The organism is Isoptericola nanjingensis (assembly GCF_050311635.1).
Taxonomy (GTDB): domain Bacteria; phylum Actinomycetota; class Actinomycetes; order Actinomycetales; family Cellulomonadaceae; genus Isoptericola; species Isoptericola nanjingensis.
The window spans coordinates 278,225-335,895 of the sequence record NZ_JBNOZL010000008.1 but is presented as its reverse complement, the minus strand read 5'-3'; the positions used below and the strand labels follow the sequence as shown (position 1 = coordinate 335,895).

The 57,671-nt window shown below is 73.2% G+C and carries 42 protein-coding genes and 1 riboswitch (2 of these 43 running past the window's edge); of the genes, 10 read left to right on the top strand and 32 right to left on the bottom strand.

From position 1 onward, the window contains the following. The 3 genes from arfA to ACQP6G_RS17800 all read left to right on the top strand — a co-directional run. A protein-coding gene (gene arfA / locus ACQP6G_RS17810; protein WP_429766260.1) for an arabinosylfuranosidase ArfA crosses the window boundary here: on the top strand, window positions 1-1,206 show its 3' portion. The gene continues 387 nt to the left of window position 1, outside the view; only the last 1,206 of its 1,593 coding nucleotides appear in the window; the start codon falls outside the window, past its left edge; the stop codon is at window positions 1,204-1,206. A gap of 150 nt (window positions 1,207-1,356) precedes the next feature. Beyond that, window positions 1,357-1,914, top strand: a complete 558-nt coding sequence (locus tag ACQP6G_RS17805; RefSeq protein WP_429766259.1) for a DUF6529 family protein — start codon at window positions 1,357-1,359, stop codon at window positions 1,912-1,914. After that, window positions 1,911-2,198 (top strand): hypothetical protein, encoded by a 288-nt coding sequence (locus ACQP6G_RS17800; protein WP_429766257.1) that lies wholly within the window; start codon window positions 1,911-1,913, stop codon window positions 2,196-2,198. Before ACQP6G_RS17805 ends, ACQP6G_RS17800 begins: the two co-directional genes overlap by 4 nt. Window positions 2,199-2,304: 106 nt before the next feature. Here the strand turns inward: ACQP6G_RS17800 and ACQP6G_RS17795 are convergent, their stop codons facing one another. From ACQP6G_RS17795 to ACQP6G_RS17705, 19 genes are all read right to left on the bottom strand, one after another. Further along, the gene (locus ACQP6G_RS17795) at window positions 2,305-3,873 is read right to left on the bottom strand and encodes a helix-turn-helix domain-containing protein (RefSeq protein WP_429766255.1); all 1,569 of its coding nucleotides are present in this window, start codon (window positions 3,871-3,873) and stop codon (window positions 2,305-2,307) included. Window positions 3,874-3,972: 99 nt separating this feature from the next. Beyond that, window positions 3,973-4,920, bottom strand: coding sequence for a carbohydrate ABC transporter permease (locus ACQP6G_RS17790; protein WP_429766253.1), 948 nt, complete (start codon window positions 4,918-4,920; stop codon window positions 3,973-3,975). Next, window positions 4,917-5,882: a carbohydrate ABC transporter permease gene (locus ACQP6G_RS17785; RefSeq protein WP_429766252.1), complete on the bottom strand. Its 966-nt coding sequence runs from the start codon at window positions 5,880-5,882 to the stop codon at window positions 4,917-4,919. Before ACQP6G_RS17785 ends, ACQP6G_RS17790 begins: the two co-directional genes overlap by 4 nt. 2 nt (window positions 5,883-5,884) lie before the next feature. Beyond that, window positions 5,885-7,279 carry an extracellular solute-binding protein gene (locus ACQP6G_RS17780; RefSeq protein ID WP_429766250.1) on the bottom strand — a complete coding sequence of 465 codons (1,395 nt, stop codon included), beginning with the start codon at window positions 7,277-7,279 and terminating at the stop codon, window positions 5,885-5,887. Between the two features lie 86 nt (window positions 7,280-7,365). Then, the gene (locus ACQP6G_RS17775) at window positions 7,366-9,033 is read right to left on the bottom strand and encodes a glycoside hydrolase family 13 protein (protein ID WP_429766248.1); all 1,668 of its coding nucleotides are present in this window, start codon (window positions 9,031-9,033) and stop codon (window positions 7,366-7,368) included. Between the two features lie 187 nt (window positions 9,034-9,220). Next, window positions 9,221-10,237, bottom strand: a complete 1,017-nt coding sequence (locus ACQP6G_RS17770) for a LacI family DNA-binding transcriptional regulator (RefSeq protein WP_429766246.1) — start codon at window positions 10,235-10,237, stop codon at window positions 9,221-9,223. Window positions 10,238-10,384: 147 nt separating this feature from the next. Next, complete coding sequence (locus tag ACQP6G_RS17765) at window positions 10,385-14,287, bottom strand: alpha-L-arabinofuranosidase C-terminal domain-containing protein (RefSeq protein ID WP_429766244.1); 3,903 nt, start codon at window positions 14,285-14,287, stop codon at window positions 10,385-10,387. Window positions 14,288-14,405: 118 nt separating this feature from the next. After that, window positions 14,406-15,428: a galactofuranose ABC transporter, permease protein YjfF gene (yjfF, locus tag ACQP6G_RS17760; RefSeq protein ID WP_429766242.1), complete on the bottom strand. Its 1,023-nt coding sequence runs from the start codon at window positions 15,426-15,428 to the stop codon at window positions 14,406-14,408. Further along, the gene (locus ACQP6G_RS17755; protein WP_429766240.1) at window positions 15,425-16,522 is read right to left on the bottom strand and encodes an ABC transporter permease; all 1,098 of its coding nucleotides are present in this window, start codon (window positions 16,520-16,522) and stop codon (window positions 15,425-15,427) included. Before ACQP6G_RS17755 ends, yjfF begins: the two co-directional genes overlap by 4 nt. Continuing rightward, on the bottom strand, window positions 16,522-18,093 hold the full coding sequence (locus ACQP6G_RS17750) for a sugar ABC transporter ATP-binding protein (RefSeq protein ID WP_429766238.1): 1,572 nt from the start codon (window positions 18,091-18,093) through the stop codon (window positions 16,522-16,524). Before ACQP6G_RS17750 ends, ACQP6G_RS17755 begins: the two co-directional genes overlap by 1 nt. Window positions 18,094-18,216: 123 nt before the next feature. Next, on the bottom strand, window positions 18,217-19,224 hold the full coding sequence (locus tag ACQP6G_RS17745) for an ABC transporter substrate-binding protein (RefSeq protein ID WP_429766236.1): 1,008 nt from the start codon (window positions 19,222-19,224) through the stop codon (window positions 18,217-18,219). Window positions 19,225-19,397: 173 nt separating this feature from the next. Next, window positions 19,398-20,951: a sugar ABC transporter ATP-binding protein gene (locus ACQP6G_RS17740; protein ID WP_429766235.1), complete on the bottom strand. Its 1,554-nt coding sequence runs from the start codon at window positions 20,949-20,951 to the stop codon at window positions 19,398-19,400. After that, window positions 20,948-21,967 carry a LacI family DNA-binding transcriptional regulator gene (locus ACQP6G_RS17735; protein WP_429766233.1) on the bottom strand — a complete coding sequence of 340 codons (1,020 nt, stop codon included), beginning with the start codon at window positions 21,965-21,967 and terminating at the stop codon, window positions 20,948-20,950. The genes ACQP6G_RS17740 and ACQP6G_RS17735 overlap by 4 nt, the downstream gene beginning before the upstream one ends. A 90-nt stretch (window positions 21,968-22,057) precedes the next feature. Beyond that, window positions 22,058-23,569 carry an L-arabinose isomerase gene (araA, locus tag ACQP6G_RS17730; protein WP_429766232.1) on the bottom strand — a complete coding sequence of 504 codons (1,512 nt, stop codon included), beginning with the start codon at window positions 23,567-23,569 and terminating at the stop codon, window positions 22,058-22,060. A gap of 61 nt (window positions 23,570-23,630) precedes the next feature. Continuing rightward, the gene (locus ACQP6G_RS17725; RefSeq protein ID WP_429766231.1) at window positions 23,631-24,341 is read right to left on the bottom strand and encodes an L-ribulose-5-phosphate 4-epimerase; all 711 of its coding nucleotides are present in this window, start codon (window positions 24,339-24,341) and stop codon (window positions 23,631-23,633) included. Window positions 24,342-24,386: 45 nt separating this feature from the next. Next, a complete protein-coding gene (locus ACQP6G_RS17720; protein WP_429766229.1) occupies window positions 24,387-26,018 on the bottom strand; it encodes a xylulokinase in 1,632 nt (543 codons plus the stop codon). A 219-nt stretch (window positions 26,019-26,237) separates the two neighbouring features. Beyond that, complete coding sequence (locus tag ACQP6G_RS17715; protein ID WP_429766227.1) at window positions 26,238-27,674, bottom strand: glycoside hydrolase family 43 protein; 1,437 nt, start codon at window positions 27,672-27,674, stop codon at window positions 26,238-26,240. Window positions 27,675-27,767: 93 nt separating this feature from the next. Further along, window positions 27,768-28,847: a LacI family DNA-binding transcriptional regulator gene (locus tag ACQP6G_RS17710; RefSeq protein WP_429766225.1), complete on the bottom strand. Its 1,080-nt coding sequence runs from the start codon at window positions 28,845-28,847 to the stop codon at window positions 27,768-27,770. Beyond that, window positions 28,844-29,398, bottom strand: a complete 555-nt coding sequence (locus tag ACQP6G_RS17705) for a GNAT family N-acetyltransferase (RefSeq protein ID WP_429766223.1) — start codon at window positions 29,396-29,398, stop codon at window positions 28,844-28,846. Before ACQP6G_RS17705 ends, ACQP6G_RS17710 begins: the two co-directional genes overlap by 4 nt. 69 nt (window positions 29,399-29,467) lie before the next feature. On the opposite strand from ACQP6G_RS17705, the gene purU reads away from it, so the two are divergent. Then, window positions 29,468-30,325, top strand: a complete 858-nt coding sequence (gene purU, locus ACQP6G_RS17700) for a formyltetrahydrofolate deformylase (protein WP_429766221.1) — start codon at window positions 29,468-29,470, stop codon at window positions 30,323-30,325. A gap of 43 nt (window positions 30,326-30,368) precedes the next feature. Here the strand turns inward: purU and ACQP6G_RS17695 are convergent, their stop codons facing one another. After that, on the bottom strand, window positions 30,369-31,241 hold the full coding sequence (locus ACQP6G_RS17695; RefSeq protein WP_429766219.1) for a VOC family protein: 873 nt from the start codon (window positions 31,239-31,241) through the stop codon (window positions 30,369-30,371). Between the two features lie 41 nt (window positions 31,242-31,282). Continuing rightward, window positions 31,283-31,897: an NADPH-dependent F420 reductase gene (locus ACQP6G_RS17690; protein ID WP_429766217.1), complete on the bottom strand. Its 615-nt coding sequence runs from the start codon at window positions 31,895-31,897 to the stop codon at window positions 31,283-31,285. Between the two features lie 114 nt (window positions 31,898-32,011). Here ACQP6G_RS17690 and ACQP6G_RS17685 point away from each other — a divergent pair, with 114 nt between their 5' ends. After that, window positions 32,012-32,527 (top strand): MarR family winged helix-turn-helix transcriptional regulator, encoded by a 516-nt coding sequence (locus ACQP6G_RS17685; RefSeq protein ID WP_429766216.1) that lies wholly within the window; start codon window positions 32,012-32,014, stop codon window positions 32,525-32,527. Window positions 32,528-32,576: 49 nt separating this feature from the next. Here the strand turns inward: ACQP6G_RS17685 and ACQP6G_RS17680 are convergent, their stop codons facing one another. The 8 genes from ACQP6G_RS17680 to ACQP6G_RS17645 all read right to left on the bottom strand — a co-directional run bounded on the left by ACQP6G_RS17680 (window position 32,577) and on the right by ACQP6G_RS17645 (window position 49,635). Further along, complete coding sequence (locus ACQP6G_RS17680) at window positions 32,577-33,311, bottom strand: ATP-binding cassette domain-containing protein (RefSeq protein WP_429766214.1); 735 nt, start codon at window positions 33,309-33,311, stop codon at window positions 32,577-32,579. Further along, on the bottom strand, window positions 33,308-34,522 hold the full coding sequence (locus ACQP6G_RS17675; RefSeq protein ID WP_429766299.1) for an ROK family transcriptional regulator: 1,215 nt from the start codon (window positions 34,520-34,522) through the stop codon (window positions 33,308-33,310). The genes ACQP6G_RS17680 and ACQP6G_RS17675 overlap by 4 nt, the downstream gene beginning before the upstream one ends. 115 nt (window positions 34,523-34,637) lie before the next feature. Continuing rightward, complete coding sequence (mmsB, locus tag ACQP6G_RS17670; protein ID WP_429766212.1) at window positions 34,638-35,816, bottom strand: multiple monosaccharide ABC transporter permease; 1,179 nt, start codon at window positions 35,814-35,816, stop codon at window positions 34,638-34,640. Further along, window positions 35,813-37,372, bottom strand: coding sequence for a multiple monosaccharide ABC transporter ATP-binding protein (gene mmsA / locus ACQP6G_RS17665; RefSeq protein ID WP_429766211.1), 1,560 nt, complete (start codon window positions 37,370-37,372; stop codon window positions 35,813-35,815). Before mmsA ends, mmsB begins: the two co-directional genes overlap by 4 nt. 141 nt (window positions 37,373-37,513) lie before the next feature. Then, window positions 37,514-38,674, bottom strand: coding sequence for a multiple monosaccharide ABC transporter substrate-binding protein (gene chvE, locus ACQP6G_RS17660; RefSeq protein ID WP_429766209.1), 1,161 nt, complete (start codon window positions 38,672-38,674; stop codon window positions 37,514-37,516). Between the two features lie 298 nt (window positions 38,675-38,972). Then, window positions 38,973-44,834: a pullulanase-type alpha-1,6-glucosidase gene (pulA, locus tag ACQP6G_RS17655; protein WP_429766207.1), complete on the bottom strand. Its 5,862-nt coding sequence runs from the start codon at window positions 44,832-44,834 to the stop codon at window positions 38,973-38,975. A 161-nt stretch (window positions 44,835-44,995) separates the two neighbouring features. Next, a complete protein-coding gene (locus tag ACQP6G_RS17650) occupies window positions 44,996-48,595 on the bottom strand; it encodes an ATP-binding cassette domain-containing protein (RefSeq protein ID WP_429766205.1) in 3,600 nt (1,199 codons plus the stop codon). Window positions 48,596-48,645: 50 nt separating this feature from the next. After that, entirely contained in the window at window positions 48,646-49,635 is a 990-nt protein-coding gene (locus ACQP6G_RS17645) for a malate dehydrogenase (protein WP_429766203.1), read from the bottom strand. 281 nt (window positions 49,636-49,916) lie between these two features. Between ACQP6G_RS17645 and ACQP6G_RS17640 the strand changes: the two genes are divergently transcribed. The 3 genes from ACQP6G_RS17640 to ACQP6G_RS17630 all read left to right on the top strand — a co-directional run bounded on the left by ACQP6G_RS17640 (window position 49,917) and on the right by ACQP6G_RS17630 (window position 52,306). After that, window positions 49,917-50,936: an MIP/aquaporin family protein gene (locus ACQP6G_RS17640; protein ID WP_429766201.1), complete on the top strand. Its 1,020-nt coding sequence runs from the start codon at window positions 49,917-49,919 to the stop codon at window positions 50,934-50,936. Between the two features lie 171 nt (window positions 50,937-51,107). Next, window positions 51,108-51,392 (top strand): CD225/dispanin family protein, encoded by a 285-nt coding sequence (locus ACQP6G_RS17635; protein ID WP_429766199.1) that lies wholly within the window; start codon window positions 51,108-51,110, stop codon window positions 51,390-51,392. Beyond that, the gene (locus ACQP6G_RS17630; RefSeq protein ID WP_429766197.1) at window positions 51,356-52,306 is read left to right on the top strand and encodes a hypothetical protein; all 951 of its coding nucleotides are present in this window, start codon (window positions 51,356-51,358) and stop codon (window positions 52,304-52,306) included. Before ACQP6G_RS17635 ends, ACQP6G_RS17630 begins: the two co-directional genes overlap by 37 nt. A 10-nt stretch (window positions 52,307-52,316) precedes the next feature. Here the strand turns inward: ACQP6G_RS17630 and ACQP6G_RS17625 are convergent, their stop codons facing one another. Next, complete coding sequence (locus tag ACQP6G_RS17625; protein WP_429766195.1) at window positions 52,317-52,679, bottom strand: DUF3017 domain-containing protein; 363 nt, start codon at window positions 52,677-52,679, stop codon at window positions 52,317-52,319. An 85-nt stretch (window positions 52,680-52,764) separates the two neighbouring features. Here ACQP6G_RS17625 and ACQP6G_RS17620 point away from each other — a divergent pair, with 85 nt between their 5' ends. Further along, a complete protein-coding gene (locus ACQP6G_RS17620) occupies window positions 52,765-54,063 on the top strand; it encodes an NAD(P)/FAD-dependent oxidoreductase (RefSeq protein ID WP_429766193.1) in 1,299 nt (432 codons plus the stop codon). 101 nt (window positions 54,064-54,164) lie between these two features. Here ACQP6G_RS17620 and purH read toward each other — a convergent pair whose 3' ends face one another. Beyond that, window positions 54,165-55,802, bottom strand: a complete 1,638-nt coding sequence (purH, locus tag ACQP6G_RS17615; RefSeq protein ID WP_429766191.1) for a bifunctional phosphoribosylaminoimidazolecarboxamide formyltransferase/IMP cyclohydrolase — start codon at window positions 55,800-55,802, stop codon at window positions 54,165-54,167. A 38-nt stretch (window positions 55,803-55,840) separates the two neighbouring features. Further along, window positions 55,841-55,928: riboswitch (ZMP/ZTP riboswitch) on the bottom strand. A 90-nt stretch (window positions 55,929-56,018) separates the two neighbouring features. Then, window positions 56,019-56,591: a TetR/AcrR family transcriptional regulator gene (locus ACQP6G_RS17610; protein WP_429766190.1), complete on the bottom strand. Its 573-nt coding sequence runs from the start codon at window positions 56,589-56,591 to the stop codon at window positions 56,019-56,021. A gap of 78 nt (window positions 56,592-56,669) precedes the next feature. Here ACQP6G_RS17610 and ACQP6G_RS17605 point away from each other — a divergent pair, with 78 nt between their 5' ends. Then, window positions 56,670-57,671, top strand: partial view of an SDR family NAD(P)-dependent oxidoreductase gene (locus ACQP6G_RS17605; RefSeq protein ID WP_429766188.1) — the 5' portion only. Its footprint extends 36 nt past the window's final position; the window shows 1,002 of its 1,038 coding nt (coding positions 1-1,002); it begins with the start codon at window positions 56,670-56,672; the stop codon falls past the right edge of the window.

Genomic DNA, 57,671 nt, shown 5'->3' with positions numbered 1-57,671 from the left:
GAGTTCCTGCAGTGGGCGGAGCGCGAGGGCGTCGAGCCGATGATGGCGGTCAACCTCGGCACCCGCGGCGTCGACGCCGCGGCCGCCCTGGTCGAGTACTGCAACGGCGAGGCCGGCACCCGGTGGGCCGACCTGCGCATCGCCAACGGCCGTGAGAAGCCCTACGGCGTGACGCTGTGGTGCCTCGGCAACGAGATGGACGGCCCGTGGCAGATCGGCCAGAAGGACGCTCACGAGTACGGCAAGCTCGCCGCCGAGGCCGGCAAGGCGATGAAGCTCGTCGACCCGTCGATCTCGCTGATCGTGTGCGGTTCGTCGTCCATGCAGATGCCCACGTTCGGCGCGTGGGAGCGCACGGTCCTGTCGTACACGTACGACCTGGTGGACCACATCTCCATGCACGCCTACTACGAGGAGATCGACGGCGACCGCGCGTCCTTCCTCGCGTCGGGCACCGCCATGGACCGGTTCATCGACCGGGTCGTCGCCTCGGCGGACGCCGTCGGCGCAGAGCGGCGCAGCGACAAGGCCATCACCATCAGCTTCGACGAGTGGAACGTCTGGTACAACACCACCCGCTTCGGCGGCGAGGAGAACCTGCCGATCCAGCGCGACGCCCCGCGCATCATCGAGGACGTCTACTCCGGCCTCGACGCCGTCGTGGTGGGCGACCTCATGGTCACCCTGCTCAACCACGCCGACCGCGTGCCCGTCGCGTGCCTCGCGCAGCTCGTCAACGTCATCGCGCCGATCATGACCGCGCCGGGCGGCGAGGCGTGGCGCCAGCCCACGTTCCACCCGTTCGCGACGACGTCGCGCCTCGCGCGCGGCACGGCGCTCGACGTGCGCGTGGACGCGCCGACGTACGACACCGCGCAGCACGGCGCCGCGCCGGTCGTCACCGCCGCCGCGACGGTGGACGACGACGGCTCGCTCGGCCTGTTCCTCACCAACCGGTCCGACCGGGTGGTCGAGGTCGAGCTGGCCCACGTCGGCGCCGCGCTCGGCCTCACCGAGGGCTGGCAGATGGTGGCGGACCACGAGCCCGCCGTCGAGGGCCCGGAGCACGCCGCGAAGGTCGCCGAGGCCTGCTGGTCCACGGTCGACGTCGCCTCCGCCGCGACGCCGGGCGCCGGCGGCACGACCCGCGTGCGGCTCGCCCCCGAGTCCTGGACCGCGTTCGCCGGGACGTTCGCCCGCGCCTGAGCCCCCGCTGACGCCGAACAGGCGGTTGACACCGTCATCGCGAGCGATCGCGCCCCCTGGTGTCAACCGCCTGTCCGACCTCAGGGCGGCCGGGGGGGGCAACGTCGTGTCCGGTGGCCGACAACCGGCGGACCGGGCACTGTGACTCGCATGGGCGAGTCCCCCGCGGTCCCCCGCGCGTCGTGGCGCTGGGCCCTGGCCGCCGCGACGGTGGCCGGCGTGGCCGTGGCGGCCGCGCTCGGCGCGTACGCGGACGCGCACCCGGGCGACGGTGCCCCGCTGCTGACCCTGTGGTTCACCGACATGCTGGCGATGAAGGCGTGGCTGTCCACCGCCGCCGTCTCGCTCCTCCTGGTCCAGCTCGTCTCCGCCCTGGCGATGTACGGCCGGCTGCCGGGCGTCCGGGAGGCCCCGGGCTGGGTCGGCCTGCTGCACCGGTGGAGCGGCGTGGCCGCGTTCGGCCTCACGCTGCCGGTCGCCTTCGCGTGCGTCTGGTCGATCGGGTTGGAGGACGATCCCGCGCGGGTGCTGGTGCACTCCGTCGCCGGCTGCCTGTTCTACGGCGCGTTCACGGTCAAGATGCTCGCCCTGCGCGTGCGCGGCCTGCCGCCCGTCGTGCTGCCCCTGCTCGGCGGCTCGGTGGTGGCGCTCCTCGCCCTCGTCTGGTCCACCTCCGCGCTCTGGTACCTCACCGGGGGCATCGCGTGACGGGCCCCGCCGCTCCCGCCCCGGACGGTCCGGGACCGTCGCGACGCGACGTCGTCGAGGGCCTCGCCGTCGCGCTGCTCGCCGGCGTCGGCGGCTTCGCCTGGTTCTCCGCCTCCGGTCCGCCGTCCGAAAGCGAGCGCGAGGAGCTCGAGGACCAGCGCGACGAGGAGCAGGACGAGCTCGAGGACCAGCAGGACGACGAGCGTGACGACGACGAGGACCGGCAGGACGACGAGCAGGACGACGACGAGGACCGCAGCGGTCCGGACCGGGGGCGAGGATGAGGCGACCGTTCCGGCAGCGCCTGCCCACGCTGGTGCTGATCGCGCTGGCCGCCGCGACCGTCGGCGCGATGCTGGCCGCGCTGCGCTGACCGTCGCCCGACAGGGCTCAGACGGTGGCGTGCCGCCTCACGATGCGGCTCACCGTCGCGCGCGACACGTCGAAGCGCTCGGCGATCTCCCGGTGCGTGAGCCCGTCGTCGGCGAGCTCGACGATCCGACGGTCGCGGTCGCCCCGGTCGTCGGGCTGCTCGTCCGCCGTCGCGGCCGCGGGCTCCTCCGCCGTGGCCGCGGGCGCCTGCGGCGCGGCGGGCTCGACCGGGACGTCGACCGCGGTGTCCTCCGCGGCCTCCCCGTCCGGCGAGGTGCCGTGGGCCGTGAGGAACGCGGACCGCTGGGCGAGCGCGCCGCCCAGCGCCGGGTCCGCCTGCCGGAGCAGGTCGAACACCTCGACCCGGCGGGTGTGGCCCGTCTCCGGCAGCGGCTCGCGCGTGCCCGGGAGCCCGCTGTCGACCTCCACGTCGGCGGGCCGGGGCTCCGGCTCGTCGCCCTCCTCGGCACCACGGCCCTGCACGGCGGGTTCGACCGCCGGGTCCGGCCCCAGGTCCTCGTCCACGTCGTCGAACCAGGCCTGCACCACCGCGTCGTCCACCGCGTCGTCCACCGCGTCGTCCACCGCGTCGTCCACCGCGTCGTCCACCGCGTCGTCCACCGCGTCGTCCCGGCGCCCGGCCGCGTCGACGACGGGCGTCGCGCCCGTGAGCGCCGCCTGGAGGTCGTCGGCGAACGCGTCGTCGGCGAACGCGCCGCCCTCCACCGCCGTCGTCGTGACGACCGGCTCGGGGGCTGGCTGTCGCAGGGCCGCCGGCGACGGCGCGACGAGCTCCGGCGCCGGTGCGGCGGGCGCCGGCAGCGCGCGCGGGCCCGTGGCGGCCGCACCGCGGGCGACGCCACGCTCGACGGAGCTCGCGCCGATGAGGTCGAGGCGGTTGCCGTGCCGCTCGGCGGCCTCGAGCCGCTCCACCCAGACCTGCATGCGCCGCTCGAAGTCCTCGACCGTGAGCAGCTTCAGCGCGGCGTCGCGGGCGGCCCGCTGGCGGCTGTGCGCCGTCCGCACCTTGCGCATGCCCGCGTGGTTCCCGGTGCTGTCGAGGCGCGCGTCTCGCCACAGCTCGAGGGCGGTGACGTACTGGTGCACGCGGTGCTCGCGGCGGCGCTCGTCGAGCGTGTGCCCCGTGACGAGGTGGCGCTCGCCCACCAGCGCCAGGTGCCACATGAGGGCGGCGACCAGCGGCGGCACGAACCGGAACGCGACCATGTACGGCGTGCTCGCGTCCGGCACGGCGATCTCGTGCAGCGCCGCGAACATGCCGGACGTGCCCGACAGGATCCACGTCAGGGTGAGGAGCACGCCGTACGGCCGCCCCTCGAGGGCGGCGTTGCGCGCCATGAGGGCGACGGCGACGAGGCTGACCTCGAGGAAGCCGGCGAGGGCGTACGCCTCGGCCGGGGACATCCCCGCCACCTCCAGGCCGAAGAGCACCATGCCGCTGTACGCCAGGGCGGTCGCGATGGTCGCGGCGACGACGACCGCGACCATCGGCAGGTGCCGCCCGCGGTAGCGCACCGTGGCGCGGGCGGGGCCCGTGGTGTCGGTCGTCGGGTCGTGCTGGGTCACGTCATTCCTCCGGGAGTCGCTGATCTGCGCGCATGTCAGATCTGCGCATATACCAGCATTGGGACGATCCAGGCGTCAACGACACCTCGGGTGAACCCGTCAGCCCTTGACCGCTCCCCCGAGCCCGGCGCCGCGCAGGAACAGCCGCTGGAAGACCAGGAACATCGCCACCGGGAGCACGGTCGAGATCGCCAGGGCCGCGAGGAAGACGCCCAGCTCGGTGGACGCCTCGATCGCGGGCAGCCGCACCGACAGCGGCTGGATCTCCGGGTCCTTGAGCACCAGCAGCGGCCACAGGAAGTCCTTCCAGGCCGCGATGACGGCGAACACCGACACGACGCCGAGGATCGGCTTCGACATCGGCAGCACGATCGACCAGAACAGCCGGTACGGCCCGGCGCCGTCGACCCGCGCGGCCTCGAAGACCTCGCGCGGCAGGTTGTCGAAGAACCGCTGCACCAGCAGCACGTTGAACGCGCTCGCGCCGGCCGGGAGCCACACGGCCCAGAAGCTGTCGACCAGCGACCGGCCCAGCAGCGGCGGGTCGAGGATCGTCAGGTACAGCGGCACGAGCAGCACGACGGCGGGCACGAACATCGTCGACAGGACGAGCGCCTGCACCACCTTCCCGTAGCGCGGCCGCAGCACCGACAGCGCGTAGCCGCCCGTCGTCGCGACCACGAGCTGCACGGCCCACGACCCGAGCGCCAGCCACACCGTGTTCATGAAGTACCGGCTGACCTGGACGTCGTTCCAGGCCCGCTCGAGGTTCTCCCACGCGATGCCGTGCGGGAACAGGGCCAGGGGCGTGCGCAGGATGTCCTGCGTCGGGGTGACGGCGTACTTCGCCAGCAGCAGCATCGGGCCGAGCCCGACGACGACGAGCAGCACGAGCAGCAGCACGTGCGTGCCGCCCATCCCCCAGCGGACCGCGGGACGGCGCCAGTCGGGCGCGGACAGCGCGCCGCGGTCGCCGTCGTCGGACGGGGTGGCGCGACGGCGCGCGCCGCGCGCCGGGGCGGGACGTGCGGTGGACGAGAGCGTCATGACGTGCTCCAGGACCGGGTGAGCCGGAAGTAGAGGACGGAGAAGACCGCGAGGACCGCCGCCAGCATGAGCGACAGCGCGGTCGCGGCGCCGTAGTCGCCGCCGAGGCTGTTCTGGAACGCGTACCGGTAGATGAGCAGCAGCACGGTCACGGTGGCGTTGTTCGGCCCGCCCCCGGTGAACAGGTACGGCTCGAGGAACACCTGCGCCGTACCGATGACCTGCAGGATCAGCGTGATGAACAGGACCCCGCGCAGCTGCGGCAGCGTGACGTGCCAGATCTTGCGCCACAGCCCGGCGCCGTCCACCTCGGAGGCGTCGTACAGCTCGGCGGGCACGCTCGTGAGGGCCGCGAGGTAGATGATCACGGTGCCGCCGGCGCCGGCCCAGGTCGCGGCGAGCACGAGGGACGGCATGGCCCACGACGCGTCCTGCAGCCACGGGTACGGGCCGAGGCCCACCCAGCCGAGGATCGTGTTGAACACACCGGTCGGCCCGCCCTTGTAGAAGAACTTCCACAGCAGGACGGCGACGACGGGCGGCACCACGACCGGCAGGTACGCGAGCGCCGAGTAGAGGCCGCGGCCGCGGCGCACCTCGCGCATGAGCACCGCGGCGACCAGCGGCACGGGGTAGCCGAACAGCAGGGCCAGGAACGCGAAGTACAGGGTGTTCTGCACGGCCTTCCACAGCAGAGGGTCGGCCAGCACGTGCCGGAAGTTGTCCAGCCCGACGAACGTCGGGTCGGTGACGAGGTTCGTCTCCTGCACGCTCATGATCACGGCGCGCACGATCGGGAACCACGAGAAGACGCCGAAGATCACCAGCAGCGGGAGCAGGCAGACGAGGCTGTGCAGCCCGCCCCCGCGCAGCCAGGTGGCCGGGCCCCGGCGCGGGCGGCCGGCACCGGCCGCCCGCGCGGGTGCGGCGACGTCGCCGCGAGGAGAGGTGGTGACGGTCACGGTCAGCCCTGGTCGAGCAGCGCCTGGGCCTGCGTGTTCGCGTCGGCGAGCAGGGCGTCGATGTCCGCGTCCTCGTCCGTGAGCACCGCCTGCACGACCGGGTCGAGCAGCGCGTACACCTCCTGCGTCTTCTGCGACGGCTCGCCGGCCAGCGGCAGGTCGAACATCGCGTCGGTGAACGCCGTCATCTGGTCGAGCGGCACGTTGACGTAGTCCGCGATCCACTCCTGGTTCAGCTCGTACTGCTCCTTCGAGAACATCGGCAGGACGGGCGTGCCCACGGGCTGGTCGTTCTTGGCGAGGGTCTCGGCGTCGGCGACGGCGCGGTCATCGTCGACCAGCTTGTTCAGGTAGAAGAAGTCGATCCACTTGATCGCGGCGTCCTTGACGCCCTCGTCGACGTTCGCCGGGACCCCCGCGAGGGTGCCGCCGGTGAGCGTGGCCGACTCGGGGGCGTCGGACAGCGGGATCGGCGCGAGGCCGTAGGTGTCCGGGTCGACCGCGTTGGTCTGCACCAGCGAGGTGTAGATGTCCGAGCCCGAGGTGAACATGCCCACCTGGCCCGCCGCGAACTCCTGGTTGATGCTGCCCCAGTCGAGCAGGAAGTTGCCGCCCATCGACTCGTCCTCCCACCGCAGGTCGTGGAGGAACTGGAGCGTCTCCTGGGTGCCCGGGTTGTCGAGGGTCGCCGTGGCCTTCTGGTCCGCGTCGGTCTCGACGGTGCGGCCGCCGCGCGCGACGGTCTGCGCCGTGAGCTGCCAGCCGCCCGTGTTGTTCTGGGTCATCGTGGCGTAGCCGGCGACGCCCGGGTTGGCGTCGGCGATCTTCTTCGCGTACTCGCGCACCTGCTCCCAGGTGGTCGGAGGGCTGTCGGGGTCGAGGCCGGCCGACTCGAAGAGCTGGCGGTTGTAGTGCAGGGCGACCGGGTAGGCGTTCTTCGCCGGGATCGCGTACACGTGGCCGTCCTCGCCCGTGCCGGCCTCGAGGATCGTCGGGTTGAACTGCTCGGCGTACGGCAGGGCCCGGAACTGGGCGTCCATGTCGGCGAGCTGGCCGTTCTCCACCAGTCCCTGGGCGTCGGTGAACGGGATCTCGAAGACGTCGGGCAGCGTGCCGCCCGCGAGCTGGGCGGCGAACGTCGTCGCCTTCCACTCGTACTCCTCGGGCTGGACGTCGATGTCGGGGTTCGCCTTCTCGAACTCCGCGACCTGGTCCTCGAAGGCGGCGACCGCCTCCTCGGTGGACCCGGGCAGCAGGGAGACCACCGAGAGGGTGACCTGCCCCGCCGAGTTCGTGCTCTCGTCCTGCGGGTCGCCCCCGCCGGAGCACGCCGCGAGGGCGCCCGCCGTGAGCGCGCCCACCAGGGCGAGCGCGGCCGGCTTTCGTGTGGACTTCATCGTCACTCCCTTGTCGATGTCACCGTCGAAGGAATCGCGGTGGTGCAGCTGGTCGGTGCGGGCAGGAGGGGTTCAGGCGGGCCGGCTCACGGGCGGAGCCAGACCGCGACGTCGGTGGCGATCCGCGCGAGCGGCTCGCGGGGGTCGGCGCTGTGCAGCACGACGTCGGCGTCGGCCGGCAGCGGGACGGGCTCGGGCCCGAGGTTGACGACGCACACCAGCCCGGGGGTTCCGGGTACGCCGCCGCGGGCGAACGCGAGGACGTCGTCGCCGACCGGGACGTCGCCGACGGCGTCGAGCCAGCGCAGGCGGCGGTCGTGCAGCGCGGGCTCGGTGCGGCGGGCCGCGAGCGCCCGGCGGTACAGGGCGAGCGTCGACGCCGGGTCCGCGTCCTGCGCCTCGACCGACAGTCCGCCCCACGCCGCCGGCTGCGGCAGCCAGGGCGGAGCGCCGCCGTCGGGGCCGAAGCCGAACGAGCTGCCGCCGCGCGTCCAGGGCAGCGGCACGCGGCAGCCGTCGCGGCCGGGGTCGATGCCGCCGGAGCGGTCGTGCATCGGGTCCTGGATGAGCTCGCGCGGCAGGTCCTCGACCTCGGGGAGGCCCAGCTCGTCGCCCTGGTAGACGTACAGGGCGCCCGGCAGGGCGGCGACGAGCAGTGCCGCGGCGCGGGCCCGGCGGCGCCCGAGGTCGAGGTCCGTCGGGGTGCCGAAGCGCTTGGCCGCGAACGCGAACGACGAGTCCGCGCGTCCGTAGCGGGTCACCGGCCGGGTGACGTCGTGGTTGGACAGCACCCAGGTGGCCGGCGCGCCGACGGGAGCGTGCGCGTCGAGCGTCGTCGTGATCGACTCGCGCAGCGCCTTGGCGTCCCACGGGCGAGCCATGAAGTCGAAGTTGAACGCCGTGTGCATCTCGTCGGGGCGCAGGAACCGCGTGAAGCGGTCCGTGTCCGGCAGCCACACCTCGCCGACCAGCACGCGCGGCTCGTCGTAGGAGTCGGCCACCGCCCGCCAGGCCCGGTAGACGTCGTGCAGCTCGTCGCGGTCGACGTGCGGGTGCTCCCCCGGCCCCGGGTGCTCCGGGACCTCGGGCAGCGCCGGGTCCTTGACGAGCAGCGCGGCGGAGTCGATGCGGATGCCGGCGGCGCCGCGGTCGAACCAGAAGCGCAGGATCTCCTCGTGCTCGCGGCGCACGTCGGGGTGGTCCCAGTTGAGGTCCGGCTGCGACGGCGCGAACAGGTGCAGGTACCACTCGCCGGGGGTGCCGTCCGGGTCGGTCGTGCGGGTCCAGGTGGTGCCCTGGAAGTCGGAGACCCAGCGGGTGGGCAGCTCCTCGCCGCCCTCCCCCCGGCCGGGCCGGAACCAGAACCGCTCGCGCTCCGGCGACCCGGGACCGGCGGCCAGCGCGTCGCGGAACCACGGGTGCTCGGCGGAGACGTGGTTGGGCACGACGTCGACGATCGTGCGGATGCCGAGCTCGCGGGCCTCCGCGATGAGCGCCTCCGCCTCGGCGAGCGTGCCGAACTGCGGGTCGATCGCGCGGTAGTCCGCGACGTCGTACCCCCCGTCCGCCAGCGGCGACACGTACCAGGGGGTGAACCAGATCGCGTCGACCCCGAGGTCCCGCAGGTACCCGAGGTGCTGCCGCACCCCGGCGAGGTCGCCCGTGCCGTCGCCGTTCCCGTCGGCGAACGAGCGCGGGTAGACCTGGTAGATCACCGCGCTGCGCCACCACTCGGCGTCCTGCCCCTTGCTCACCGATGAGCTCCTTCCGCGTCGTCGCGTCGATGAGCAGGACAGTAATGAGGTGACGCATAGTGCGCAAGAACTTGACAGCAGCGTTATCGAACCGCGACATCAACACCGAACAGACGCGCGCACAGGAACGGCCGGCAGGGCGACACGAGTCGCCCGGCCGGCCGTCGAGAGGGAGGCGGCGCGGGTGTCAGCCCGCGGCGCGCGGGGCCGCCGCCGTCGACCGGCGCACGACGAGCTCCGGCTCGAAGAGCAGCTCGTCGCGCGACACGGTGGCGCCCGCGATCATGCTGGCCAGGATGTCGACCGCCGCGCGGCCCATCGCGTCGATCGGCTGCCGGACGGTCGTGAGCGCCGGATCCGTGGAGTTCATCAGCGCGGAGTCGTCGTAGCCGACCACCGACACGTCGCGCGGCACCTCGAGCCCGGCCCGCCGCACGGCACGCACGGCACCGAGCGCGAGCGGGTCCGACGCGCACAGGATCGCCGTCGCGCCGGCGTCGAGCAGGCGGCCCGTCGAGGCCTGCCCGCTCTCGAGGGAGTACTGGCTGTGCACCACGAGCTCGTCGGGGAGCTCGACGCCGTGCCGCTGCGCGAAGCCGCGCGCCGCCGCGAGCTTGCGCTCCGACGGCACGTGGTCGCGCGGGCCCAGCAGCAGCCCGATGCGCGTGTGCCCCATGGACACCAGGTGCTCCAGCGCCTGGTGCGTGGCGATCAGGTCGTCGCACGAGACGTGCGGGAAGTCGAGGCTCTCGATGGACGCGTTGATGAGCACCACCGGCAGGTTCAGCGCCTGGAGCCGCTCGTAGTGCGCGTGGTCGGCGTCGCGCTCCGCGTAGAAGCCGCCCGCGAAGATGACCCCCGACACCTGCTGACCCAGCAGCAGGTCGATGTACTCGGCCTCGGAGATGCCGCCCGCGGTGCGCGTGCACAGCACGGGCGTGTACCCCTGCTGCGCCAGCGCCCCGCCCACCACCTCCGCGAAGGCGGGGAAGATCGGGTTCGCCAGCTCCGGCAGCACCAGGCCCACCAGGCGCGGCCGGTCGCCGCGCAGCTTGGTGGGCCGCTCGTAGCCCAGCACGTCCAGCGCCGTGAGCACGGCGTCCCGGGTCGCCTGCGACACCCCCGGCTTGCCGTTGAGCACGCGGCTGACCGTCGCCTCGCTGACCCCCACCTTCGCGGCCACGTCGGCCAGTCGTCTCGACATGTCCTCGACTGTACACGCGACCACGCAAGCGGCTTGCGCTTCTTGCGGCGTTTGCGCATCGGTCCTCCGGGAGTTGTCAGGGCCACGCGCGGGTCTCCCTGCACATGGCCCTGACAACGCGCCGCCCGGGGCGTCGGTGTCGGCCCGTCAGCCGTTCGCGGACCGCCAGGGACCGTGGCGGTCGCCGGGCTCCTGGTTCCTGGTCCACCACCTCGCGGTGTAGACCCTGCCCTGGTGCTCGACGACGTCACCGGCGTCGAAGATCCGCGACGGCGTCCACACAGCGGTCCCGTCGGCGGTCTCGGCGACCTCCTGCCACGGGCCCCAGTCGGACTCGCCCGGCGCCTGGTCGCGGGTCCACCAGGCCGCCTCCCACACGGAGCCGTCGTGCGTGACGAGCTCGCCCGCGGTGTAGGTCGTGCCGGCGTCCCACGCGGGCACCTGGGGCGCCTCCGCCTCGGCGAGCCGCAGGAACGTGATGGAGTGCGCCGGGAAGTCGTAGGTGAACGACGTCCCCGCCCCCTCGAACGTCCGGTCCACGGGCACCACGCGCTCGGGCCGGGTCTTGGTGTTGGTCGCCGACGGGTCGGCCGTCATCTCGGTGACGGTCGCGGTCGTGGCCGGCTCGAAGCCGCCCGTCACCTCGACGTCGGTGCGCGCCACGGCGTCGCCGACGTTGACCACCTTGGCCACGAGCCCGCCGGTCTCCTCGTCGTGGGTCACGACCTGGAACAGCGACTTCGTCACCGGCTCGGTGTACGTGAGCTGCAGCTCCCCGTCGAGGTAGAGCTCGATGGTGCGTCCCTCGACGACGACCTTGATCCGGTAGTCACGACCGTTCTCCAGCGGCGTGAACGACTCCGCCGCGGCGACCTCGCCCTGGCGCGCGCCGTCGGCCCGCTCCAGCACGGACCGGGTGTTGCCCCACCCGCCGACGTTCCACCAGTAGAAGTCGTCGCTCGCGCTCGCGCCGAACCCGACGAGGAAGCCCTCGGCGCCGCCGGTCTTCCGGGCCGTCACCTCCATCGTGTAGTCGTGCCAGTCCTCGTCGTAGGCCCCGGCGACCACGCTGCGCGCGTCCTCGACGCCCGCGTCGGACTGCACGTACGCGCCGTCGGTCACGGACCAGTCGCCGCGCTGCGCCTCCCACCGCGACGCGTCGTCGAAGCCGTCGGAGAACAGGACGTCGCCGGTCGCGTTGTCGGTGACCCGCACGTCGTCGTACTGCGCCTGCGTGAGCCAGGTCGACAGGAAGACGCCGCCGTCGACGTCCGGCGGGACGACGTCCGGACCGTCGCCGAGCTCCGACGGGACCACCTGGTCGCCGGCGTTCGTCATGAACATCTGCTGGGTGTAGTAGTTCACCGAGCCCCACGACTCGTCGTTGTCGAACCACATCATGTCCGGCGACCACTGCACGTAGTCCTCGTTGGCGAACATCGGCGCGTAGGAGGCCAGCTCGACGACGTCGGCGTTGCGCTCCAGCCCCGTCATGTAGGCCGCCTCCGCCAGCGCGTTGCCGAACGTGTTCCCCTTCGACGCGTACTCGCCGAGGAAGACGTGCGGGCCGCCCCGGTCGTACGTGTCGTACCGGGCGTCGTTCGTGAGGAACCACGACGGGTCGTTGTAGTAGTGCTCGTCGACCATCGCCACGCCCTGCTCGCGGTTGAAATCCCAGAGCTCGTCGAAGCGGGTGCCCGCGTCGTCGGGCCCGGAGTTGGAGATCACCGTGATGTCCGGGAACTCCGCCTCGATGGCGTCGCGGAACGCCGGGAAGTTCTCCTGGAACTTCGGCGTGTTCTCCTCGTTGCCCAGGCCGATGTACGGCAGGTCGAACGGCTCCGGGTGCCCCAGCTCGGCGCGCTTCGCGCCCCACTCGGTGTCGGTGGAGCCCGTGGCGAACTCGATGAGGTCGAGCGTGTCCTGGATCCAGCGCGGGCGCTGGTCGTCGGTCATCTCCGGGATGCGCGACCCGCAGCCGTTGGCGCCCACCGACACGACGGGCAGCGCGAACGCGCCGAGGTCCTCGGCGAACTCGAGGTACTCGAGGTAGCCGATGCCGTACGACTGGTTGTATCCCCAGAAGTTCCAGTTGGTGGGGCGCTCCTCGACCGGGCCGATGGTCTCCTTCCACTGGTACGTCCGCTGCCGGTCCTGGCCGTCGGACTCGAGGTAGGAGTCGAAGGTGCCCACGTTGGTGACGCAGCCGCCGGGGAACCGCAGGAAGCTCGGGTCGAGCGCCGCGACCTTCTCCGCGAGGTCCTTGCGCAGCGTGCTCCTGCCGTTGACCGGCCCCACCCACGTGTCCTGGGGGAACAGGGACACCATGTCGAGGCGCAGCGTGCTCGCGGCGCCCGAGGCGACCCGCAGGCGCGCGGCGTTCGTCGTCGCGGACGCCGTCACCGTCGCCGTGTACCGCGCCCACTCGTCGGAGCCGTCGACCGCGACCGTCGCCGTCCCGTACGTCGTGGCGCCGTCGGCGGAGACGAGGGTCGCCGTGAGGTCCTGCGCGACGTCGCTGCGCGCCCAGACGGAGAAGTCGTACGACGCCCCCTCGCTCAGCGCGACGCCCTCGTTGTACGAGGAGTTCGAGACGCCGGTCGTGCCGTCGGACGTGACCGTGAGGTAGTGCCGGTTGCTGTCGTTGAGCCACTCGCCGCGCGCGGACTCGACGGCGACGTCGCCGCCGCCGGTCTGCTCCCAGCCCGTCAGGCCGGTGAAGCCCGCGTTGTCCTCCGTGGCGAACTCGAACGACCGGTTGCGCACCAGCTCGGCGTACAGGCCGCCGTCGGCGGCGTAGTTGATGTCCTCGTAGAACACGCCGTACAGGTCGTCGCTCATCTCGGTGCGCTCGCCGGCGGAGTCGATGGTGAGCTGCTGCTCGACGACCTCCGGCTCGCCCTCCGGGTACGCCTCGAGCAGCGCCTGCTGCTCCGCCGTCGTGATCGGCAGCACCGTGCCGTGCCGCGGGTGGCTCGGCAGCTCGGCGTCGGGCACCGAGGTCCAGTCCCCGCTCGCCAGGTCGTCGGTGCGGAACAGCATGTACCCCTGGCCGCCGTGGTACGACGGTTGGTCGATCATCATGAACCAGGAGTCGTCGGTCAGGGACGGGAAGACCGTGGGCCCCTCCCCCGCGGTGAACTCGCCGCCCCACGGGTTGGGCTCGCCGACGCCCACGTGCTCCGCGACCAGGTCCCACCCGTCGCCGTCGGTCACGCCCTGCGTGCGGGCCAGGTCGTCGGAGGACTCCTCGCGGACGGTCATGTCCGCCTCGTCCTTGGTGAACCGGTAGTAGGTGCCGTCCTCGACCGCCACGGTCGAGTCGATCATGCCGCGGCCCGCGCCGCGCTCCTCGTCGATCCACACCTGCGGCTCGGAGAAGCTGCCCACGGAGAAGTCGGGCGTCGTGGCGGACAGCATCCGCTGGTACGACGTCGCGATGTCGCGGTCCTCGGGGGCGACGTCGTCCGGGTACAGGGCGGACGCCCAGTAGACGACGAACTGTCCGGCCTCGGCGTCCCAGGTCGCCTCGGGGGCCCAGAGGTTGCCGGCGCCCGGCGGCGCGACCTCGACCTCCTGCTGGTCGGACCAGTGGATCAGGTCGTCCGACGACCAGACCATCATCGACCGGCTGCCGGTCTCCTGGGCGTCGCCGAAGTTCCCGCCGCCCGCGATCTTCAGGTCGGTGGCGAGCAGGTAGTACCTGCCGGTCTCGGGGTTGCGGGTGAGGAACGGGTCGCGCAGCCCCTGCGTGCCGAGGGTGGACTCGAGGACGGGCTCACCGCCGTTCAGCGTGGTCCACGCGGTGGGGTCGTCGGCCTCGCTGACGGCCAGGTAGATCTTCTCGCCGCCGTCCTGCTCGCCGGCGAAGTAGGGGAAGACGTAGGCGCCGAAGCCGTCGCCCGCCGCTGACGTGGCCGTCGACTGCAGGGCGGGGGCCGCCCGCGGCGGGACGGCCGCAGCCGCCGTGGCGGGCAGCACGAGGGCGAGGGCCGCGGCCGCCAGGGGCCGCGACCATCGGGGCCCGTGCTGCCTCGATGGGATGTGCATCGTTGTAGAACCTCCGTGTCGTACGTCGTCGTACAGGTGCGGGGGGTGCGGAGGGGCGGCGGGGCCGACGGCGCGTGCCGCCGTCCCCGCCGCCCGGACGGGCGCCCGGCCGAGGAGGCTAGGAGCGCCGCAGTGCGAGCAGCCGCTGCAGGACCACGAAGACCAGCAGCAGCGCGCCGATGACGATCTTGGTCCACCAGGAGGAGAGGGTGCCCTCGAAGGTGATGATCGTCTGGATGAGGCCGAGCACGAGGACGCCGAGCACGGACCCGAGCACGAAGCCGGTGCCGCCGGTGAGCAGCGTGCCGCCGATGACGACGGCCGCGATCGCGTCCAGCTCCATGCCCACGCCGGTCAGGGAGTAGCCCGACCGCGAGAACATGGCGAACAGCAGGCCGCCGAGACCGGCGCAGGTGCCGCTGATGACGTACACCAGCACCTTGGTGCGCGCGACGGGCAGGCCCATGAGCCTGGCCGACTGCTCCCCGCCGCCGATGGCGTACACGGTGCGGCCGAACTGCGTGTAGTGCAGCAGGTAGAACGCGACCGCCACCACGACCAGCGCGATCACGACGCTCGACGTGATCCGCCACTGCCCGCCGGCCCACGTGTCCCAGGAGGCCAGGGCGACGAAGGTCGGGTCGTCGATCGGGATCGACTCCGGCGCGACGAGGAAGCACAGGCCGCGGGCGAAGAACATCGCCGCGAGGGTCGCGATGAACGGCTGCACCTCGAAGACGTGCACCATCGCGCCGACGAGGAGACCGATCAGCGAGCCGATGAGCACGACCAGCGGGATCACCACCCCGGCGGGGACGCCTGCCTGCAGCAGGTACGCCGCCGTCACGCCGGACAGCGCCAGCACCGAGCCGACGGAGAGGTCGATGCCGCCGGTGAGGATGACGAACGTCATCCCGACGGCCAGCACGATGAGGAACGCGTTGTTGATGAACAGGTTCGCGAGCACGCCGACGGACAGGAAGTTGTCGTAGCGCGCGCCGCCCACCACGAGCAGCAGCACGAACACCACGAGGGTGCCGACCACGGGAAGGTAGCGGCGGTCGACGCGCAGACGGCGGCCGACGGACGGCACGCGGCCCGGGGACGGCGCCCCGCGGCGCGAGGATGCGAGGGTCGTCATGAGGCCACCACCTTGTCCGTCGCCACGTCCGCGGGCTTGTCCGACGGCGTCACCGGCGCCGTCCTGCCGCGCCGTCGCGTGCGTTCCGAGAGCTTGCGCCGCATCGCGGGCGACTGGAGCAGCGTCACCGCGGCGACCACGAGCGCCTTGAACAGCGGCGTCACGAGCGGCGAGATGCCGACGTTGGTCACCGTGAGCGACAGCGTCGCGATGATGAGCACGCCGACGAAGGTGCCGGACAGCGAGAACTTGCCGCCGGCCAGCGACGTGCCGCCGATGACGACGGCGAGGATCGCGTCGAGCTCGATGAACAGGCCGGCGTTGTTCGCGTCGGCCGCCATGACGTTGGACGACAGGATCAGCCCGGCCAGCGCGGAGAACAGCCCTGACAGGGCGAAGACCGTCCACACGATGGTCCGCGCGCGCACGCCGGCGAGCCGGCTCGCGGCGGGGTTGATGCCGACCGACTCGACGAGCATCCCGAGCGCCGTGCGCCGCACCAGCAGCGCGACGAGCGCGAACACGCCGAACGCGACCAGGGTCGCGACGGGCAGCCCGAGCCAGTACCCGGCGCCGAGCATCTTGAACGGGGCGCTCGTGACCGTGGTGATCTGCCCCTCGGTGATGAGCATCGCGACGCCGCGGCCGGCGGTCATGAGGATGAGCGTCGCGATGATCGGCTGGATCCCGAGCACGGACACCAGGAACCCGTTCCAGACGCCGAGCACCAGGCCGAGCGCGAGCGCCATCCCGATGGCGAGGAGCACCGTCGTCGTCGACGCCGGGTCCGGCGCGCCCGCGATGAAGGTGAGGGCCACCGCCCCCGAGATCGCGACCACGGCGCCCACGGAGAGGTCGATGCCGCGGGTGGCGATCACCAGCGACATGCCGAGGGCGACCAGCATGAGCGGCGCGCAGTTGCGCAGGATGTCGATCGGCGACCCGAAGAGGTGGTCGTCGAGGATCGACACGGACAGGAAGCCCGGTCGGACGGCCGTGTTGACGGCGAGCAGCGCGACCAGCGCGACCACGGGCCAGAACAGGTGGTGGCGCACGACGGCGCCGAACCCGCCGGCGGCCTGCGATGTGGGCATCAGCGGTCCCCTCCGCTCGCGATGAGCTCGACGACGTCGTCGACGCCGACGGAGTCGGTGTTGGTCAGCTCGGCGACCTTCTGCCGGTCGCGCATGACGGCGATGCGGTGGCTGAGCCGCACCACCTCCTCGAGCTCGGCGGAGATGAAGAGCACCGCCATGCCCCGGCCGGCGAGGTCGGACACCAGGCGCTGGATCTCCGCCTTGGCGCCGACGTCGATGCCGCGGGTCGGCTCGTCGAGGATGAACAGCTCGGGCGCGGTGGCGAGCCAGCGGGCCAGGAGCACCTTCTGCTGGTTGCCGCCCGACAGGTTGCGCAGCAGGGCGTCGGGGTTGGCGGGCCGGATGTTCAGCGCCTCGATGTACCGGTGCACGATCTCGTCGACCTGCTTGCCGGGCAGCGGGCGCAGCCAGCCGCGCTCCGCCTGGAGGCCGAGCACGATGTTCTCCCGCACGGTCAGGTCGCCGACCACGCCCTCGGCCTTGCGGTCCTCGGAGGAGAACGCGATCCTGCGCCCGATCGCCGTGCGCGGCGTGCGCAGCCGGGTCGGGGTCCCCTTGACGGACAGCGTGCCCGTGTCGGCCCGGTCCGCCCCGGCGAGCAGGCGGGCCACCTCCGTGCGGCCGGAGCCGAGCAGGCCGGCCAGACCGACGACCTCGCCCTCGTGGACGTCCAGGTCGAAGGCCTGCACGGAGCCGCGCCGGCCGAGACCCACGGCCTGGACGAACGGCTTGCCCTGGGCCGCGTCGACGGTGTGCTCGGTGCGGACCTCCAGGTCCTCCAGCACCTCCATCGACCGGCCGATCATGCGCGAGACGAGCTCGCTCCGGGTGATCTCCGACGTCCGGTACTCCCCCACCCGCGTGCCGTTGCGCAGCACGGTCATGCGGTCGGAGAGCTCGAACACCTGCTCCAGGAAGTGCGACACGAACAGGATCGCGACCCCCTGGTCGCGCAGCCGGCGCACGACGGCGAAGAGCCGCGCGACCTCGTCGGCGTCGAGGCTGGACGTCGGCTCGTCGAGGATGAGCACCTTGGCGTCCACCACCATGGCCCGGCTGATCGCGACGAGCTGCTGCACGGCGATCGAGTGCGAGCCGAGCGAGGAGGCGGGGTCGACGTCGAGCCCCATCGTGGCGAGGTGCTCGGCCGCCCGGCGGCGCGTGCGGGGCCAGTCGATGGCGCCGAACCGCCGGGGCTCGTTGCCGAGCATGATGTTCTCCGCGACCGTGAGGTTCTCGCAGAGGTTGACCTCCTGGTACACGGTGGCGATCCCCGCGGCCTGGGCCTCGCCCGGGCCGGAGAACCGGTGCGGCTCGCCGTCGACGAGGATCTCGCCGGAGTCGATGCCGTAGACGCCCGTGAGCGCCTTGATCAGCGTGGACTTCCCCGCGCCGTTCTCGCCCATGAGGGCGTGCACCTCGCCCGGCAGGAGCCGGAGGTCCACGCCGTCGAGGGCCTTGACGCCCGGGAACTCGATGGAGATCCCGGTCATCTCGACGACGGGGCGCACGTCCTGGGGCCGGGCGTCGGGGGTGCTGCCGGCGTCGCCGGCGTCCGATGGCGTCATCCTTGACCTTCCGTGGAGCGCGGTGGGCGCGGCGCGGGCGTCCCGCACCGCACCCACCGCGGGTCTCGTGGAGCGTACCGACGGTCGGTGCTGACGGTCAGTACCGACGATCAGTACCGACGATCAGTACTGACGGTCCGGCAGCGCGGCCTTCGCCGCCTCCTGGTCGAACGCCTCGTCCTGGGTGACGATGCGCTTCTCGACCTCCTCGCCGGCCACGACCTTCTTCGCGATCTCCGCGAGGTCCGGGCCGAGCAGCGGGTTGCACTCGACGATGTAGTTGATCTTGCCGTCGGCGAGCGCCTGCATGCCGTCCTTGACGCCGTCGACCGTGATGATCTTGATGTCCTTGCCCGGCACCTTGCCCGCGGCCTCGATCGCCTCGATGGCGCCCAGGCCCATGTCGTCGTTGTGGGCGAACACCAGGTCGATGTCGTCGTACTTCTGCAGGAAGCCCTCCATCACCTGCTTGCCCTCGGTGCGGGTGAAGTTGCCGGTCTGCGAGTCGATCATCTCGATGTCGGAGCCCGCGATCGCGTCGGCGAAGCCCTGCTGCCGGTCGATCATGGGCGCGGCGCCGGTGGTGCCTTGCAGCTCGACGGCCTTGTAGCCCTCGCCGTCGTACTGCTCCACGGCCCACTCGCCGGCGCGCTTGCCCTCCTCGACGAAGTCGGACCCGATGAACGACTCGTACAGGGTGTCGTCCCCGGAGTCGACGGCCCGGTCGGTGAGGATCACCGGGATGTCCGCGGCCTTGGCCTCCTCGAGCACGGCGTCCCAGCCGGTCTCGACGACCGGGGAGAACGCGATGACGTCGACCTGCTGCTGGATGTAGGACCGGATCGCCTGGATCTGGTTCTCCTGCTTCTGCTGCGCGTCGGAGAACTTGAGGTCGAAGCCGTTCTCCTTCGTGAGCGTGTCCTGGATGGACTTGGTGTTGGCCGCGCGCCAGCCGGACTCCGCCCCGACCTGCGAGAAGCCCAGGACGATCGTGTCCGAGGCCGCGGCCGACTCGCCGCCGCCGTCCCCGCCGCCCTGGGGCGCCTGCTCGCTGCTGCACGCGACCAACGAGGCCGCCGTGAGCGCCGTGACGAACAGCGCCGCACCGGCGCGCCGGAAGTTCTTGCTCATGATCTCCTCCTCGAGACGCCGGCCGACCGGGAGACCCGGTCCGTGGGTCTTCTCTGACCCTCCGGCAACGCTTGTGTGACCGCTAACATAGCGGAGATGTGACCGGTCACAATAGGGGCCGTCCAGGAATCCACGTCACGATCGCGTAACGCACCGGGAGGGCTCGCCGTGCGTCAGTCGCCGGGCTCGGGCTCGTCCAGCTCCGCGGCGATCATCTCGACGATGGTGTCGACGGTGACCCCGGGCCCGTTGCTCAGCTCGCCGATCTTCTCGCGGTCCTTGAGCACGACGATGCGGTCGGCGAGGCGCACCACCTCCTCCAGCTGGGAGGAGATGAAGACGACGGCGACGCCCTCGCCCGCCAGGCGTGCGACCCGGCGCTGGATCTCGAGCTTGGCCGCGATGTCGATGCCGCGGGTCGGCTCGTCGAGGATCAGGACGTGGGGCCGCGTGGCCAGCAGCCGGGCGAGCAGCACCTTCTGCTGGGTGCCCCCGGACAGCTCGCCGGCCGGCCGGTCCAGGTCGTCGGCCGACAGGTGCAGCGCGTCGAGGTACGTGTCGACGACGGCGTCCTGCTCTCCCCGCGACAGGGGCCGCGACCAGCCCCGCAGCGCCTGCAGCGCCAGGACGATGTTCTCCCGCACCGTGAGGCCCGCGACGATCCCGTCGTCGCGCACGTTCTCGCTCGACATCGCGATCCGGTACCGCAGAGCGGCCCCCGGGCTGCGGAGCTGCACCCGCACGCCGTCGAGCCACAGCTCGCCGCCGTCGGCGCGCTCCGCCCCGCTCATCAGCCGGGCGAGCTCGGTGCGCCCCGACCCGCGCAGCCCCGCGAACCCGACGACCTCGCCCCGGGACAGCTCGAGGTCGGTCGGCTCGAGGACGCCGAGGCGCCCGAGGGACGACGCCCGCAGCTTCGCCTCGCCCGTCCCGGCGTAGTGGTGCGCGAGCCGCTGCGAGCGCAGCGCCTGGAGCGCGTCGATGTCCTCGCCGAGCATCTTGGAGATCACCTCGGCGCGCTCGACGTCCGCCGTCCGGAACTCCGCGACGACGCGGCCGCCCCGCAGCACCGTCATCCGGTCGCTCACCTCGAAGACCTGCTCGAGGAAGTGCGAGACGAACAGCACCGCGACGCCCTGGTCGCACAGGCGGCGCACGACGCCGAGCAGGCGCGCGGCCTCCTCCGCGTCCAGGCTCGACGTCGGCTCGTCGAGCACGAGCACGCGCGGATCGAGGACGATCGCCCGGGCCACGGCCACGAGCTGCTTGGTCGCGGGCGACAGCGCCGAGAGCGGGGCGCGCGGGTCGATGTCCTCGATCCCCAGCGCGGCGAGCGCGGCCGACGCCCGCGCCCTCGTCCGGCCCCAGTCGATGCCGAGCCAGCCGCGCACCTCGTGACCGATCATCACGTTCTCGGCGACGGTCAGGTGCGGGCTCAGGTGCGTCTCCTGGAAGACGGTCGCGATGCCGTCCGCGCGGCTCTGCGCGACTCCCGTCGGCGGGCTCTCGACGCCGTCCACCACGACCGTGCCCGCCAGGATCGGCAGCGTCCCCGTGAGCGCGCCGATGAGGGTCGACTTCCCCGCGCCGTTCTCCCCCATGAGCGCGTGGACCTCGCCCGGCCGCAGCGCGAGGTCCACGTCGTCGAGGACCCGCACCCCCGAGCGCTCCACCGTGATCCCCCGCAGCTCGACGACGGGGGCCGGCGCCCCGGGCCGCGAGGTCATCGGGTGGCCTTCCGCGGCGCGGCGCTCGACTCCCGCGCGATCATCTCCGGGGGGATCTTCGTGACCGTCGGGATCTCCTGCTCCTCGATCGCGGCCCGCAGGACGTCGACGACCGACACGCCGAGGGCGTGGAAGTTCTGCCGCACCGTCGTCAGCGGGGGGATGACGTGCCGCGCGAGGGGGATGTCGTCGAAGCCGACGACGCTCACGTCGTCGGGCACCGAGAAGCCGCGGTCGTGCAGGCCGTGGACGAGGCCCACCGCCATGTCGTCGTTCGCGGCGAAGATCGCCGTGTACTCCGGGAGCTCGCGGATCCCGCGCGCGAAGTCGTACGCGAAGTCGGCCGTCCAGTCGCCGACGACGATGGGGCGCTCGCGCAGCCCCCACGACTTCGCCCGGGCGTGGAAGGACCGCTCGCGCGTGCGGGCGTCGAGCCAGTCCAGCGGGCCGGCGAGGTGCAGGATGTCGCGGTGCCCGAGCGAGACGAGGTGGTCGACGGCGAGCGCCGTCCCCGCCTGCTGGTCGACGGTCACGGTGAGGAACGTCGGGTCCTTGTCGGGCTTGACCACCAGCACCGGGACCCCGACGGCGATGCGGCGCAGCGCGGCGATCGACGACGACCGGGGAGCCACGACGCAGAGCGCGTCGACGCCCTGCGCGACGAGGTGGTCGACGGCCTCCTGGGGGGTGATCTCCTCCCCCGCCCGCAGGAGCACGGAGCTGACCACGTACCCCGACGCGCGGGCGGCGGACTCGACGGCGTACAGCGTGCTGGTCGGCCCGAACGTCGCGGCGCTCTCCACGAGGACGCCGATGCGCCGGCTGCGCTGGGTGGCGAGGGCCCGGGCGACCATGTTCGGCCGGTAGCCGAGCTGGTCGATGGCCTCCTCGACGCGCCGCCGGGTGGCCTCGCGGATGTTCGGGTGGTCGTTGAGCACCCGCGACACCGTCATGTGCGAGACGCCGGCGAGCTGCGCGACCTGCCGGATGTTCGGCTTGTCGGCGGGACTCGCCATGCGGGGCCTCCACGGGATGCGTCCACCGGCCGGCCGGCGGCTCGGCGGCGTCAGCCTACCGAACCGCCGGCCGCTCGCCGGTGGTCGTGCTCAGAGCCCCTGGGCGAGGCGGTAGTACACCTGGTTCCACCGCACCTGGTCGGCGAAGCCGCGGCGCGTGGTGTCCTCGTCGATGACGAGCAGCTCGGTGCGCGCGATGTTCGCGAACACCTCGAACGCCTCGACGCCCGCCGCGGTCGACATCACCGTGTGGTGCGCGCCGCCGGCGGTCAGCCAGGCCTCGGCGGAGGTGGTGAAGTCGGGGCGCGGGGCCCAGACGGCGCGGGCCACGGGGAGGTTCGGCAGGTCCTGCGTCGGCGGCACGACGTCGACCACGTTCGCGGTGAGGCGGAAGCGGTCGCGCATGTCGGCGAGCGAGACGACGACGGCGCCCTCGGTCGCGTCGGCGTCGAACACCATGCGGACCGGGTCCTCCTTGCCGCCGATGCCGAGCGGGTGGATCTCCACGCGGGGCTTCGACGTCGTGAGGGAGGGGCAGACCTCGAGCATGTGGGCGCCGAGGATGAGCTCGGAGCCGGGGGTGAGGTCGTAGGTGTAGTCCTCCATGAGGGAGGCGCCGCCGGGCAGCCCTTCGCCCATGACCTTGGCCGCGCGCACCAGGACGGCCGTCTTCCAGTCGCCCTCGGCACCGAAGCCGTAGCCCTTGCTCATGAGGCGCTGGACGGCGATGCCGGGCAGCTGGCGCAGACCCCCGAGGTCCTCGAAGTTCGTGGTGAACGCCTTGGCGCCGCGCTCCACGAGGAACGCCTCCATGGCGATCTCCTGGCGGGCCGCGTAGCGCAGCGACTCGTGCCGCTCGCCGCCCTTGCGCAGCTCACCGGCGACGTCGTAGAGCTCCTCGTACTCGGCGACCAGCGCGTCGACCGCGTCGTCGGCCACGGCCTCGACGGCGTCGACCAGGTCGTTGACGCCCCACGTGTTCACCGAGACACCGAAGCGCAGCTCGGCCTCGGTCTTGTCACCCTCGGTGACGGCGACGTTGCGCATGTTGTCGCCGAAGCGCACCAGCTTCAGCTCGTGCGTGGCGGCCCAGCCCGCGGCGCCGCGGACCCAGGTGCCGACGCGGCGGGTCACGGCCGGGTTCGACGCGTGCCCGACGACGGTGGTGCGCGCGACGCCCAGGCGCGTGGCCAGGTAGGCGTACTCGCGGTCGCCGTGCGCGGCCTGGTTGAGGTTCATGAAGTCGAAGTCGATGTCCGCCCACGGCAGCTCGACGTTCGCCTGCGTGTGCAGGTGCAGCAGCGGCTTGCGCAGCGCGTCGAGGCCGGAGATCCACATCTTCGCCGGGCTGAACGTGTGCATCCACGTGATGACGCCGAGCACGTTGTCGTCCGCGTTCGCGTCGAGCATCGCGCGGCGGATCGAGCCGGCGTCCTTGAGCACGGGCTTCCAGACGACCTTCGCGGGGACGTCGGACGACGCGTCGAGCGCGCGGGCGACCTCCTGCGACTGCTGGGCGACCTGCTCCAGCGTCTCGGGCCCGTACAGGTCCTGGCTGCCGGTGAAGAACCAGACCTCGCGGTCGGCGTACGGCTTGCTCATGGGGTGTGTCTCCTTCGGAGGTCTGCGTCGGTGGTCGAGCCTGGCGGAGCCCTGACCGGGCTCAGTGCTGGCCGTAGACGTTCTGGTAGCGGGCGTACAGGGAGTCCACGTGCTCCTGCGCGATGGGCAGCGGCTCGCCGAGCTGGCGCGACACGTGCACCGTGCGGGCCACCTCCTCCACCATCACGGCGGCCTTCACCGCGGCGCGGGCGTCCTTGCCGATGGTGAACGGGCCGTGGTTGCGCATCAGGACCGCCGGGCTCCGGTGACCGCGCAGGGTCTCGACGATGCCGCGGCCGATGGAGTCGTCGCCGATGATCGCGAACGGCCCCACGGGGATCGGGCCGCCGAACTCGTCGGCCATCATCGTGAGCACGCAGGGGATCTCCTCGGCGCGGGCGGCCCACGCCGTCGCGTAGGTGGAGTGCGTGTGCACGACGCCGCCCACCTCGGGCATGTGCGAGTACACGTAGGCGTGCGCCGCGGTGTCCGACGACGGGGACCGGTCGCCCTCGACGAGCTTCCCGTCCAGGTCGCAGACCACCATCGACTCGGGCGTGATGTCGTCGTAGGAGACCCCGGACGGCTTGATGACCAGGAGGTCGCCGGAGCCGTCGGGGGTGCGGTCGTCGCGGACCCGCTCGGACACGTTGCCGGCGGTCCACACGACGAGCTCCCAGCGGGGCAGCTCGGCGTGCAGGGCCGCGACCTTCTCCTTGGCGGCGTCGACGGCGGCGCGCAGGTGCGCGGGGACCTCGGTGGGGGTGCTCATGTGCTTCTCCAGTGCGGGGGTGCGGTGCGTCGGCGACGCGTGTCGTCAGAGGGCTGCGGTGGCGGCGCGCTCGACCGCGAGGCCGGCGGAGTACCGCTCCAGGTAGGCGGCGAAGCCGGCGACGTCGTCCGCGTCGGGCTCGGCGACGTCGAGCCGGGCGTCGGCGAAGACGCGCTCGGCCAGGTAGGCGTCGAGGGCGGGAGCGCCGGCGCCACCGTCGGCCTCGGCCCGGGCGGCGGCATACGCCGCGAGGACGGCGATGCCCCAGGCGCCGCCCTCCCCCGCCGTCTGCCCGACGGCGACGGGGGCGTCGATCGCGCCGGCCAGCAGCCGCTGGGCGACGCCCGCCGTCTTGAACAGGCCCCCGTGCGCGAACATCGTGTCGATCGCGACGCCCTCGCCGTGCAGCACGCGCATGCCGAGCGCGAGCGTGCCGAAGACGCCGTAGAGCTGCGTGCGCGCGAAGTTCGCCAGCGTGAGGCGGCTGTCGGGGGTGCGCACCACGAGGGGGCGCCCCTCGTCGAGGCCGGTGATGGGCTCCCCGGCGAGGTAGTTGTAGGCGAGCAGCCCGCCGCCGTCCGGGGCGCCGTCGAGCGCGGCCCGGAAGAGCGCGCCGAAGACGGCGTCGGGCTCGACGGGCTGCCCCAGGGCGGCCGCGAACTGGCCGAAGACGCCGGCCCACGCGTCCAGCTCGCTGGCGCCGTTGTTGCAGTGCACCATCGCGACGAGGTCGCCGGCGGGCGTGGTGACGAGGTCGAGCTCGTGGTGCACGGAGGTCAGCGGCCGCTCGAGCACGACCATCGCGAAGATCGACGTGCCCGCGCTGATGTTGCCGGTGCGCGGCGCGACCGAGCCCGTGGCGACCATGCCGGTGCCGGCGTCACCCTCGGGCGGGCAGAGGAGCACTCCGGGCTGCAGGGCGCCCGTGGGGTCGAGCAGCGCGGCGCCCTCGGCGGTGAGCCGGCCGGCGTCCTCGCCCGCGGTGAGCACCTGGGGCAGCAGGCCCTCGACGTGCAGGCCCGGGCGCTTGGCGGCCGCGAGGTGCCGGAACTGCTCCAGCATCCGCGCGTCGTAGTCGCCCGTGGCGGGGTCGATCGGGAACATGCCCGACGCGTCGCCGACACCGAGCACGTGCCGACCGGTCAGCGCGCGGTGCACGTAGCCGGCCAGCGTGGTGAACGACGCGACCTGCGGCACGTGCGGCTCGTCGTCGAGGATCGCCTGGTAGAGGTGGGCGATCGACCAGCGCAGCGGGACGTTGTGCCCGAAGAGGGCGGACAGCTCGGCGGCCGCGGGGCCGGTGCTCGTGTTGCGCCAGGTGCGGAACGGGACGAGCAGCTCGCCGTCGGCGTCGAACGGCAGGTAGCCGTGCATCATCGCGGAGACGCCGAGCGCGGCGTAGCTCGTGGGGCGGACGCCGTAGCGCTGCTCGACGTCGGCCACGAGCGCCGCGTACGCGCCCTGCAGGCCGGCGTGCACGGCGTCGAGCGCGTAGGTCCACACCCCGTCGACGAGCTCGTTCTCCCACGCGTGCGAGCCGCTCGCGAGCGGTGCGTGGTCGGGCCCGATCAGGCACGCCTTGATGTTGGTCGAGCCGAGCTCGATGCCGAGCGTCGTCCTCCCGGCGGCGATCGCGTCCCGGATCTCCGTCACGTCGCCCGTGCCCTGCTCCGCCATCCCCTGCTCCGTCCCCGCCCGGTCGGGCGTCGTGGTGGTCGATCCATGTTAGCGCTCACAAATCGGGAGACCCAACCCGCGAGGTAGTGCCGGTCTCGCCGAGGTAGTACCAGCCGCGCCGAGGTAGTCACGGCCGTGCCGAGGTAGTGGACCAGTCCACTACCTCGGCACAGCGGGTACTACCTCGCGGAGCCTGGTACTACCTCGGCACGGTGGGGACTACCTCGCGGGGCGACCGGGCGTGACGACGTCGAGCCGTGCCGGCTCGCTGCGCACCTCGCCGTGGGCGTTGGCGACGACGGCGCGCACGAGCAGGCCGTCGGGCTCGCGCCCGGCGTGCTTCAGGGTCCAGCGGGCGGTGCCGTCGACGGCGCGCGTCGCGGCGGCCGTGGCCGCCGACCAGGTGGCGCCGTCGTCGTCGGAGACCTCCCACGTGACGACAGGGACCGGGGTGCCGGACACGCGGACCTCGAACGTCGCGGGCCGGTTGCCGCGCACGGTCACGTCGCGCGGGTCCGCCGTGACGGCCGGCTCCTCGACCGTCTGGTCCACCACCGGCCAGCCGTCCTCCCAGGCCAGGCGCTGCAGGCCGAGCGTCGGGAAGCCCGGGATCTCGGCGTTCGCGCCGTCGTAGTAGTGGAAGGCGAGCACGCCGTCGGACACCGACTGGCCGCCCGGCCCCACGACCGCGCCGTGCGAGGAGAGCAGCACCGTGCCGCCGCCGTCGGCCAGGTCCCTGCCGTCCTGGTCGAGGTACGGCCCGGCGACGTCGCGCGACCGACCGACCGCCACCTGGTAGGTGCTGTCGAGGCCCTGGCAGCACCGGTCGAACGAGACGAACAGGTAGTACCAGCCGTCGCGCTCGACGACGTACGGCGCCTCGACGGGGTTGCCCGGCATCATGCGGTCCACCAGGTGCGTGGCGTTCTCCAGTGCGCCGTCGGCGAGCTTGCCGCTGGGCCACTCGAGCTCGACGAGGAAGACGCCGTACCAGTACGACCCGATCGCCATGTACGGGGTGCCGTCCTCCCCCTCGACGATGCCCGCGTCGATCGCGTTGAACGTCTTCCCGCCGGCGATGTCCTGGGGCGAGTCGATCACCGGCCCTTGGTCGACCCACTCGTAGTCCGGGTCGTCCGGGTCGAGGGTCGTGTTGGTCGCGAGCGCCGTGACCGAGGTGTTCGTGCCGAAGCGCGACGCCGAGTAGTACAGGTAGTAGGTGCCGTCGTGCTCGTAGACCTCGGGCGCCCACAGGTTGTCGGGCAGCACCCCGTCGCCGTCCGCCGCGAAGCGCTCGTCGATCCAGGCGGGGATCTCGTCCCAGACGGTGCCGTCGTAGACCCAGGTCACGCCCTCGTCGTGGCTCGACCACATCTGGATCGTGCCGCCGTTCTCCCGGTTCACCAGCCCCGTGGTGTACACGCGCCAGGTGCCGTCGTCGCCGACGACGAGCGCCGGGTCGTGCACCGGAGAGGTCTCGCCGGTCACGGAGAGTCCGCCGGTCGGGGCGGTCGGGGCGTGGCGGTCGCGCTCGGCGCCGCCGGGCGTGGCGGTCGCCGGACCGACGGTCGTGGCGGCGACCAGCGACGCGCCCAGCAGCGCCGTCGTGAGCACCCCCGCCGCCGCGGCGCGGGCCCGCCTGAGAGATCTGCGCATCGTGACTCCTCTACAACGATGTAGAACTGCGAACGCGCCGAATCTACCCAGCCGCCATGACGGCGGTCAACGAGGGTGGTCGACGAGCCGCGGTCAGCGGGCGGGCGGCGGCGCCGTGCTGGAGCGCACCACGAGCTCGGGCACGATCCGCTCGGTCGGCACGGTGCCGCCGGCCAGCGCGGCGACGACCATCGCCACGCTGCGCTCCCCCAGCACCCCGAACGGCTGCCGCACCGTGGTCAGCGGCGGCACGAAGTACGCGGCCCCCGCGACGTCGTCAAAGCCCACCACCGACACGTCGTCGGGCACGGAGAGGCCCCGCTCCCAGAACGCGCGGAGGATGCCGAGGGCGAGCTGGTCGTTCCCCGCGAACACCGCCGTCGGGCCCTCGTGCGCCACCACGGCCTCGGCGAGGTCGCGGCCCGCCGTGTACCCGTCCTCGGCCGACCAGCTGCAGTACCGCGGCCGGCTCGGCGCGATCCCGCGCGCCTCGAGCGCCTCCCGCCAGCCGGCGGCGCGCTCGCGGGCGTCGAACCAGTCCTGCGGCCCGGCGACGTGCAGCACGTCGCGGTGACCCAGGTCGAGCAGGTGCTCGGTCGCGGTGCGCGCCCCGGCCCGCTGGTCGACGGCGAGCGACAGCGTCGTCGGGCCCGCCGCCGTCGTGCCCGCGTCGCGGGGCAGCTTCTCCAGGGCGGCGACGACGAGCACCGGCACCGGCGCGCGGAAGGACTCGACGGCGGCCGCGACGTCGTCCTGCGGGGCGATGACCACGATCGCCTCGACGCCCTGGTCCATGAAGTGCTCCAGGGCCTCGTGCATCGCCTCGGCGTCGTAGCGCCGCAGCGTCGCGACGGAGACGAAGTACCCCTCGTCCCGCGCCGCGCCCTCGATCGCGATGAGCGTGCTGGTCGGGCCGAACAGCGCCGAGCCCGTGGTCACCACGCCGAGCGTCGCCGAGCGCGCCGTCGCCAGCGCCCGCGCGGCGCTGTTGCGCCGGTAGCCGAGGGAGGCGATGGCGTCCAGCACCCGCTCGCGGGTCGCTCCGCGCACGCTCGGGTGCTCGTTGAGCACCCGGGAGACGGTCTGGTGGGAGACCCCGGCGACGGCAGCGACGTCGGCCATGGACGGGCGGCGCGACCGAGGACGCGTCGCCTGCCCGCCGGCGTCGGTCATGACTCCTGCGCCGCGTTCCTCGCGTCGACCTCGTCGAGCACCCGGCGCAGGTAGGTCAGCGTGAGCTTGCCCGCCGCGCGGTCGTACTGCTCCTCGTAGCCGTGCTTGGTGTACATGGCGAGGTTCTTCTTCGAGTCCTTGCCCGTGAACGCCCACACCTCCGTCACCTCGGACGGCAGGAACTGCAGGATCGCGAACATCAGGGACGTGCCGATGCCCTTGGCCTGCTGGTCCGGCGCGACGGCGAGCCGCCCCAGCGTCGCCTTCGGCCCCTCGATCTCCAGGCGCAGCGACCCCACCAGGCGGTGCCCCTCCCACGCGCCCACGGTCACGACGTCGTCGCGCGCCATGTCGTCGCGCAGCTCGTGCAGCGTCTGCGTCAACGGCGGGATGTGCGGGTCGTCGTACAGCTGCGCCTCGCTGACGAACGCCGCCCGCCGCAACGTCAGCAGCTCGCCCGCCTGGTCGTCCTCGACCAGCGCGATCCGCAGCGTGTCGTCGCCGCTCTCCTGCTGGACTTCCTGGGCGTCAGTGCCGCGTGCCTCGCTCATGAGGACATCGTGGCAGACCGACGGCGGACGTGTCGTCGCGCGCCCGGGGCCGTCGGTGACAATGGGCGGGTGACGACCGAATGGGTGCTGACCCTCTCCTGCCCCGACCGCCCCGGGATCGTGCACGCCGTGGCGGGCGTGCTGGCCGAGCACGGCGGCAACATCACCGAGTCGCAGCAGTTCGGGGACCCGGCGTCGGGCCTGTTCTTCATGCGCGTGCAGGTGGCGCTCGACGTCGAGGAGGCGGCCGGGCGCGACGCGCTCACGGCCGCGGTCGCGCCGGTGGCGGAGCGCTTCGCCATGACCTGGGAGCTGGACGTCGTCGGCCGCCGCCTGCGCACGCTGGTGCTGGTCAGCAAGGCGCCGCACTGCCTGGTGGACCTGCTGTACCGCGAGCGGTACCAGGGCATGCCGGTCGACGTCGTCGGCGTCGTGGGCAACCACCCGGACCTCGAGGACATGGCCGTGTTCTACGGCAAGCCGTTCCACCACGTGCCGGTCACCAAGGACACCAAGGCGCAGGCCGAGGACCGGCTGCGGGAGCTGGTCGACGAGCTCGACGTGGAGCTGGTGGTCCTCGCCCGGTACATGCAGATCCTGTCGGACGAGCTGTGCCGCGACCTGCAGGGCAAGGTCATCAACATCCACCACTCGTTCCTGCCGAGCTTCAAGGGCGCCCGCCCCTACGCGCAGGCGCACGACCGCGGCGTCAAGCTCATCGGCGCGACGTCGCACTACGTCACGGGCGACCTCGACGAGGGCCCGATCATCGAGCAGGACGTCGAGCGCGTGGACCACTCGCGCGCCGTCGCGGACCTCGTCGCGATCGGCGAGGACGTCGAGCGCCGCACCCTCGCGCGCGCCGTGCGGTGGCACGCCGAGCACCGCGTGCTGCTCGACGGCCACCGCACCGTCGTCTTCCGCTGACCTCCGCCGACCCCGCCCGCCGCCGAACAGGCGCCCGGCCGGGTCAGCCGACCGACACCTCGACGAGCGTGTTCCACGGGTCGTCGAAGCGCAGGGTCCGGCCGTCGTCGCGCGTCGCGACGCCGGCGTGCTTCAGCCGGTCGGCGAGCGCGCCGACCTCGTCTCGCGTGGGCACGGTGAGCGCCACCTGGCCGAGGCCGAGCGTGGCGGCCCGCGGCCCGGCGCCCGCGCTGTTCCAGGTGTTCATCGCCATGTGGTGGTGGTACCCGCCGGCGGCGACGAACAGCGCACCGTGGAACGTCGCCATGATCTCGAAGCCGAGGGTGTCGACGTAGAACCGCTGCGCGGTGGGGATGTCGCCCACCTGCAGGTGGACGTGACCGACCTGGGCCGCCTGGCCCGCGGTGCCGGCCAGGGCGTCCTCGGTGAGGTGCCGCTGCAGGAACTCCTGCGGGTCGAACCAGTCGGAGCCCATCGCCACGCGCCCGCCGTCGTCGTGCTGCCAGACCTCGCGCGGGCGGTCCCAGTAGAGCTCGATGCCGTTGTCCTCGGGGTCCGTGAAGTAGAACGCCCGCGACACCCAGTGGTCGGAGTTCCCGGCGAACCGCGACAGCGGGTGCTGCGCGGCGTGGGCGACCGAGGAGGCGAGCGCCTCCTCGGTGTCGAACAGCACGGCCGTGTGGAACAGCCCGGCCTGGTTCCGCGACGTCGCCGGCAGCCCCGGTGTGTGCTGCAGCGCGACGACGGGCACGCCGCCGCGCCCCAGCACCACCCGGCCGGGGGCGCCGAGGGCCGGGATCTCCTCGAGCGCGATCGCCTCGCGGTAGTAGGCGCTCATCGCGCCGAGGTCGCCCACGTGCAGGGTGACGGCGCCCATCGCGGTCTCGGCCGCGAGGAGGTCGGACGTGCGGGTCATGATCGGCTCCTGGTGCTGGGACGGGCGGGTGGCGACGGGGGTCAGAGCAGCGCGAACCCGGTGGTCCACTGCGTCTGCTCCCCCGCGGCGAGGGTGAGCTGCAGGAACCCGAGGGCCTCGAGCTCGCGAGCACGCTTCAGCGACCCGGCGTCGACGACGCGGACGGCGGAGCCGTCGAAAGCGGCGGCGAACGCGGCCTTGGCGGCGGCGTCGTCGCCCGCGACGAGGACGGTCGTGGGCACGTCGCCGACGGCGCCGCTCACGAGCGTCGCGGCGAAGTTCGTGTTGAACGCCTTGAGCACCGTCGCGTCGGGGAGCTTCTCCGCCAGCCCGGCGGCGGCGGAGGAGTCGGCGGGCACGACGAGCGCGTCGAAGGTGGCGAAGTCGAGCGGGTTGGTGAGGTCGACCACGGTGCGGCCGGCGAGCTGGTCGCCGTAGGTCGCGACGACGTCGTCGAGCGCCGGGTACGGCAGGGCCAGCACGACGATCTCGCCCGTGAGCGGCTCGCCGAACGCGGTCGCGGTGACGGCGGCGTCCACGGCCGCGGCCTTGGCGACGTCGCGGGCGACGACCTGCACGTCGTTGCCACCGGCGAGCGCGAGCCCGGCGATCGCGGTGCCCATGTTCCCGGTGCCGATGATGCTGATGGTGGCCATGGTTCCTCCTGGGGTCCCGCGCCGACCCTATTGGTTGACGCTACAACCAACATAGACCGCTATAGTTGTAGCGTCAACCTTAGTTCGAGGGTGACGGACCAGGAGGACGATCACGTGACGACGACCCGGCGCACGACGGCGGCCGACGACGAGCCGCGCTGGCTCGACGCCGAGCAGATGCGCACGTGGCTCCGCCTCCAGGCGGTGATCGAGCTGCTGCCCGCCGCGCTCGACCAGCAGCTGCGCCGCGACTCCGACCTCACCCACTTCGAGTACATCGTGCTCGCCATGCTCTCCGAGGCGCCCGAGCGCGCCCTCCGCATGACCGAGCTCGCCAGGCTCACCAGTGCCACGCTCCCCCGGCTCTCCCACGTCGCGCGCCGGTTGGAGGCGCGCGGCTACGTCGAGCGTTGCACCGCCCCCGACGACCGCCGCGCGACCATCGCCCACCTCACCGACGAGGGTTGGCGCAAGGTCGTCGCGAGCGCCCCCGGCCACGCGCGCACCGTCCTCGAGGACGTGTTCGACGACCTCGACCCCGATGAGCTGCACACCCTCGCGGGCGCGCTCGACAAGGTCCTCGCGCACATCGACCCGCACGACCGGTTCGGCCGGAAGGACCGCCGCTGAGGCCCTGCCGGCTCGAAGGTGGGACCAGCGGGCGAAGGCCCGCCTGCTCTCAGGCCGCGCCGGTGATCGCCGCGAGGATCTCCTCGTGCGCGGCCGTGGCCGGGAACGACCCGTTGTTCCGGCCGTGCCGCAGCACCTCGATGCGGTCGGAGACCGCGCGCACGTCGTTGAGGTTGTGGCTGATGAGGATGACGCCGAGCCCCAGCTCGCGCAGGCGCTGGATGTGCGTGAGCACCTCGGCGGTCTGCGCCACCGAGAGCGCCGCCGTCGGCTCGTCGAGCACCACGATGCGCGGCTGGCCGATGAGGGTGCGCGCGATGGCGACGGCCTGACGCTGCCCGGCGGACAGGTGCCGCAGCGGGGTCCGCACCGACGGGATCCGGATCGTGAGGTGCTCGAGGAGCGCGCGGGTCTCGGTCTCCATGTCGCCGTCGCGCAGCAGCCCCGCCCGCCCGCGCAGCTCCTGCCCCAGGAACACGTTCGCGGTGACGTCGAGGTTCTCGCAGACGGCGAGGTCCTGGAAGACGCTCGCCACGCCGAGCTGGTTCGCCGCCGAGGGTGACGGGATCGACACGGGCTCGCCGTCGATCTCCAGCTGCCCCGAGCTCGGGCTCAGCACGCCCGCCACGATCTGGGCGAGCGTCGACTTGCCCGCCCCGTTGTCCCCGACCAGGGCCACCACCTCGTGCGCGTGCACCTCCAGGTCCACGTCGACGAGGGCCTCGACGGCACCGAAGTACCTGCTGACCTGCCGCAGCGCGAGCAGCGGCGTGCGTCCCCTCACCGGTTCCCCTTTCCTGTGCGGACCTGGCCCACGGCGACGGCGCCGTGCGGTCCGTCGTCGGGCTGCTCCAGCAGGTCGGTGTGCTGCAGCGCGAGCGCGAGGGCTCCCTCCAGCTCGGCGCGCGTCCCCAGCGCCGCGGGCACCACCTCGAGAGGCGTGACCTGCTGCAGCAGGGTCCGGCGGCGCAGCGCCTCGCGCAGCGGCCCGAGGAAGACCTCGCCCGTCGCGGCCAGCGCTCCCCCGACGACGACGAGCTCCGGGTTGAGTGACGTCGCCAGCCCGGCCACGACGCCGCCGACCACCGTACCGGCGTCGGCGACGATCTCCCGACAGCCCGGGTCGTCGTCGTTCGTCAGGCGCACGACGTCGGCGAGGGTGAGGTTCCCGTGGCTGCTGCGCAGCGGCTCGAGCAGCGCCCGGTCCCCCACGACCGTGTCCAGGCAGCCGCGGCTGCCGCACGAGCAGATGTTGCCGGCCGGGTCGACCTGCACGTGCCCGATCTCGCCCGCCGTGCCCGCGACGCCGCGGTGCACGCGGCCCGCCAGCACGATGCCGGCCCCGACGCCGTGGCCGGCGCGGACGTACAGCGCGTCGTGCACCTCGCGGGCGGCGCCGACCGTGCTCTCGGCCAGGGCACCCAGGTTCGCGTCGTTGTCCACGAACACCGGCCGGGCCAGCCGCTTCGACAGCACCTGCGCCACGGGCACGCCGTCCCAGCCGCGCAGGATGCCGCGCACAGTGACCTGGCCGCTGGAGGCGTCGACCGGCGCCGGCAGCCCGAGGCCGATGCCGAGCACCTCGTCGAGCTCCGAACCGACGCGCTCCAGCAGGTCGACGACGAGCAGGGCCGCGCGGTCGAGGCTGGTGTCGGCGCGGTGCTCCGCCGGCAGCGGCAGCACCTGCTCGGCGAGGACCTCGTGCGACACGTCCGCGATCGCCACGGTGAGGTGCCGCGTCCCTACCAGCACGCCCGCGACGAGCCCCACGCGGTGGGCGAGGGTGACGAGCTGCGCGCGCCGGCCCGAGCGGATCGTGTTGCGCACCTCGACGAGCTCGGCGGCGACGAGCTCCTTGACGATGGTCGACACGGTGGCGGGCGAGAGCCCGGTGGCCCCCGTGAGCTCGACCTGCGTCAGCCCGCCGTGCCGCTTCACCGCGTCGACGACGCGTGCGCGGTTCGCCTCGCGCAGCGACGACTGCGATCCCACCATCGGCAGCCGTCCTCTCACGCCGGGGAGTCTATGGTGCGACGACGCGCGGGGCGGCGGTCGTCCGCCGCCCCGCGCTTCGTGGCGGGATGGTCCGGCCCCGGCCGGACCCCCTTGGTCAGCGCAGCACCGAGGCGCGACGCTTGTTGTAGATGTCGAACGCGACCGCGAGCAGCAGCACCAGACCCTTGACGACCTGCTGCATCGACTGCGGCACGCCCATCAGCTGCATGCCGTTGGACATGACGGCCATGATCAGACCACCGATCATGGCGCCGCCCACGCGGCCGACGCCGCCGGTGGTCGACGCGCCGCCGATGAAGCACGCGGCGATCGCGTCGAGCTCGAACATGTTGCCCGCGCCCGGCTGGGCGCCGTTCATGCGCGAGGAGTAGACGATGCCGGCCACCGAGGCCAGGACGCCCATGTTCACGAAGATCCAGAAGTTGACCTTGCGGACCTTCACGCCGGACAGCTCGGCCGCGTGGCGGTTGCCGCCGACGGCGTAGACGTGCCGCCCGAAGACCGACTTCTGCGTGACGAGCGTGTACGCGATGATCAGCACCGCGAGGATGATGAGCACGATCGGCAGGCCGCGCGAGATGGACAGCTGGAACCCGAACCACATCACCACGGCGGCGACCGCGACGAGCTTGACCACGAACAGCGGCATCGACTCGACCGTCTGCTGGTAGGCGATCTTGCCCTGGCGCGTGCGCCACTGGCTGACGCCGAAGCCGACCACGGCGATGCCGAAGATCACCAGCGTGAAGACGTCGAACCCGTTGCCGCCGAGCAGCCCGTTGAGGAACCCGTTGGCGATGTCGTAGTACGTGCCGCCGAACGGCGACAGCGACTTGTTGTCCAGCACGAGGAACGTCAGGCCGCGGAACAGGAGCATGCCGGCCAGGGTCACGATGAAGCCGGGGATCCCGACGTAGGCGACCCAGAAGCCCTGCCAGATGCCGACCAGGAGGCCGACGACCAGGGCGGCGAGCACGCCCACGTACCAGGGCATGCCCTGACGGATGACGACGACGGCGCTCACGGCCCCGGTGAGGGCGACCACCGAACCGACGGACAGGTCGATCTGCCCCGCGACGATGATCATCACCATCCCGATCGCGAGGATCAGGATGTACGAGTACTGCAGGACGATGTTCGTGAGGTTCGTCGGCGAGAGGAAGTTCGGGTTCAGTGCGGCGAAGAGCACGACGATCGCCAGGAAGGCGATGACGATGCCGCTCTGGCGCATGTTCCGGGTCAGGATGTCCCGGACCGAGTCGATGGCGTTCATGAGGCGGTTTCCTTCGTGGGCAGGGGCTGGTCGCGCTCGATCGTCATGAGCTCCATGAGGCGCTCCTGCGTCGCCTCGGCGACGGGGAGCTCACCGGTGATCCGACCGAAGGCGAGGGTGTACACGCGGTCGCAGATGCCGAGCAGCTCGGGAAGCTCGGAGGAGATGACGACGACCGCCTTCCCCGCCGCGACCATCTTGTTGATGATCGTGTAGATCTCGAACTTGGCGCCGACGTCGATCCCGCGGGTCGGCTCGTCGAGGATGAGCACGTCGGGGTCGGTGTACAGCCACTTGGACAGCACGACCTTCTGCTGGTTGCCGCCGGAGAGCTTGCCGACGTCGACCAGGACGTTGGGCGTCTTGATGTTGAGGGAGCCGCGGTAGTCCTCGGCGACCCGGAGCTCCTCGTTGCCGTTGACCCAGCCGCGCGGGGCGAGCTTGGGCAGGCCGGCCGCGGAGATGTTGTGCCGGATGTCGTCGATGAGGTTGAGGCCGTAGTGCTTGCGGTCCTCGGTCGCGTACGCGAGGTTGTGCCCGATCGCCTCGGACACGGTGCGGACCTGGATCGGCTTGCCGTCCTTGTAGATCTCGCCGCGGATGTTGCGTCCGTAGGTGCGGCCGAAGATGCTCATCGCGAGCTCGGTGCGCCCGGCACCCATGAGGCCGGCGATCCCGACCACCTCGCCGGCGCGCACGTTGAACGACGCGTCGATGATGATCTGCCGGCCGATCTGCGTGGGGTGGTCGACGCTCCAGTGCTCCACGCGCAGCACCTCGTCGCCGACGACGGACGCGCGCTCGGGGTAGCGGTGCTCGAGGTCACGGCCCACCATGCCGCGGATGATGCGGTCCTGGGTGGAGCCCGGCTCGGACATGTCGATGGTCTCGATGGTCCGGCCGTCGCGGATGATCGTCGTGCGGTCGGCGATCTCCTCGATCTCGTTGAGCTTGTGGGAGATGATGATCGACGTGATGCCGTGCGCCTTGAGCTGGCGCAGCAGCTCGAGCAGGTGCTCGGAGTCGTCGTCGTTGAGCGCAGCGGTCGGCTCGTCGAGGATCAGCAGCTTGACCTCCTTCGAGAGCGCCTTGGCGATCTCGATGAGCTGCTGCTTGCCGACGCCGAGCTGGCCGACGGGCGTCGTCGGGTTCTCGTCCAGGCCGACGCGCTCGAGCAGGGCGTGGGCCTTCCGGTTCGCGGCGTTCCAGTCGATCATCCCGAACCGGTTCCGGGTCTCGTTGCCCAGGAAGATGTTCTCGGCGACCGACAGGTACGGCACCAGGGCGAGCTCCTGGTGGATGATGACGACGCCGCGGTCCTCCGAGTCGTTGATCGACCCGAACTCCGCCGTCGTCCCGTCCAGGATGATCTCGCCGTCGTAGGTGCCGTGCGGGTAGACGCCCGACAGCACCTTCATGAGCGTGGACTTCCCCGCGCCGTTCTCGCCGCAGATGGCGTGGATCTCGCCCTGCTCGACGGTCAGCGTGACGTCGGACAGCGCCTTGACGCCGGGGAACTCCTTGGTGATGGAGCGCATCTCCAGGATCGTGCTCATCTGCGCCCTCGTCCCTCCTTCGGTGGGGTGCGCCGCCGTCGGACACGTCCGCGGCGGCCCCGGGGGCGGGCCCGCCCGTCGTCCGCCCCCGAGCGGGAGCGGCGACGGACGGGCCTGCCCGTGCGGGTCATGACCTGCGGATCAGTCGTCCGCCTGACCGGCCTTGACCTCGTCGGCGGTGTAGTACCCGGCGTCGATCAGCACGGGCTGGATGTCGTCCTTGAACACCGTCTGGACCTCGAGCAGGTACGACGGCACGACCTTCACGCCGTTGTCGTACGTCTTGGTGTCGTTCGCCTCGGGGTCGTTGCCCTCCACGAAGGACTGCGTGGCCTTGACGGCCTGCTCGGCGAGGAGGCGCGTGTCCTTGAAGATCGTCGAGGACTGGACGCCGTCGTCGATGAGCTTGATGTTCGCGATCTCGGCGTCCTGACCGGTGACGACCGGCAGGCCCTTCTCGAGGGTCGGCCCCATGCCCGCGCTCTGGAGCGCGTTGATGATGCCGCGGGAGAGCACGTCGGCCGGCGCGAGCACGCCGTCCAGCTTCTCGCCGCCCTGGTACGTGGAGGTGAGCAGGTCCTCCATGCGCTTCTGGGCCGTCTCGAGCTCCCAGCGCTGCGTCGTGACCTGGCCGAAGTCGGTCTGGCCGGACGGGACGACGATCGTGCCGTCGTCGATGAGCGGCTGCAGCACCGACATCGCGCCGTCGAAGAAGAACCCGGCGTTGTTGTCGTCCGGCGAGCCGGCGAAGAGCTCGATGTTGTACGGGCCCTTCTCGCCGGTCTCCTTGCCGTCGGCGTCGAGGTAGCCCAGGCCGCGGAGCAGGGCGTTGGCCTGCGCCACGCCGACCGCCTCGTTGTCGAACGTCGTGTAGAAGTCGACGTTCTCGCTGTCGCGGATCAGGCGGTCGTACGCGATGACCGGGATGTTCGCCGCGGCGGCCGCGTCGAGCTGGCTGGTCAGCGCGGTGCCGTCGATCGAGGCGATGACGAGGACGTCGACGCCCTCGGTGATCATCGAGTCGATCTGCTGCGTCTGGGTCGGGATGTCGTCGTTAGCGAACTGCAGGTCCACGGAGTAGCCGAGGTCCTCCAGGCCCTTCTTGACGTTGTTGCCGTCCTGGATCCAACGCTCGTAGGTCTGCGTCGGCATCGCGACGCCGATCTTCACGTCGTCGTCGCCGTTGCCCGCGGCGCCGTCGGCACCGCCGCCACCGCCGGCCCCGGAGCCGCCGCACGCGGCGAGTCCCAGCGTCAGCGCCGCACCGGCGGCCACCGCGCCCATCGTCTTGGCGAGTCGCATCCTCGCGCTCCTTCTCGTCGTCGAGTGTCCCCCGGCAGCGACCTTCGCCGCCGGCGCCCGGACGCCGAGGTCTTCCTCGGACGGCCGAGCCGGTCCGCGGTACAGACTGCTGCGTTCGAGTTCCGAAGTCAAAGCCTGGGCGGGTGGAAACCGATAACGATCGTGTCACGCCCCACCGTTGTCAGAGCGAGAGCGCGAGAAGGGCCGCGGGACGGCGTTCCGTCCCGCGGCCCTCCGGGTCCCGCCCCCTCGACAGTTGGTTCGTACGTCGAACACAACCGCGAGGGCGTGCGGTGGCTCAGCGCTGCGGGTCCTCCAGCACCGCCACGGTCCGGGCGGGCACGGTGACCGTGCCCGTGCGCGCGTCCCACCGGGTCCGCTTGACGACCGCGTCGCTCCCCGAGCGCTGCACGCCCGAGAGCCGGAAGTCCCGGCCGCGCAGCCCGGCCAGCTCGAGCGTCACGGGCTCCGGCGACGCGTTGAACACCGTCAGCAGGCCGTCCAGGCGACGGTCGGCGTCACGGCCGACGGTGTCGTCCACCGCCATGGCGACGACGCCGGGCTGCGCGTCCGGCCCCGTCCCCGGGAACGACACCTTCTGCTCGATCGCCGCGGCGCTGCCGAGGCGGAACAGCCGCGTCGAGGACCTCAGCTCGAGCAGCTCGCGCGCCGCGTCGGAGGCCGTCGCGATGTCCGACGGCGCGGGCTTGAGCGCCGGGTCCGCCAGGAGCGGCGCCATCACCGGCCACGCGTCCTCGTTGTCCGCCGCCGGCGGCAGGCCGCGGCCGAAGCCGTTGTCCTGCCCCGACCAGTCGATCGCGTTGAACCAGTCGCCCGAGTCGTAGGAGTTCCGGTCCAGCGACTTCGAGCGCAGCAGGTCCGTGCCCGCGTGCCAGAACGACGGGGTCTGGGCCAGCGCCGTCGTCGCGAGCGACACGGTGTTCATCCGGACCCGGTCCGTCATCGCGGTGTCCTGCGGCAGCTTGAGCGTCAGCAGGTCGAAGAGCGTCTCGTTGTCGTGCGCGTCGACGTACGTGACGACCTCCTCAGGCGAGTCCGCGTACCCCGCGGGCGCGCCGCGGTAGTCGAGGTCCTCCCCCCGCGTCGTCTCGCCGGCGCCGTCGTCCGCCGCCCGGAACGCGTAGTCCCGCAGGTTGCCCGCCAGCCCGAGGCGCACCAGGTCGGTCTGGTGGCCCAGGTCGGCGCGCTCGTCGTCGGATCCGTCGTTGACGCTGCCGGCGTCGCCCTCGCTGGCCTCGCGACCGTTCGGGTCGGTGAACAGCCCCGTGCCGAAGCCCTGGGTGAACCGCGACGCGGCGTCCACCGGCGACCCGCCGTGCACGGCGTCGCGCAGCCTGTCGCTGAACGTGCCGATGCCCGTCCCGCCGAGCTGCCCCTGCGTGGCCTGCGTGAACAGGGCGTTGTCCGCCACCTCGCCGAAGTTCCAGCCCTCGCCGTACAGGTAGACGGCGGACCCGTCGACGCCGTCCTTGCGGACGGTCAGGGCGTCGAGCGCCTCGCGCACGGCCAGCATGTTCTCCTTCGAGTGGTGGCCCATGAGGTCGAAGCGGAAGCCGTCCACCTTGTAGTCGCGGGCCCACGTGACCACCGAGTCGACCATGAGCTTGCCCGCCATCGCGTGCTCGGTGGCGACGTTCTGGCAGCAGGTGCTGGTCTCCACGGCGCCCGTCGTCGGGTTCAGCCGCTGGTAGTAGCCCGGCACGACCCGGTCGAGGACGCTCTTCGCGTCCTGCCCGCTCGCCGCGGTGTGGTTGAACACCTGGTCGAGCACCACCTGCAGGCCCGCGTCGTGCAGCGAGCCCACCATCGTGCGGAACTCGGCCACGCGGGCACCCCCCTCGGCATCGACGGCGTACGAGCCCTCGGGGACCGAGAAGTGGAACGGGTCGTAGCCCCAGTTGAAGCCGTCGCTCGCCGCGACGTCGCCGACCGCCGCCTGCTGCTCCTCGCCGTCGGGCGCGAACCCGGACAGGTCGGGCGTGGTCGCCTGGTCCGCACGGTCCTCGGGGATCGTCGCGATGTCGAACGTCGGCAGCAGGTGCACCGTCGTCATGCCCGCGTCGGCCAGCTCGCGCAGGTGCGCCATGCCGTCCGAGCGCCGCTGCGCGAACGCGAGGTACGTGCCGCGCTCCTTCGCCGGCACGGTCTCGTCGGAGATCGAGAAGTCGCGCACGTGCAGCTCGTAGATCGTCTGGTCCACGGCCCGGTCGACGACGGGCTGGCGCGCGTGGCGCCAGACCTTCGGCTGCCAGCGCTTGTCGTCCAGGCCGACGACGACCGAGTGCGTCGAGTCGAGCGTGAGGCCGACCGAGTACGGGTCGGTGACGACGTTCGTCTCGACCTTCCCCGTGCCCGGCACGTAGACCGTCACCGCGTACCGGTAGCGGGCGCCGTCCCAGGCGAGCCGCTTCGCCGCCCGCTTGCCGTCGAGCGTCCACGAGCCGTCACGCTCGCGCACCGCGTCGAAGCGCTCGGGGTCCTCGCCCAGGTCGCGGCCGGCGGGCCACACCAGGAGGTCGACGTCCTGCGCCGTCGGCGCCCAGAGCGCGAACGAGGCCCACCGGCCGCTCGGGTGCCGCTGCGCGCCGAACGTACGCTTCGACGCCTGCTCGCTGTACAGGTCGTCGAGGACGCCGGGCACCTGCACGCCCGTCGCCGCGGACAGCCCCTCGCCCGAGGCCCGGGTGACCAGCAGCTGGCCAGTCAGGAGCTCCTCGACCGCCGCGCGGCCCAGCGGCTTCCCGTCGTCGCCCACCGGCGCGAGGGCCGTGTGGCCCGCGAGCGCCGGGAAGTCGCGCGCGACGTCGTCGGGCACGTCCCCCGCGGGGGCCAGGTCGTAGGACGCGGCACCCTCCGGCAGGTCGCCGCCGTCCGGCCCCCGCACCTCGCCGTCCGCGACCGCCAGGCCGCCGTCGGGCGCGGTCCACAGGGTCCAGTCGTCGCCGGAGCCGAGGTCGCCGGGCGCGAGCACCACGCCCTGACGGACCCAGTGCGCGGCCTGCTGCCCCGTGCCCGGCAGCGGCGGGTTCTCCACGCCGATCGTCAGGACGTGCGACGCGAGGTCGTAGGAGAACGCCACCGTCTCGCCCTCGCCCACGCTGAAGGAGTAGTTGGCGCCGTCGGGCGCGCCGCCGACGCCGTAGTTCTCGGCCCAGCTCAGCCCGTGCGCCACCTTCGCCTCGTACGCGCCGGCGGCCAGGTCGTCGGTGGACCAGGTGTACGTGCCGTCGCCGTCCGGGTCCTTGAGCCACGACGCGAGGCAGTCGGGCGCCCAGGAGGAGGAGCAGCCCACCTGGTCCTGGAACGACCCGGCCAGCGTGACGACCGGGCCCTGCGCGGTGGACGAGAAGTCGTGGCTCACCGGGTCCCAGTAGAACGTGACCTCGCCGCCGTCGTGCGAGTACGTGGCGTTGCCGCCGTCGCGCACTCCCCCGACGCCGTAGTTGACGTCCCACGACCCGTTCACGGCGACCTTGTACTCGTAGTCGCCCTCCGGCAGGTCGAAGGTGCCCTCCCACACGCCGTCCGGGCGCTCGGTGAGGCGCGCGCCCTCGCAGTCCGGGGTCCAGTCGCCGGCGCAGCCCATCTCGCTGTTGTGGCTGCCGGGCACGGTCACCAGGTCGATCTCGGGCTCGGGCTCCTCGTCGCCGACCACGCCGGACACGTCGACGCCGACGGAGGCGAAGGTCGAGGCGGCCGCGCGCTCGCCGTCGGCGTCCTGCGTCACGGCGCGGTACTCGACGAGGGTGCCCTCGGCCAGGCCCTTCGCGTCGTGGAAGACGCGCGGCGTCGTGTCCTCGGCCGTGCCGAGCGGGTTCCACCGGGACGTACCGACCTCGCGCCACGCGAAGGACGTCTCCGCCCACGCGTCGTCGTCGACGTCCGCCGCCACCGCCGCGGTGCCGGTGACCGCCGCGCCCGCCGCCGGGACGACGACGTCCAGCGTGCCGTCGGAGTCCGCGCCCACCGTGCGGTCGGCGCGCAGCACCAGGGCCGACGTCGCCGGGACGCTGACGGTGACCTCGCCGGCGTCGTCCGCGGTCACCGGCTCCCCGTCGCCGTACAGCACCTCGTACGACGCGCCCGGGGTGAGGGTCGTGAAGGTCGCGTTCTTCTCCTGCGCCGCGTTGTTGACGGCGACCAGGTGCTCGACCTTCTCCGTGCGGTCCACGCGGCTGAACGCGTAGATCCCGGCGCCGTTCTCCGCGTACCGCTCGACCTGTGCGCCGGTCGCGAGCGCCGGGTGCGCCTCGCGCAGAGCCGCCAGCTCGGCGATGCGGGAGTACAGCGGCGCGTCGGTGGCGTAGCGGTCCACGCTGCCCGCCTGCTCGCCCGTGACGAGCGGCTGGTCGGCGTACTCGTCGACCTGCGTGGCGAAGAGGGTCTGCCGGGCGTCCTTGTCCCCTCCGGTGCCGGCGAAGCCCTGCTCGTCGCCGTAGTACACGACCGGCTGGCCGCGCGTGAGGTACATGAGGTCGTGCGCCAGCTCGTCACGGGCCAGCGGCTCGTCGGTGCCGGCGAGCATGTAGCCCACGCGGCCCATGTCGTGGTTGCCGAGGAAGGTGGGCAGCGCGGACGCCGACCTCGTCGGGGTCGTGTACCGGTCGTCGCTCGCGAACAGGCTCGCCAGGCCGCGGGCGCTGTTGCCGCTCGCGTAGCTGGTCGCGGCCGCCTGGAAGGAGAAGTCGAGCACCGAGCTCATGTCGGTGTCGCGCACGTACGGCGACGTCTTGGCGGCGTCGGCGTCGTAGACCTCGCCGAACATGAAGAAGTCGTCCTTGCCCTGCGCGTGGGCGTAGTCCATGACCTCGGCCGACCACGTCTCCCAGAACTCCGGGTTCACGTGCTTGACCGTGTCGATGCGGAAGCCGTCGATGCCGAGGTCGATCCAGTCGGAGTACACGTCGACGAAGCCCTGCACGACGCGCGGGTCCTCCGTCATGAGGTCGTCCAGGCCGTCGAAGTCGCCGTACGTGACCGACTCCCCCGTCCACGTCGAGTTGCCCCGGTTGTGGTAAAGCGTCGGGTCGTTGAGCCAGGCCGGGACCTTGACGTCGGAGTCCTCGGGCGCGATCACCGGCGTGTACGGGAACGACGTCGCGGCGTCGAGCTCGGGGAAGTCGTCCGAGCCCGCGACGTCGCCCGGGTCGAAGGTGTTCCCGGCGGCGTCGGTGTAGGGCGACGTCGCCTGGTCGACGTACCCGTACTCCCCCTCGGCGTAGTCGATGACGTCGGCCGTGTGGTTGGTGATGATGTCGAAGTAGACCTTGATGCCCTTGCCGTGGGCCTCGTCGATCAGTGCGCGCAGCTCGTCGTTGGTGCCCAGGTGCGGGTCGATCCGCGTGAAGTCCGTGATCCAGTAGCCGTGGTAGCCCGCGCTCGCGTCGTCGCCCGTGCCCTGCACCGGGCGGTTGAGGAACGACGGCGTCAGCCAGATCGCGGTGGTGCCCAGGCCCTCGATGTAGTCGAGCTTCTCGCGCAGGCCGGCGATGTCCCCGCCCTGGTAGAAGCCCTTGTCGGTCGGGTCGAAGCCGGTCGCGAGCCGGTCGCCGTCGATCCCGCCGGTGTCGTTCGAGTCGTCGCCGTTCGCGAAGCGGTCGGTCATGACGAAGTAGAACCGCTCGTCCGAGCCCGCCTGCCGCACCGGCGGCACCACCAGGTCGGCGTCCGTCGCGTCGTCGTAGGCGCCGGCCAGCGTCAGCGGCGTGAGCGCGACGCGGTGCGTGGTGTCGTCGTAGGTGACCCGCACGCGCGCGTCGCCGCCCAGCACCAGGGGCGCGTTCTCGCCGGTGCCCTCGCGCCCGTAGGACTCGTCCCAGGCGCCGTCGAGCGCGACCTTGTACTCGTACGTCCCGGCCGGCAGGTCGACGTCGGCGCCGAACGTGCCGTCGCCGGCCGGCGCGAGGGTGGTGGCGGCACAGGTCGGGTCCCAGTCCTCGGCGCAGCCGAGCTCCGTCTGGAGGCTCCCGACCAGGGTGGCGGTGCGGTCCGCGGCGCCCGCCGGGGGCGCCGTCGTGAGGGCGAGCCCGCCGAGGCCGGCGGACAGCGCGGGGACGGTGAGCGCGACGGCGGTCAGCGATGCCGCCGCGCGACGGGTCGGGCGCCTTCGGGGGGCGCGGGCCTGGGCAGCACGAGGCATGGAGGACTCCTTCGTCGTCCGGGCGCGCGGAGGTCGCGACCCGCGGCGACTGTACCGTTGCAGCAACCTTGCAGCAACAGGTCCGCCGACACCTGTGGGCGCCCGTGTGGCGCCATTCCCTGGGGAATAGCGCCACACGAACGCCCACGACGGAACGACGCTCAGCCCGCCAGGTGCCCCCAGCGCGGCGCGAGCTCGCGCCACGGCCCGACCTCGGCGATCTCGCCGTCGGCGAGGACGACGACGCGGTCGGCACGCGACAGGGCCGCGCGCTTGGACGTCGCGCCGACGACGGTGGTGCCGCGCTCGCGCAGCGACGCCCACAGCTCGATCTCCGTGGTGGCGTCCAGCGCGCTGGAGACGTCGTCGGCCAGCAGCAGCTCGGCGTCCGTCGCCAGCGCGCGGGCGAGCGCGAGCCGCTGCACCTGGCCGCCGGACAGCCGCACCCCGCGGTGGCCGACCAGCGCGTCCGGACCACCAGCCTCGTCCACGTCCTGCCCCAGGCGCGCGGAGGCGACCGGGCCGTCGACGTCGCGCTCGTGGTCCAGGCGCACGTTCTCGCTGAACGTGCCGGACAGCACCCGCGGCACCTGCGCGACGTGCGCGACCTGCCCCGGGCGCAGGAACGCCTGGGCGTCCTCGACGTCCCGCTCGTTCCAGCGGATCCGGCCCGTGTGCTCCATGAGGCCGCTCAGCGCGGACAGCAGGCTCGACTTGCCCGAGCCGACCTGGCCGAGCAGCAGCACGAGCTCGCCGCGCCGCACCTCCAGGTCCACCCCCGACACCCCGATGGTGCCGTCGTCGTGCACGGCGGTCACGCCCTCGAGGCGCAGCCGCTCCAGCGCCTCGCGCGGGCCCGCGGCCGGTCGGGGCGCGTCGCCGGTGAGCAGGTCGACGCCCGCGGGCAGGTCCATGAGGTCGGCCCCCGCGGCGAACCGGCCGGTGGCCCGCTGCCACGACCGGGTGCCGGGCGCCTCCGTCACGACCGCCCCCGCCACGACGCCGAACCAGCCGAACCCGTTCACGGCGTTCGCGACGAGCAGCGCGGTCGCCAGCCCCCACGTGCCGGTGAGCAGGCCCGCCCAGGCCGCCACGACGCCGAGCTGCACCATGATCATCGGCACGCCGTCGAGGGCGGCCTGGATCCGGTGCTCGAAGATCGCGGCCCGGACGCGGCCGCCGTCCACCTCGCGCAGGTGCGCGTGCACCTGCGGGGTCCGCGCGGCGAGCTTCACCGTGCGCGCGGAGTCGAGCGCGGAGACGAGGGCCCGGCCGAACCGGGCGCGAGCGGCGGACGACCGGGTGGCCGAGCGGCCCGCGATCGGCCGACCGACCGCCGACGCGGCCGCCGAGACCACCATGACGGCCAGCAGCACGCCGCCGGCCAGCCACGACCCGCTGAGCAGCGCCGTCACGCCGGCGATGACCAGGCCGTTGACGAAGTCGACCCAGCGGTCCGAGTAGCGCACGAACCGGTCGGAGTCCATGGCGCGGGCCACGACCTCGCCGGGCGGGGTGGCGCGCAGCCGCTCCTGGCGCGTCTGCCCCACCATCACCGCCATCCGGACGCGCAGCAGCACCTCCACCCACCACCGTGGGTAGACGTACAGCGCCCACGCGAGCGCCAGCGGCGCGACGACGAGGAGCACCGCGAACGCGACCATGAGCGCGGTGGGGAAGCCGGCGTCGAGCCCCTCGACCGCCCGCCCCCAGAGGAACCCGGTGAGGGCACCCTGCGCGGAGACGAGGCTCGCCACGAGGAAGAGCGCCGCGCCGACCACGCCCCACGCGGGGCGCACGAACAGCGCGTGCAGGACGCCGCGCGCCAGGCTCGGGCCCTCGCCCGGGTCGGCGAGGTCCGGCGCCGCGCCGCGGCGGCGCTTGCCGCCCACGTCGTGGGACGCCGCCTGCGCGGACTCCACCATGCTCGGCGCCGTGCCCGACGGCGCGCTCGACGGCGTCGACCGGTGACCGGTGAGCCCCGACGCGACCTCCTCGGCGGCACCGGCGCTCGCGACGGGTGCGTCCGCGGCGTCGCTCGCCAGGAGCAGGTCGCGGTACGGGCCGTCCTCGCGGGCGAGCCTCGCCCGGGGGCCCTGCTGCACGACCCGGCCGTGGTCGAGCGCGGCGAGCAGGTCCGCCCGCTCGATGGTCGTCAGCCGGTGGGCGACCAGCACGCCCGTGCGGCCGGCGAGCAGCCGCTCGGACGCCGCGACCACGCGGGCCTCGGTGAGCGGGTCCATGCGCGCCGTCGCCTCGTCGAGCACCACCACCTGGACGTCGCGCACCAGCAGGCGCGCGAACGCGACGAGCTGCTCCTCCCCCGCGGACAGCGACGTGCCGCCCGGACCGAGCAGCGTGTCGAGCCCGTCGGGCAGGCCCGACACCCAGGCCTCCAGGCGCAGCTCGCGCACGGCCGCCTCGACGTCCTCGCGCGGGACGTCGGCGAACAGCGCGACGTTCTCGGCGAGCGTGCCGGCGAGGATCTCGGTGCGCTGCGTGACGACGCCCACCGCGGCGCGCAGCTTCTGCAGGTCGAGGTCGCGCACGTCGACGCCGCCGAGGAACACCGTGCCTGGCTCCGGCTCGACGGCGCGCGACAGCAGCGACGCGAGCGTCGACTTCCCGGAGCCGGTGCGCCCGACGAGCGCCACCGTCTGCCCCGCGGGGACGCGGAGGTTCACGCCCTGCAGCGCGAAGGTGCCCTCGGCGTACGAGAAGTGCAGGTCGCGCAGCTCGATGCCCACCGGGCCCTCGGGCAGGTCGCGCCCGCCGCTCGGCTCCGGCTCGACCGACAGCATCTGCCGGATGCGCGTGATGGCGCCCAGCCCTTCCTGGATGTCCGGCAGGTGGTGGATGAGGTTGTCCACCTGGCCCACGAACATCGACGTGACCAGGAACAGCGTCACGAGGTCCTGGACGGCGAGCGTGCCGCCCGACGCCAGCGCGGCCCCGGCCACGGCGACGCCGGCGAGCAGCGCGGCGAGCACCAGGCCGGCCCGGCGCAGCATCTTCGACTCGACGACGACCACGTCGCGGAACTTGCGGTGCACGTCCGCCGAGCGCTGCGCCAGGCGGCGGATGGCGAACGGCTGGCCGAGGCTGGTGCGCAGGTCGTCGCGCGCGGCCACCGACTCCTCGAACGCGGCCGCGTGGTCGGTCCAGGCCTCCTCCTCGATCACCTTGCGGCGGGCGATCTCGCCCAGCATCGGGCGCACGAGGACGCCCGCGAGCGCGCCCAGCAGCGGGAACAGGATCCACGCCGGCCACCAGGTGACGCCGGCGACCACGTACATCGGCACGACGCCGACCACCGTGCGGCCCGCGCCCCACAGCTGGCGGCGCACGAGCGTTCCGACGGCGTGCGTGTCGTCGTCGACCCGGTCGAGCACCTCGCCCACGGCCTGCTCGGTGAGCGTGCCGAGCGGCTGGTGCAGCGCCGCGGTGAGCAGGTCGCCGCGCAGCCGCCCCTCGGCGCGGTCGACGACGCCCGCCCACACGACCTGCCCGGCCGTGTCGAACAGGGCGGCGCCGACCACGCAGAGCGCGAGCAGCGTCAGCAGCGCCCCCGTCGGGTCCTCCGCGAGGCGGCCCGCGACGACGGTGCCGAGCGCGGCACCCACCGCCCCGAGGGTGAGCGCGACCAGCGCGACCGCGGCGACGGGCCCGCGCAGCCTCCGCCAGTCGAGACGGCGGGACGGGTCCGTCGGCGTGGTCGTGGTGGAGGTGTGTTCCGCGCGCGCGGCAGGGGCGTCGATCATGGCCCGAGAAGCCTATGCGGCGCCCCCGACGCTCCGCCGCAGAATTTCCGTCAGATCAGGCCGAGGGCGCGCACGGCGTCCCGCTCCTCGGAGAGCTCCTGCACGCTGGCCGCGATCCGCTCGCGGGAGAAGTCGTCGATCTCGAGGCCCTCGACGACCTCCCACGCACCGCCCGACGACGTCACCGGGAACGACGAGACGAGGCCCTCCGGCACCCCGTACTGCCCGGTCGACCACAGGCCCGCGCTGGTCCAGTCGCCCTCGGGCGTGCCCTGCACCCAGTCGTGGACGTGGTCGATCGCCGCGTTCGCCGCGGACGCCGCCGACGACGCCCCGCGCGCGTCGATGATCGCGGCGCCGCGCTTGGCCACCGTCGGGATGAAGTCGTCCGCGAGCCAGAGCTTGTCCTCGTCCGCGTACCGGGCGCCCGGCGTACCCGCGACGTCGGCCCGGAACACGTCCGGGTACTGGCTCGCGGAGTGGTTGCCCCAGATCGTCACGCGGCGCACCTGCGAGACCGGCACGTCCGCCCGCTTCGCGAGCTGGGAGAGCGCGCGGTTGTGGTCGAGGCGCGTCATCGCCGTGAAGCGGTCCTTCGGCACGTCGGGCGCGTTCGACGCCGCGATCAGCGCGTTCGTGTTGGCCGGGTTGCCCACGACCAGGACCCGCACGTCGTCGGCCGCGCCCGCGTTGATGGCCCGGCCCTGCGGGCCGAAGATGCCGCCGTTCGCCTCGAGCAGGTCCGCCCGCTCCATGCCCGGGCCGCGCGGCCGGGCGCCCACCAGCAGGGCGACGTTCGTGCCCGCGAAGCCCGCCGTGGGGTCGTCGTGGATGTCGATGCCGGCCAGCAGCGGGAAGGCGCAGTCGTCGAGCTCCATCGCGGTCCCCTCCGCGGCCTTCACCGCCTGCGGGATCTCCAGCAGCCGCAGCCGCACGGGCGTGTCGGGGCCGAGCATCGCGCCCGACGCGATCCGGAAGAGCAGCGCGTACCCGATCTGGCCCGCCGCCCCGGTGACGGTGACGTTCACTGGTGTGGTCATGCCCCTACTCTGACGCAGCCGGGCGCCGGGGTCGACCGCCACCCCGGCCCGGCCCTCGACGTCGCCGCCGCCCGGCGCGCCGACCGTCGTGGTGGAGCGCGACCTGGGACGACGCGCGGTAACGTGCCAGGAGCGCCACCGTCGGCCCGCGCTCAGCAACCGTTCAGACCACGGTGGAAGCATGCCCGCGCAGCCGGCCGTGAGGCCGGTCACGCACGACCGGCCCTCCCACCGCGGGGGGCACACCGAGACGCCCGTCTCCCGAGCAGAGAAGGACCCTCATGTCCCAGGACATCGCCGCCGAGGGCGGTACGGCTCCGGCCGACGTCGACACGGCGGCAGGAGCCCCGCAGCACGGCCTGTTCGCCCGGCTCGCCGCCGAGGCCTTCGGCACGTTCGTGCTGGTGCTCGGCATCGTCGGCACCGCCACTTTCAACCTGTTCAACAACGGTCAGATCATCACCGTCGCGCTCGCGGGCGGGATCCTCGTCATGGGCGCCATCGCCGCGGTCGGCGGCGTCTCCGGCGGCCACTTCAACCCCGCCGTGACCTTCGGCCTGACGCTCGCCGGCCGTTCCGCGTGGCGCGACCTGGTGCCGTACTGGGCCGCCCAGCTCGTGGGCGGCACCGCGGCCGCGGCCGTGATGTTCTCGATCATCCCGGAGTCGGTGCTCCCGTTCGCTCAGGCGACGAGCAAGGCCGAGCTCTTCCAGGGCACGGCCAACGGCTTCGGATCGCACGCGCCCGCCGCCACGCTCACCGCCGCGGCGGCGCAGCAGGGCGGCGCCCCCGTCGAGTTCACGATGTGGGCCGCGATCCTCGTCGAGGTGATCGTCACCGCCGTCTTCGTGGGGATCATCCTCGGCGTGACCAGCAAGCGCACGTCGGTCACGTTCGCCCCGGTGGTCATCGGCCTGTCCCTCGGCGCGCTGATCATCGTCGCCTGGCCGGTCACCAACGCCTCGCTCAACCCGGCGCGGTCGTTCGCCTCGGCGGTGTTCGGCGGAGGCTGGACGTGGGGCCAGCTGTGGGTGTTCGTCGTCGCCCCCCTGGTGGGAGCGGCACTCGCCGCCCTGTTCGCCCGGGCGTTCCAGCCGGTGCCCGCCCTCGCGCTGACCGAGGTCGAGTACACGGCCGTGACGGTCGAGGAGCGGACCGCCCCCGAGCACGACGTCGTCGACGACGGCGCCCTTCCGACGGCGTCGGAGGTCGACGAGAACGAGGGCGAGTGGGACGGGCAGGACGTCGACGACGCCAAGCCCGGCACCGACGAGCCGAAGGGCGACGCGCCGCGCGCCTGACGCCCCGACGCACGAGGGCCGGTACCCGCAGGGTGCCGGCCCTCGTGGCGTCCGCGCAGGATTTCACCCGCGGGGCGCAGAGCGCGAAGTCGGACCTCTGGTACAAATGGCGCGCCGCTGATCGCTGCGGCCACCGATGGCTCGGTGCCCGTTCCCCGATCGGAGTCGCCGTTGACCCCGTCCGTACCGCCGTCGTCCGTCCCTCCCGGGCGCGACGTGCACCACGCCACCGGCTGGGCCGTAGCCGCCGCGATCCTGTGCTGGCCGCTCGGCGTCCCGGCGCTCCTCGGAGCCCAGCGGGCGGCCCGGGCGATCGGCTCCGGGGACCTCGCCGCCGCGACGACGCACGCCCGGGCCGCGCGACGGTTCGGGATCGCGGCCGTCGTCGTCAGCGCCGCCGGGTGCGCACGGCGGGGATCGTGGCCTTCGTCGTCGGTCTCCTGGCCCGCGCGGTGAGCGTGGCGGTCCTCGTCGCCGCCGTCGGACTGGTGGACGACGTGCGCCCGCTCCTCACCGCTCTGGCCGGCCCGCCGTCGTCATCGGCGTCGTCATCGGCGTCGTCATCGTCGACGTCGTCGGCGGACCCGTTGACGCTGCCCCCGGCGAAGGAGGCCGCACCGGCCGGCCTCACCGGGGACGTGACGTTCGCGGACGCGAAGCCGTGGCGGATGCTCGCCCCCGGCGACTGCTTCGCGCAGGCAGAGCTCCACGGGATCGTGCCGCTCGTCCCGTGCGGGGACGGCACCGCGTCCACCGTGTTCTACGCCGGGCCCTCCGGTCCCGCCTGGCCGGGCGACGAGGTCGGCGGCCAGATCGCGTCGGAGGTCTGCGACGGTGCCCTCGAGGACCTGGGGCGGAGCCCGCTGGAGGTGCCCTACGCACGCTGGTTCACGGCGAAGGACGGCTGGGACTTCTGGCCCCACCTCGTGTGCGCGGCCGCGCCGGCCGCGGGCGACCCCGCGCCCGCGCCGCCCCCGACCGACACCCGCGCGCCTGCGGACGGCGGCCCCCGTCACCTGAGCATCGCCCTGTCCCCCGCGTGCTTCGACGCCACCCGGTTGACCAGGTGGGGCGACCTCGTGGTGCCTCTGGTCGAGTTCTGCGACGAGCCGCACACCGGTCAGGTGTTCGCCGAGCACCGCATCGGCGTCGAGGTCGCCGAGAACGACGCCACGATCTGGGCGGCGGGGCGCGCCTCCTGCGCGGAGGCGTGGGCCGATTTCGTCGGCGGCGAGTACGCCGGTCCGCCGCTCGAGGTGTGGACGGTGGTCCCCGAGTTCAGCGAGTGGGGGGACGGCTGGCGCAGCGTCACCTGCGCGGTCACCTCCGAAGAGCCGCTCACCGCGAGCCTCGCGGGCTCGGCGGGCTGATCGCGGGCGCTCAGCCCAGGCCGGGGGCGGTCAGGGCCAGCACGCCGATGACGACGGCGCCGCCCCAGCACAGGAAGACGTCGAAGCCCCGGCTCCGCACGACCAGCCCGACCGGCCCGGTGGCCGACGTGGCCCGCCACGTGCCCGCGACGGCGAGGGTCAGCGCGATGGTGCCGGTGCCGACGCGGGCCCCGACCAGCACGCCGAGCACGACGGCGAGCACGATGCCGGCGAGCACGGTGACGATGGCGCGCTCGGGACCGGGCAGAGGGCGCGCCGGCTCCTCGCCCTTCGCCCCGACCGTGTGCCACGCGGGCGCGGGCTCGGCCCCTCCGGGGTCACGCGGAGGGTCGGGCAGCGCACGGGGATCCACGGCAGCCGAGCCTACCGTCGCGCGACCGCGGCGAGCGTCGGACCTCCACGCCCACGGGGTCTCGCCGAGAGCTACGGTGAGGACCGTGCCCGAGCCGACCTCCGACGCCTCTCCCCGTCCGCCCCTCCGGTCCGTCGTCGTGGTGGGCGCCGGCCTCGCCGGCGCGCAGACCGTCGCCGCGCTGCGGGCGCACGGCTTCGACGGGCGGATCACGCTGCTCGGCGCGGAGGGCGTGCCCCCGTACGACCGCCCGCCGCTCTCCAAGGAGCTGCTGACGCGGCCCGAGCCGGTGTGGCTGAGCGCGGACCTCGGCGTCGACGTCGAGGCGCTGGCCGACGACGTGCGGCTCGCCGAGCCCGCCCTGTCGCTGGCCTCGCGGCCGGACGGCGTGGTCGTCACGACCGCACGGGGCGAGGTCGCGGCCGACGCCGTCGTGCTCGCGGTGGGCTCCGTCCCGGTCGTCCCGCCGGGGTTCTCCGCGTCGTCGCTGCTGCACACGGCCGCCGACGCCGACCGCCTGCGGGCGGCCCTGCGCGCCGACGACGGGCTGCGCCTGGTGATCGTGGGCGCGGGCTGGATCGGCGCCGAGGTCGCGGGGGTCGCCGCGGGCGCCGGGGCGGACGTCACGGTGCTCGAGGCGGCGGACGCCCCGTTGTCGCGCCAGCTGGGCCGCGACGTCGGGGCGCTCCTCGCGGGCTGGTACGGGGCCGCCGGGGTGCGCCTGCGCACGGGCGCCGCGGTGACGGCCGTGGAGGGCTCCGGCGTGGTCCTCGCCGGCGGCGATCACGTTCCGGCGGACCTCGTGCTCACCGCCGTGGGCGCGCGGCCGGCGTCGGGCTGGCTGGAGGGCACGCTGCCCCTGGACGGGCGCGGCGCGCTCCTCGTGGACGGCGACGGCCGCGTCCCCGGCCATCCCCGCGTCTGGGCGGTCGGCGACGTCGCGTCGCGCGCGCACCCCGTGTTCGGCACGGTGCCGGGCGGGCACTGGTCGGCCGCGCTGCACGACCCCGACCCCACCGTGCGCGCCATGCTCGGCGTCGAGCCGGCCGGCACCGGGCACGCGCCGTACGTCTTCTCGCAGCAGCTCGGGCACGACCTGGCGCTGCTGGGCCTGCCGACCACCGCCGGGCCCGACGCCTCCCCCGTGGTGCTGCGCGGCACCCCCGGCGAGGGCGCCTGGGCGGCGCTCTACCTGGACCCTGCGGAGAGCAGGGGGCCCGACGACGCGCCCGACGGTGTCGCGACCGTCCGGGCCGTCCTCCTCGTGGACTCGCCGCGCGACGTCGGCGGCGTCCGGCGCCTCATGAGCCGCGGCGAGCCGCTGCGCCTGGACCTGGCCCGCGCCACCGACCCCGCCATCAAGCTGAAGGACGCCGCGAGATAGAGAACCCCGGACCGCGAGATAGAGGCTCGGTAGGGACCGCACCCGGGTGTGGTCCCGACCGAGCCTCTATCTCGCGGTCCGGGGTTCTCTATCTCGCGGGGTCAGTGCGCGAAGTGGCGCGTCCCGGTGAGGTACATCGTCACGCCGGCGGCCTGAGCGGCCTCGATCACCTCGGCGTCGCGGATGGACCCGCCGGGCTGCACGACGGCGCGGACGCCGGCGTCGAGCAGCACCTGCAGGCCGTCGGCGAAGGGGAAGAACGCGTCGGACGCGGCGACCGCGCCGCGCGCCCGCTCCGCCCCGTCGGCGAGCGTGTTCGCGCGCTCGACGGACAGGCGGCAGGAGTCGACGCGGTTGACCTGGCCCATGCCGATGCCGACGGCGGCACCGTCGGCGGCGAGGAGGATCGCGTTGGACTTGGCGGCGCGGACGGCCTTCCACGCGAACGCGAGGTCGGCGAGCGTGGCCTCGTCGGCGGCCTCGCCGGCGGCGAGGGTCCACGACGCGGGGTCGTCGCCCTCGGCCTGGAACCGGTCGACCTCCTGGACGAGCATGCCGCCGGAGATCGGGCGGTTCTCGGCGACGGCGTGCGGCGGGGTGTCGACGACGAGCAGGCGCACGTTCTTCTTCTTCTGCAGGATCTCGAGCGCCTCGGGCTCGAATCCCGGTGCGACGACGACCTCGGTGAAGATCGGCGCGATCCCCTCGGCCGCGGCCTTCGTGATGACCCGGTTGGCCGCGATGACGCCGCCGTACGCCGACACCGGGTCGGTGGCGTGCGCGCGGGCGTGGGCCTGCGCGATGTCGTCGCCGACGGCGATGCCGCACGGGTTGGCGTGCTTGATGACCGCCACCGCGGGGCCCTCGTGGTCGTGCGCGGCGCGCCAGGCGGCGTCGGCGTCCACGTAGTTGTTGTAGCTCATGGCCTTGCCGTGCAGCTGGGTCGCCTGGGCGAGGCCGGTCCCGCCGTCGGTCCGCGTGTACAGCGCGGCCTTCTGGTGCGGGTTCTCGCCGTAGCGGAGCACCGCGGCGCGCTCGAACGCCGCGCCGGCGACATCGGGCATGTGCGACTCGAGGGCGGTCTCGTCGGGCGCGTAGACGCTGGCGAACCAGGAGGCCACGGCGACGTCGTACTGCGCGGTGTGCGCGAACGCAGCGGCCGCGAGGCGCTTGCGCTGCGCGAAGGTGAAGCCGCCGCCCTGGACCGCGGACACGACGTCGTCGTAGCGCGCCGGGTCGACGACGACGGCGACGCTCGGGTGGTTCTTCGCCGCGGCACGGACCATCGACGGCCCGCCGATGTCGATCTGCTCGACGACCTCGTCCGGGCCGGCGCCGGACGCGACGGTCGCCGCGAACGGGTACAGGTTCACGACGACGAGCTCGAACGTCTCGATGCCGAGGTCGGCGAGCTGGGCGAGGTGGTCGGCCTTGCGGGTGTCGGCCAGGATCCCGGCGTGCACGCGCGGGTGCAGCGTCTTGACGCGGCCCTCGAGGCACTCGGGGAAGCCGGTGAGCTCCTCGACGCGCGTGACGGGGACGCCGGCGTCGGCGATCGTCGTGGCGGTGGAGCCGGTGGAGACGAGCTCCACGCCCGCGGCGTGCAGGGCGGTGGCGAGCTCGGTCAGGCCGGTCTTGTCGTAGACGCTGAGCAGCGCACGGCGCACGGGACGCTGGGCGTCGTCGGCGAGCTGGACGTCGGGGGCGGTGACGTGGGCGGCGGAGTGTGCTCCGGACATGAGTGTGTTCTCCTCGGGCGGGTTCTCTCGCGGAAAGACCCTCGCACCCAGGCGGGCGGCGCGCATGGCGGGACGTGTCGGCCGCTCCCCGGTGGTGACCCACCCTCGCCAGTCACGGCCGCGGCGAGTCTACCGAACGTCGTCGGGACCGGTCCCTGCAGCGGTCACGGAGCGCGGTCACGGAGCGCGGTCACGGAGCGCGGTCACGGAGCGCGGTCACGGCAGAGCGACGTCCATGCCGAGCAGGCGCCAGGCCCGGGCCGCGGTGTCCGCACGGTCCGCCGCGGGGCGTCGGGTGAGGGCGCCGGCCACGAGCTCGACGCCGAGCATGAGGTCCTCGACGGCGGTGCCGGCGGGCACCTGGCCGGCCGCGAGCGCCGCGTCGCGGTGCGCGGCGAGCACGGCGGCGACACGGTCGCGCAGCTCGAGCATGCGCCCCGGCCGGTCCTCGACCAGCAGGTCGACCACCCCGACGGACTCGATGGCGTGCCGCGTCACGAGGCCGAGGAGCTCCGGCAGCGCGGCGCCGGCGGCCGACGCCGCCTCCAGCGCGTCCACGTTCTCCTCGACGACGGCGGCCACGAGGGAGACGCGGTCCGGGAAGTGCCGGTAGAGGCTGCCCTGCCCGACGCCGGCGCGTCGCGCGACCGAGCTGAGCGGTGCGGCCGTGCCGGACTCGGCGAAGACGGCGTGCGCCGCCTCCAGGAGCGCCGCGCGGTTGCGGGCCGCCGCCGCGGGGCCGGGGTTGCTCCGGGTGGACGGGCGCGGGTTGCTCCGGGCGGTGGGCACCGGAATAGACTACCAACCGGACAGTGTTGTCCGGTTAGTACGAGAGCCCGTGAGGGACCAGCCAGCAAGGAGAGCACCATGGCCCTGTCCGCATCCTCGACCGTCGGCGAGTGGCTCGACCACCCCGTCGGAGGCCGCATCCTCGGCGCCGTCCTCGAGCAGGCCGGCGCGTCGGCCGAGGCGCTCGCCCCGGCGCGCAACCTGCCGCTCGAGCAGCTCGTGGCGCTGTCGAACGGGCAGTTCCCCGCCGAGATGGTCGACGGCCTCGTCGCCGCGTACCGCGAGCAGGCGCCCGACGACACCGGCGCCGACCGCGCGGACGGCGGCTCCGCCGCCCCCGCGCCCTGGGCCGAGCAGGTCACGCCGGGTCGCTTCGCCGGCCAGACCGTCGTCGTCACGGGAGCGGCCTCGGGCATCGGCCGCGCCGTCGCGTCCCGCGTGGCGCGCGAGGGCGGCCGCGTCGTCGCCGTCGACCTGGCGAAGGAGAAGCTGGACGAGCTCGCGGCGTCCCTGGCCGGCGTCGTGCCTGGCGCCGAGGTCGTCACCGTCGCGGGCGACATCACGTCGGCCGAGTCGGTCGAGGAGATCGTGCGCGCCGCCGGCGAGCGCGTCGACGCCCTCGCCAACGTCGCCGGGATCATGGACGACATGGGCGCCGTGCACGAGCTCACCGACGCGACCTGGGAGCGCGTGATGCGCGTGAACGTCGACGGCACGATGCGCCTCATGCGCGCCGTCCTGCCCGGGATGCTCGCCGCGGGCCGCGGCCGCATCGTCAACGTCGCCTCGGAGGCCGGCCTGCGCGGGTCCGCCGCGGGCGCCGCGTACACGGCGTCCAAGCACGCCGTCGTCGGGCTCACCAGGTCCTCCGCCGTGATGTACGCCGGCACGGGCGTGCAGGTGAACGCCGTCGCGCCCGGCGGCGTCGCCACCGGCATCCAGGTGCCCGCGCAGGCCGAGTTCGGCGGCGCGCGGCTGGGCCGCTACATGGGCAACATCCCCGGCATCGCGACGGCGGAGCACCTCGCCGCGTCGATCACGTTCCTGCTGTCCACCGACGCGGTGAACCTCAACGGCGCG

What these genes read in the sequence shown, in the direction of transcription:
- ACQP6G_RS17805 (WP_429766259.1), top strand. Translation starts at nt 1,357, where the DNA reads ATGGGCGAGTCCCCCGCGGTCCCCCGCGCGTCGTGGCGCTGGGCCCTG.
- ACQP6G_RS17790 (WP_429766253.1), bottom strand. Translation starts at nt 4,920, where the DNA reads ATGACGCTCTCGTCCACCGCACGTCCCGCCCCGGCGCGCGGCGCGCGC.
- ACQP6G_RS17780 (WP_429766250.1), bottom strand. Translation starts at nt 7,279, where the DNA reads ATGAAGTCCACACGAAAGCCGGCCGCGCTCGCCCTGGTGGGCGCGCTC.
- ACQP6G_RS17770 (WP_429766246.1), bottom strand. Translation starts at nt 10,237, where the DNA reads ATGTCGAGACGACTGGCCGACGTGGCCGCGAAGGTGGGGGTCAGCGAG.
- ACQP6G_RS17765 (WP_429766244.1), bottom strand. Translation starts at nt 14,287, where the DNA reads ATGCACATCCCATCGAGGCAGCACGGGCCCCGATGGTCGCGGCCCCTG.
- yjfF (WP_429766242.1), bottom strand. Translation starts at nt 15,428, where the DNA reads ATGACGACCCTCGCATCCTCGCGCCGCGGGGCGCCGTCCCCGGGCCGC.
- ACQP6G_RS17755 (WP_429766240.1), bottom strand. Translation starts at nt 16,522, where the DNA reads ATGCCCACATCGCAGGCCGCCGGCGGGTTCGGCGCCGTCGTGCGCCAC.
- ACQP6G_RS17750 (WP_429766238.1), bottom strand. Translation starts at nt 18,093, where the DNA reads ATGACGCCATCGGACGCCGGCGACGCCGGCAGCACCCCCGACGCCCGG.
- ACQP6G_RS17745 (WP_429766236.1), bottom strand. Translation starts at nt 19,224, where the DNA reads ATGAGCAAGAACTTCCGGCGCGCCGGTGCGGCGCTGTTCGTCACGGCG.
- ACQP6G_RS17740 (WP_429766235.1), bottom strand. Translation starts at nt 20,951, where the DNA reads ATGACCTCGCGGCCCGGGGCGCCGGCCCCCGTCGTCGAGCTGCGGGGG.
- ACQP6G_RS17735 (WP_429766233.1), bottom strand. Translation starts at nt 21,967, where the DNA reads ATGGCGAGTCCCGCCGACAAGCCGAACATCCGGCAGGTCGCGCAGCTC.
- araA (WP_429766232.1), bottom strand. Translation starts at nt 23,569, where the DNA reads ATGAGCAAGCCGTACGCCGACCGCGAGGTCTGGTTCTTCACCGGCAGC.
- ACQP6G_RS17725 (WP_429766231.1), bottom strand. Translation starts at nt 24,341, where the DNA reads ATGAGCACCCCCACCGAGGTCCCCGCGCACCTGCGCGCCGCCGTCGAC.
- ACQP6G_RS17720 (WP_429766229.1), bottom strand. Translation starts at nt 26,018, where the DNA reads ATGGCGGAGCAGGGCACGGGCGACGTGACGGAGATCCGGGACGCGATC.
- ACQP6G_RS17715 (WP_429766227.1), bottom strand. Translation starts at nt 27,674, where the DNA reads ATGCGCAGATCTCTCAGGCGGGCCCGCGCCGCGGCGGCGGGGGTGCTC.
- ACQP6G_RS17710 (WP_429766225.1), bottom strand. Translation starts at nt 28,847, where the DNA reads ATGACCGACGCCGGCGGGCAGGCGACGCGTCCTCGGTCGCGCCGCCCG.
- ACQP6G_RS17705 (WP_429766223.1), bottom strand. Translation starts at nt 29,398, where the DNA reads ATGAGCGAGGCACGCGGCACTGACGCCCAGGAAGTCCAGCAGGAGAGC.
- ACQP6G_RS17695 (WP_429766219.1), bottom strand. Translation starts at nt 31,241, where the DNA reads ATGACCCGCACGTCCGACCTCCTCGCGGCCGAGACCGCGATGGGCGCC.
- ACQP6G_RS17690 (WP_429766217.1), bottom strand. Translation starts at nt 31,897, where the DNA reads ATGGCCACCATCAGCATCATCGGCACCGGGAACATGGGCACCGCGATC.
- ACQP6G_RS17675 (WP_429766299.1), bottom strand. Translation starts at nt 34,522, where the DNA reads ATGGTGGGATCGCAGTCGTCGCTGCGCGAGGCGAACCGCGCACGCGTC.
- mmsB (WP_429766212.1), bottom strand. Translation starts at nt 35,816, where the DNA reads ATGAACGCCATCGACTCGGTCCGGGACATCCTGACCCGGAACATGCGC.
- mmsA (WP_429766211.1), bottom strand. Translation starts at nt 37,372, where the DNA reads ATGAGCACGATCCTGGAGATGCGCTCCATCACCAAGGAGTTCCCCGGC.
- chvE (WP_429766209.1), bottom strand. Translation starts at nt 38,674, where the DNA reads ATGCGACTCGCCAAGACGATGGGCGCGGTGGCCGCCGGTGCGGCGCTG.
- pulA (WP_429766207.1), bottom strand. Translation starts at nt 44,834, where the DNA reads ATGCCTCGTGCTGCCCAGGCCCGCGCCCCCCGAAGGCGCCCGACCCGT.
- ACQP6G_RS17650 (WP_429766205.1), bottom strand. Translation starts at nt 48,595, where the DNA reads ATGATCGACGCCCCTGCCGCGCGCGCGGAACACACCTCCACCACGACC.
- ACQP6G_RS17645 (WP_429766203.1), bottom strand. Translation starts at nt 49,635, where the DNA reads ATGACCACACCAGTGAACGTCACCGTCACCGGGGCGGCGGGCCAGATC.
- ACQP6G_RS17640 (WP_429766201.1), top strand. Translation starts at nt 49,917, where the DNA reads ATGTCCCAGGACATCGCCGCCGAGGGCGGTACGGCTCCGGCCGACGTC.
- purH (WP_429766191.1), bottom strand. Translation starts at nt 55,802, where the DNA reads ATGTCCGGAGCACACTCCGCCGCCCACGTCACCGCCCCCGACGTCCAG.